The 55,734-nt window shown below is 65.1% G+C and carries 55 protein-coding genes and 1 pseudogene (2 of these 56 running past the window's edge); 30 read left to right on the top strand and 26 right to left on the bottom strand.

Going from position 1 to position 55,734, the window contains the following annotated elements; translation table 11 throughout:
• Nucleotides 1-465: the end of a citrate synthase/methylcitrate synthase gene (locus K359_RS0112150; RefSeq protein ID WP_029079594.1), read on the top strand. It extends 630 nt beyond the left edge of the window; 465 of the gene's 1,095 nt are visible here — the last part of the coding sequence; its start codon lies beyond the left edge, outside the window; it ends in the stop codon at nt 463-465.
• A gap of 193 nt (nt 466-658) precedes the next feature.
• Here K359_RS0112150 and K359_RS0112145 read toward each other — a convergent pair whose 3' ends face one another.
• Nucleotides 659-1,297 carry a J domain-containing protein gene (locus K359_RS0112145; RefSeq protein WP_029079593.1) on the bottom strand — a complete coding sequence of 213 codons (639 nt, stop codon included), beginning with the start codon at nt 1,295-1,297 and terminating at the stop codon, nt 659-661.
• Between the two features lie 109 nt (nt 1,298-1,406).
• Between K359_RS0112145 and K359_RS0112140 the strand changes: the two genes are divergently transcribed.
• Nucleotides 1,407-1,682, top strand: coding sequence for a BolA family transcriptional regulator (locus K359_RS0112140; RefSeq protein WP_029079592.1), 276 nt, complete (start codon nt 1,407-1,409; stop codon nt 1,680-1,682).
• 125 nt (nt 1,683-1,807) lie between these two features.
• Nucleotides 1,808-2,257: a hypothetical protein gene (locus tag K359_RS0112135; RefSeq protein ID WP_029079591.1), complete on the top strand. Its 450-nt coding sequence runs from the start codon at nt 1,808-1,810 to the stop codon at nt 2,255-2,257.
• Between the two features lie 147 nt (nt 2,258-2,404).
• Here the strand turns inward: K359_RS0112135 and K359_RS0112130 are convergent, their stop codons facing one another.
• Genes K359_RS0112130 through K359_RS0112120 form a run of 3 tightly spaced genes read right to left on the bottom strand, consistent with a single transcriptional unit; the run spans nt 2,405 to nt 5,500 of the window.
• The gene (locus K359_RS0112130; RefSeq protein WP_029079590.1) at nt 2,405-3,712 is read right to left on the bottom strand and encodes an HlyC/CorC family transporter; all 1,308 of its coding nucleotides are present in this window, start codon (nt 3,710-3,712) and stop codon (nt 2,405-2,407) included.
• Between the two features lie 16 nt (nt 3,713-3,728).
• Nucleotides 3,729-4,871 (bottom strand): 3-dehydroquinate synthase, encoded by a 1,143-nt coding sequence (gene aroB, locus K359_RS0112125; protein WP_029079589.1) that lies wholly within the window; start codon nt 4,869-4,871, stop codon nt 3,729-3,731.
• On the bottom strand, nt 4,868-5,500 hold the full coding sequence (locus K359_RS0112120) for a shikimate kinase (RefSeq protein ID WP_029079588.1): 633 nt from the start codon (nt 5,498-5,500) through the stop codon (nt 4,868-4,870). Before K359_RS0112120 ends, aroB begins: the two co-directional genes overlap by 4 nt.
• A 145-nt stretch (nt 5,501-5,645) precedes the next feature.
• On the opposite strand from K359_RS0112120, the gene K359_RS51745 reads away from it, so the two are divergent.
• The 5 genes from K359_RS51745 to K359_RS0112095 all read left to right on the top strand — a co-directional run bounded on the left by K359_RS51745 (nt 5,646) and on the right by K359_RS0112095 (nt 11,186).
• Nucleotides 5,646-5,792, top strand: a complete 147-nt coding sequence (locus tag K359_RS51745; protein ID WP_035976483.1) for a hypothetical protein — start codon at nt 5,646-5,648, stop codon at nt 5,790-5,792.
• Between the two features lie 17 nt (nt 5,793-5,809).
• Nucleotides 5,810-6,817: a site-specific tyrosine recombinase XerD gene (xerD, locus tag K359_RS0112110; RefSeq protein WP_051346102.1), complete on the top strand. Its 1,008-nt coding sequence runs from the start codon at nt 5,810-5,812 to the stop codon at nt 6,815-6,817.
• 292 nt (nt 6,818-7,109) lie between these two features.
• Nucleotides 7,110-8,072 (top strand): acetyl-CoA carboxylase carboxyltransferase subunit alpha, encoded by a 963-nt coding sequence (locus K359_RS0112105; RefSeq protein ID WP_029079586.1) that lies wholly within the window; start codon nt 7,110-7,112, stop codon nt 8,070-8,072.
• A 230-nt stretch (nt 8,073-8,302) separates the two neighbouring features.
• Nucleotides 8,303-9,781, top strand: coding sequence for a murein L,D-transpeptidase family protein (locus K359_RS0112100; protein WP_029079585.1), 1,479 nt, complete (start codon nt 8,303-8,305; stop codon nt 9,779-9,781).
• A 1,009-nt stretch (nt 9,782-10,790) separates the two neighbouring features.
• Nucleotides 10,791-11,186 (top strand): nuclear transport factor 2 family protein, encoded by a 396-nt coding sequence (locus tag K359_RS0112095; protein WP_029079584.1) that lies wholly within the window; start codon nt 10,791-10,793, stop codon nt 11,184-11,186.
• A gap of 38 nt (nt 11,187-11,224) precedes the next feature.
• Here K359_RS0112095 and K359_RS0112090 read toward each other — a convergent pair whose 3' ends face one another.
• From K359_RS0112090 to K359_RS0112050, 9 genes are all read right to left on the bottom strand, one after another.
• Nucleotides 11,225-11,455: a hypothetical protein gene (locus K359_RS0112090; RefSeq protein ID WP_029079583.1), complete on the bottom strand. Its 231-nt coding sequence runs from the start codon at nt 11,453-11,455 to the stop codon at nt 11,225-11,227.
• A gap of 63 nt (nt 11,456-11,518) precedes the next feature.
• On the bottom strand, nt 11,519-12,223 hold the full coding sequence (locus K359_RS0112085) for an ABC transporter ATP-binding protein (protein WP_029079582.1): 705 nt from the start codon (nt 12,221-12,223) through the stop codon (nt 11,519-11,521).
• Nucleotides 12,216-12,947 (bottom strand): ABC transporter ATP-binding protein, encoded by a 732-nt coding sequence (locus K359_RS0112080; protein WP_029079581.1) that lies wholly within the window; start codon nt 12,945-12,947, stop codon nt 12,216-12,218. The genes K359_RS0112085 and K359_RS0112080 overlap by 8 nt, the downstream gene beginning before the upstream one ends.
• The gene (locus K359_RS0112075; RefSeq protein WP_035976482.1) at nt 12,937-14,052 is read right to left on the bottom strand and encodes a branched-chain amino acid ABC transporter permease; all 1,116 of its coding nucleotides are present in this window, start codon (nt 14,050-14,052) and stop codon (nt 12,937-12,939) included. Before K359_RS0112075 ends, K359_RS0112080 begins: the two co-directional genes overlap by 11 nt.
• Nucleotides 14,053-14,059: 7 nt before the next feature.
• Nucleotides 14,060-15,280, bottom strand: a complete 1,221-nt coding sequence (locus tag K359_RS0112070; RefSeq protein ID WP_029079579.1) for a substrate-binding protein — start codon at nt 15,278-15,280, stop codon at nt 14,060-14,062.
• Nucleotides 15,281-15,284: 4 nt separating this feature from the next.
• On the bottom strand, nt 15,285-16,142 hold the full coding sequence (locus K359_RS0112065; RefSeq protein WP_029079578.1) for a branched-chain amino acid ABC transporter permease: 858 nt from the start codon (nt 16,140-16,142) through the stop codon (nt 15,285-15,287).
• Between the two features lie 42 nt (nt 16,143-16,184).
• Complete coding sequence (locus K359_RS0112060; protein ID WP_029079577.1) at nt 16,185-17,699, bottom strand: amidase; 1,515 nt, start codon at nt 17,697-17,699, stop codon at nt 16,185-16,187.
• A 266-nt stretch (nt 17,700-17,965) separates the two neighbouring features.
• Nucleotides 17,966-19,129 (bottom strand): substrate-binding domain-containing protein, encoded by a 1,164-nt coding sequence (locus tag K359_RS0112055; protein ID WP_156928465.1) that lies wholly within the window; start codon nt 19,127-19,129, stop codon nt 17,966-17,968.
• A gap of 90 nt (nt 19,130-19,219) precedes the next feature.
• Nucleotides 19,220-20,401 carry a substrate-binding domain-containing protein gene (locus tag K359_RS0112050; RefSeq protein ID WP_029079575.1) on the bottom strand — a complete coding sequence of 394 codons (1,182 nt, stop codon included), beginning with the start codon at nt 20,399-20,401 and terminating at the stop codon, nt 19,220-19,222.
• A gap of 178 nt (nt 20,402-20,579) precedes the next feature.
• Between K359_RS0112050 and K359_RS0112045 the strand changes: the two genes are divergently transcribed.
• On the top strand, nt 20,580-21,023 hold the full coding sequence (locus K359_RS0112045; protein ID WP_016847408.1) for a MarR family winged helix-turn-helix transcriptional regulator: 444 nt from the start codon (nt 20,580-20,582) through the stop codon (nt 21,021-21,023).
• 176 nt (nt 21,024-21,199) lie between these two features.
• Nucleotides 21,200-21,634, top strand: a complete 435-nt coding sequence (locus K359_RS0112040; RefSeq protein ID WP_029079574.1) for a VOC family protein — start codon at nt 21,200-21,202, stop codon at nt 21,632-21,634.
• A 57-nt stretch (nt 21,635-21,691) separates the two neighbouring features.
• Here K359_RS0112040 and secA read toward each other — a convergent pair whose 3' ends face one another.
• Nucleotides 21,692-24,556: a preprotein translocase subunit SecA gene (gene secA / locus K359_RS0112035; RefSeq protein ID WP_029079573.1), complete on the bottom strand. Its 2,865-nt coding sequence runs from the start codon at nt 24,554-24,556 to the stop codon at nt 21,692-21,694.
• A gap of 369 nt (nt 24,557-24,925) precedes the next feature.
• Here secA and K359_RS0112030 point away from each other — a divergent pair, with 369 nt between their 5' ends.
• The 3 genes from K359_RS0112030 to K359_RS0112020 all read left to right on the top strand — a co-directional run bounded on the left by K359_RS0112030 (nt 24,926) and on the right by K359_RS0112020 (nt 27,856).
• On the top strand, nt 24,926-25,855 hold the full coding sequence (locus tag K359_RS0112030) for a peptidylprolyl isomerase (protein WP_029079572.1): 930 nt from the start codon (nt 24,926-24,928) through the stop codon (nt 25,853-25,855).
• A gap of 156 nt (nt 25,856-26,011) precedes the next feature.
• Nucleotides 26,012-27,253 (top strand): bifunctional glutamate N-acetyltransferase/amino-acid acetyltransferase ArgJ, encoded by a 1,242-nt coding sequence (gene argJ, locus K359_RS0112025; protein ID WP_029079571.1) that lies wholly within the window; start codon nt 26,012-26,014, stop codon nt 27,251-27,253.
• A 192-nt stretch (nt 27,254-27,445) separates the two neighbouring features.
• Complete coding sequence (locus tag K359_RS0112020; protein ID WP_029079570.1) at nt 27,446-27,856, top strand: (deoxy)nucleoside triphosphate pyrophosphohydrolase; 411 nt, start codon at nt 27,446-27,448, stop codon at nt 27,854-27,856.
• A gap of 283 nt (nt 27,857-28,139) precedes the next feature.
• Here the strand turns inward: K359_RS0112020 and K359_RS0112015 are convergent, their stop codons facing one another.
• Nucleotides 28,140-28,982, bottom strand: coding sequence for a methyltransferase domain-containing protein (locus K359_RS0112015; protein WP_029079569.1), 843 nt, complete (start codon nt 28,980-28,982; stop codon nt 28,140-28,142).
• Nucleotides 28,983-29,060: 78 nt separating this feature from the next.
• On the opposite strand from K359_RS0112015, the gene K359_RS0112010 reads away from it, so the two are divergent.
• The 5 genes from K359_RS0112010 to K359_RS0111985 all read left to right on the top strand — a co-directional run bounded on the left by K359_RS0112010 (nt 29,061) and on the right by K359_RS0111985 (nt 32,103).
• Entirely contained in the window at nt 29,061-29,870 is an 810-nt protein-coding gene (locus K359_RS0112010) for a ComF family protein (protein ID WP_029079568.1), read from the top strand.
• A gap of 29 nt (nt 29,871-29,899) precedes the next feature.
• On the top strand, nt 29,900-30,172 hold the full coding sequence (gene grxC / locus K359_RS0112005) for a glutaredoxin 3 (protein WP_029079567.1): 273 nt from the start codon (nt 29,900-29,902) through the stop codon (nt 30,170-30,172).
• Nucleotides 30,172-31,050 (top strand): carbon-nitrogen hydrolase family protein, encoded by an 879-nt coding sequence (locus tag K359_RS0112000; RefSeq protein ID WP_029079566.1) that lies wholly within the window; start codon nt 30,172-30,174, stop codon nt 31,048-31,050. Before grxC ends, K359_RS0112000 begins: the two co-directional genes overlap by 1 nt.
• Nucleotides 31,047-31,532, top strand: a complete 486-nt coding sequence (locus tag K359_RS51740) for a DUF1178 family protein (RefSeq protein ID WP_035976481.1) — start codon at nt 31,047-31,049, stop codon at nt 31,530-31,532. The genes K359_RS0112000 and K359_RS51740 overlap by 4 nt, the downstream gene beginning before the upstream one ends.
• A 130-nt stretch (nt 31,533-31,662) precedes the next feature.
• Entirely contained in the window at nt 31,663-32,103 is a 441-nt protein-coding gene (locus K359_RS0111985; protein ID WP_029079565.1) for an EamA family transporter, read from the top strand.
• 64 nt (nt 32,104-32,167) lie between these two features.
• Here the strand turns inward: K359_RS0111985 and K359_RS0111980 are convergent, their stop codons facing one another.
• The 3 genes from K359_RS0111980 to K359_RS0111970 form a co-directional block, all read right to left on the bottom strand.
• The gene (locus K359_RS0111980) at nt 32,168-33,067 is read right to left on the bottom strand and encodes a DMT family transporter (RefSeq protein WP_029079564.1); all 900 of its coding nucleotides are present in this window, start codon (nt 33,065-33,067) and stop codon (nt 32,168-32,170) included.
• A 184-nt stretch (nt 33,068-33,251) separates the two neighbouring features.
• The gene (gene ubiG / locus K359_RS0111975) at nt 33,252-34,004 is read right to left on the bottom strand and encodes a bifunctional 2-polyprenyl-6-hydroxyphenol methylase/3-demethylubiquinol 3-O-methyltransferase UbiG (RefSeq protein ID WP_029079563.1); all 753 of its coding nucleotides are present in this window, start codon (nt 34,002-34,004) and stop codon (nt 33,252-33,254) included.
• A 14-nt stretch (nt 34,005-34,018) separates the two neighbouring features.
• A complete protein-coding gene (locus K359_RS0111970; protein ID WP_029079562.1) occupies nt 34,019-34,486 on the bottom strand; it encodes a PH domain-containing protein in 468 nt (155 codons plus the stop codon).
• A 220-nt stretch (nt 34,487-34,706) separates the two neighbouring features.
• Here K359_RS0111970 and K359_RS0111965 point away from each other — a divergent pair, with 220 nt between their 5' ends.
• The 3 genes from K359_RS0111965 (at nt 34,707) to prfA (ending at nt 39,843) form a co-directional block, all read left to right on the top strand.
• Entirely contained in the window at nt 34,707-35,960 is a 1,254-nt protein-coding gene (locus K359_RS0111965) for an aspartate kinase (protein ID WP_029079561.1), read from the top strand.
• 478 nt (nt 35,961-36,438) lie between these two features.
• Complete coding sequence (ptsP, locus tag K359_RS0111960) at nt 36,439-38,706, top strand: phosphoenolpyruvate--protein phosphotransferase (protein WP_029079560.1); 2,268 nt, start codon at nt 36,439-36,441, stop codon at nt 38,704-38,706.
• 57 nt (nt 38,707-38,763) lie between these two features.
• A complete protein-coding gene (gene prfA / locus K359_RS0111955; RefSeq protein WP_029079559.1) occupies nt 38,764-39,843 on the top strand; it encodes a peptide chain release factor 1 in 1,080 nt (359 codons plus the stop codon).
• A 66-nt stretch (nt 39,844-39,909) separates the two neighbouring features.
• On the opposite strand, the gene K359_RS0111950 is transcribed toward prfA, so the two are convergent.
• Both K359_RS0111950 and K359_RS0111945 read right to left on the bottom strand, forming a co-directional pair.
• Nucleotides 39,910-40,377, bottom strand: coding sequence for a MarR family winged helix-turn-helix transcriptional regulator (locus tag K359_RS0111950; protein WP_029079558.1), 468 nt, complete (start codon nt 40,375-40,377; stop codon nt 39,910-39,912).
• Nucleotides 40,378-40,522: 145 nt separating this feature from the next.
• The gene (locus K359_RS0111945) at nt 40,523-40,963 is read right to left on the bottom strand and encodes a hypothetical protein (protein WP_245284581.1); all 441 of its coding nucleotides are present in this window, start codon (nt 40,961-40,963) and stop codon (nt 40,523-40,525) included.
• Nucleotides 40,964-41,251: 288 nt separating this feature from the next.
• Here K359_RS0111945 and K359_RS51735 point away from each other — a divergent pair.
• The 4 genes and pseudogenes from K359_RS51735 (at nt 41,252) to K359_RS0111925 (ending at nt 46,151) form a co-directional block, all read left to right on the top strand.
• Nucleotides 41,252-42,606, top strand: a pseudogene (locus tag K359_RS51735) (substrate-binding protein).
• A gap of 103 nt (nt 42,607-42,709) precedes the next feature.
• Entirely contained in the window at nt 42,710-43,585 is an 876-nt protein-coding gene (locus K359_RS0111935) for a branched-chain amino acid ABC transporter permease (RefSeq protein ID WP_029079556.1), read from the top strand.
• A gap of 14 nt (nt 43,586-43,599) precedes the next feature.
• Nucleotides 43,600-45,456 carry an ATP-binding cassette domain-containing protein gene (locus K359_RS0111930; RefSeq protein ID WP_029079555.1) on the top strand — a complete coding sequence of 619 codons (1,857 nt, stop codon included), beginning with the start codon at nt 43,600-43,602 and terminating at the stop codon, nt 45,454-45,456.
• Nucleotides 45,453-46,151 (top strand): ABC transporter ATP-binding protein, encoded by a 699-nt coding sequence (locus K359_RS0111925; RefSeq protein WP_029079554.1) that lies wholly within the window; start codon nt 45,453-45,455, stop codon nt 46,149-46,151. The genes K359_RS0111930 and K359_RS0111925 overlap by 4 nt, the downstream gene beginning before the upstream one ends.
• 15 nt (nt 46,152-46,166) lie before the next feature.
• Here the strand turns inward: K359_RS0111925 and K359_RS0111920 are convergent, their stop codons facing one another.
• Nucleotides 46,167-46,592, bottom strand: a complete 426-nt coding sequence (locus K359_RS0111920) for an HIT family protein (RefSeq protein WP_029079553.1) — start codon at nt 46,590-46,592, stop codon at nt 46,167-46,169.
• 106 nt (nt 46,593-46,698) lie between these two features.
• Between K359_RS0111920 and prmC the strand changes: the two genes are divergently transcribed.
• Both prmC and K359_RS0111905 read left to right on the top strand, forming a co-directional pair.
• Complete coding sequence (gene prmC / locus K359_RS0111915) at nt 46,699-47,589, top strand: peptide chain release factor N(5)-glutamine methyltransferase (protein WP_029079552.1); 891 nt, start codon at nt 46,699-46,701, stop codon at nt 47,587-47,589.
• 469 nt (nt 47,590-48,058) lie between these two features.
• Entirely contained in the window at nt 48,059-48,817 is a 759-nt protein-coding gene (locus tag K359_RS0111905; protein ID WP_029079551.1) for a DUF4167 domain-containing protein, read from the top strand.
• A 152-nt stretch (nt 48,818-48,969) separates the two neighbouring features.
• Here K359_RS0111905 and K359_RS0111900 read toward each other — a convergent pair whose 3' ends face one another.
• Nucleotides 48,970-49,719 carry a class I SAM-dependent methyltransferase gene (locus K359_RS0111900; protein ID WP_029079550.1) on the bottom strand — a complete coding sequence of 250 codons (750 nt, stop codon included), beginning with the start codon at nt 49,717-49,719 and terminating at the stop codon, nt 48,970-48,972.
• Nucleotides 49,720-49,902: 183 nt separating this feature from the next.
• On the opposite strand from K359_RS0111900, the gene gloB reads away from it, so the two are divergent.
• Nucleotides 49,903-50,670 (top strand): hydroxyacylglutathione hydrolase, encoded by a 768-nt coding sequence (gene gloB / locus K359_RS0111895; RefSeq protein ID WP_029079549.1) that lies wholly within the window; start codon nt 49,903-49,905, stop codon nt 50,668-50,670.
• A gap of 12 nt (nt 50,671-50,682) precedes the next feature.
• Nucleotides 50,683-51,117, top strand: coding sequence for a cupin domain-containing protein (locus K359_RS0111890; RefSeq protein WP_029079548.1), 435 nt, complete (start codon nt 50,683-50,685; stop codon nt 51,115-51,117).
• Nucleotides 51,118-51,205: 88 nt separating this feature from the next.
• Here the strand turns inward: K359_RS0111890 and K359_RS0111885 are convergent, their stop codons facing one another.
• From K359_RS0111885 to K359_RS0111870, 3 genes are all read right to left on the bottom strand, one after another.
• Nucleotides 51,206-52,078 (bottom strand): DMT family transporter, encoded by an 873-nt coding sequence (locus K359_RS0111885; RefSeq protein ID WP_029079547.1) that lies wholly within the window; start codon nt 52,076-52,078, stop codon nt 51,206-51,208.
• Nucleotides 52,079-52,265: 187 nt separating this feature from the next.
• On the bottom strand, nt 52,266-52,991 hold the full coding sequence (phbB, locus tag K359_RS0111875) for an acetoacetyl-CoA reductase (RefSeq protein ID WP_029079546.1): 726 nt from the start codon (nt 52,989-52,991) through the stop codon (nt 52,266-52,268).
• Nucleotides 52,992-53,260: 269 nt separating this feature from the next.
• Nucleotides 53,261-54,439, bottom strand: a complete 1,179-nt coding sequence (locus tag K359_RS0111870; protein ID WP_029079545.1) for an acetyl-CoA C-acetyltransferase — start codon at nt 54,437-54,439, stop codon at nt 53,261-53,263.
• A 314-nt stretch (nt 54,440-54,753) separates the two neighbouring features.
• On the opposite strand from K359_RS0111870, the gene phaR reads away from it, so the two are divergent.
• Nucleotides 54,754-55,341, top strand: a complete 588-nt coding sequence (phaR, locus tag K359_RS0111865) for a polyhydroxyalkanoate synthesis repressor PhaR (RefSeq protein ID WP_029079544.1) — start codon at nt 54,754-54,756, stop codon at nt 55,339-55,341.
• A gap of 89 nt (nt 55,342-55,430) precedes the next feature.
• Here the strand turns inward: phaR and K359_RS0111860 are convergent, their stop codons facing one another.
• On the bottom strand, nt 55,431-55,734 hold the 3' end of the coding sequence (locus K359_RS0111860; RefSeq protein ID WP_029079543.1) for an acetamidase/formamidase family protein. The gene runs 2,057 nt beyond the window's last position; only the last 304 of its 2,361 coding nucleotides appear in the window; its start codon lies beyond the right edge, outside the window; the stop codon is at nt 55,431-55,433.

Genomic DNA, 55,734 nt, shown 5'->3' with positions numbered 1-55,734 from the left:
GGGCCGCTGCATGGCGGCGCGCCGGAACCGGTGCTCGAGATGCTGGATGCGATCGGCACGCGCGAGCGCATCAAGCCCTGGGTCGACGACGCGCTGGCGCGCGGCGAGCGGCTGATGGGGTTCGGCCATCGCGTCTATCGGGTGCGCGACCCGCGTGCCGACGTGCTGAAGGTTGCGATCGAGCGCCTGGAGGCCGACGGCGCCGACCTGCCGTTTGCCGGCGAGGTCGAGGCCTATATCCGCGGGGCATTGCGCAAGAAGAACCCGGAGCGGCCGCTCGAGACCAATGTCGAGTTCTTCACCGCGATCCTGCTCGACGGGCTGAAAATCCCGCGGCAGGCGTTCACGCCGATCTTCGCCGTGGCCCGCGCCGCGGGCTGGACCGCGCACGCCCTGGAGCATCGGCGCACCGGACGGCTGATCCGGCCGAGCTCATCCTATGTCGGGGCAGTGCCGAAGGGCTGAACGCTAAAGGGCTACGAGGCTCTTCTCCTTCCCCCTGAACGGGGGAAGGTTGGGATGGGGGTCAGCCGCAGATGACGGTGTTTGTGGAGAGAGCAGATCCCCACCCGCTTTGCTCTGGCGAGCAAAGCGACCTCCCCTTTTCAAGGGGAGGTGCGAAACGGCGCATTTTCACAAGTGCGACAGAGGCAAAAACTCAGGCCTCGCGCACCACAGTCTTCAGGTAATTATACGCCTTGATGATCTCGATCAGGCGATCCTCGGTGGAGCGGTCGCCGCCATTGGCGTCGGGATGGTGCTGCTTCACCAGCGCCTTGTACTTCGCCTTCACGTCTTCCAGCGTCGCGCCGGCGCCGAGCCCCATCACCAGAAGCGCCTTGCGCTCGGCATTCATGACCTTGCGGGTCTCGGGCTTCGGCTCCGCGCCGCCCGGTCCGGGGCGCCAGCGGCCGCGGCCGTTGAGCTCGGAGAACACGTGGAACGGATCGGAGGCGGCGTCGAGACCGTCGTCGCCCTTCTTGCCGCTGTTGGCGCCCATCTTCCAGGTCGGGCGATGGCCGGTCAGCGCGTCCTTCTGGTAGCGCGCGACATCGTCGGGATTCATGCCCTGGAAGAAATTGTAGGACTGGTTGTACTCGCGGACGTGATCGAGACAGAAGTGCCAGTATTCGCGCGAATTCTCACGCCCCTTCGGGGCGCGGTGCGCACCCTTGTTCTGGCAACCCGCCCACTCGCAGGTCACAGCCTGCTCGCCGGCCTGCGCCGTGCGCTTCGCACTCACCTTGGTCGGCTTGATGCGAATGGAGTCGAAGAATTTTGATGAATCGATCGGCATGTTCTCTTTGACTACGCAATGCACAATTCTTCAAGTCTTGACATTGCGCAGACCTCGTTTCCCGCTTGCACCATTGACGAAAAGCCGTCGCGGACCTAACTCCGCCGCCATGAGCACCAAAGACACTATCATAAACAAGTTGCGTGAAGCTTTCTTGCCCGAAAGCCTCGACGTGGTCGATGAGTCACATCTGCATGAAGGCCACGCCGGCCACAGGCCAGGCGGCGAGACGCATTTCAGGGTATATATTGTGTCTCCGGCCTTCGAAGGGAAGAGCCGGATCGAACGTCATCGCATGATAAATGCGACGTTGGCGCAGGAACTCGCCGGCTCGGTGCACGCGCTGGCGATCCATGCACACGCCCTCGGGGAAAAGCCGCGCTAGTTCGCGCTGGCCTCAAGACGCCGCCACAGTTTTCCTTTATTGAGGACGGATACTCGGCGACGGACCTGCTCCATATGCGGGCAGGTCAGCGTATCGCATCGCCACCGATCTACGTGGGGCCGTTGATGATCCCTTGCTGGCCACGCCTCCGGTCGATCGCAACCGCCGCCGGCCTGCTCCTGATCTGCGCAATGCGCCCGGCCGCGGCGCTGGATATGCCGAGCCCGTTCGTCCAGGAGGTGCTGATCAAGAGCATCCTGGTGTCGCTCAACGATGCGGTGGCGGCGAACAATTTCACCGTATTCCATGCCAAGATCTCAAAACCGTTCCGCGACCAGTTTCCGCCCGACAAGCTGAAGACGATCTTCAAGGACCTGGTCGACAAGCACGCCGTGTTCGACGCCGTGGTCGCCAGGCCGATCGTGCTCGATGAGGACGCCAAGATCGACGAAAAGGGCGTGCTGCGGCTGAAGGGCCATTTCGACACCACGCCGAAGCAGGTGAAGTATCAGCTCGGCTTCATCGCCTCCGACGGCGCCTGGAAGCTGTCGGGCATCTCGATCGATATCGAGTAGCTCTGGCGTGCCTATCAGACCCGTCATCTTGAGGAGCGCGTAGCGCGTCTCGAAGGATGCACGGCCAACAGCCGGGCCGTCGACCCTTCGAGACGCGCGCGATGCGCGCTCCTCAGGGTAACGAGACTAGCAGCCAGCCAACTCAAACTAAAACGCCGTCCCCGCCCGCTTCGGCTTCTTCTCGTCGTGCTCGGCCTCGCGCGGCACTGCGACGATACGCAGCGCCGTGATGCGGTTGCGCTCGCGGCGGAGCACGCGGAAGCGGAAGCCGTGGAAGGTGAAGCTCTGGCCGCGATCGGGAATCGAGCGCGCCTCATGGATCACGAGGCCGGCGACCGTAGTCGCCTCCTCGTCCGGCAGGCGCCAGTCCATGGCGCGGTTGAGATCGCGGATCGGCACCGAGCCATCGACCACGACCGAGCCGTCCGGCTGCGCACGGACACCGGCGACGACCACGTCGTGCTCGTCGGAGATGTCGCCGACGATCTCCTCCAGAATATCTTCCAGCGTCACCATGCCTTCGACCTCGCCATACTCGTCGACCACGAGGGCGAAGTGGGTCTTGCGGCGGCGGAACGCCTTCAACTGCTCGGAGACCGGGCGCATCTCCGGCACGAACCACGGCGGCAGCGCGATCGCGGAGGCGTCGATCGCCGACATGTCGCCCTCATTGGCGCGGATTGCGCGCAGCAGATCCTTGGCGTGCAGCACGCCGACGATGTTCTCCGGCTTCTCGCGCCACAGCGGGATGCGGGTGTATTCGCTGGCCAGCACCTCGCGCACCAGTTCCTCGGGCGGCAGGTCGGCGTTAACCATGGTCATCTCGGTGCGGTGGACCATCACGTCGGAGACCTGCAGCTCGCTCAGGTCCAAAAGGCCGCCGAGCATGTCGCGGTCCTGCTTCTCGACCTTGCCCTCGTGATGCAAGAGATCGACCGCGCCGCGCAAACGCTCGGTCGGCGACAGCACCGCCTGATGCGCCCCGACCTTGATACCGAGCAGCTTCATCAGCGCCAGCACGATGGTCTCGATGATGGTGAGCAGCGGCCCCAGCACGAAGATCGTCAGCCGCATCGGCCGCGCGACCAGCAGCGAGATGCGGTCGGGCGCGTTGATCGCGATGGTCTTGGGCAGCACCTCGGCGAACACCACGACCATCACGGTCATGACCGCGGTGGCGTAGAGCACGCCGACATCGCCGAACCAGGCGGTGAACACGCCGGTCGCCAGCGCCGAGGCGCCGATATTGGCGATGTTGTTGCCGAGCAGCAGCGCGCCGATCATGCGCTCGCGCATGTTGATCAGCTTCGAGACGACGCCGGCATCGCTGTTGCCCTGTTTCGACAGCCGCAGCATGCTGGCGCGCGAGGCGCCGGTCAGCGCCGTCTCGCTCGCCGCGAAGAACGCGGAGATGAAGAGACAGACCAGCACGATCGAGAAGGTTAACCAGCCCACTGGCGTGATCCGTGGTTTAGGCCTTCAGCTTGGCTTGCAGGAAGTCGCGCACCAGCTGTGGCTCGACATTGTTGGCGATCACGGCGCGGCCGACCGCCTCCAGCAGGATGAAGGTGAGCTTGCCGCGCTTGACCTTCTTGTCCTGCGCCATCAGCGCCAGCAGCGCGTCGGCGTCGGCGAGACCTTCCTGCGTGAAGCCTGCGATATCCTGCAGCCGCGTCGGCAATCCTACCGCGGACAGATGACGCGCGATGCGGGTGGCATCATCAGACGAAATCATGCCGAGCTGCGCCGAGAATTCAGCCGCAAGCACCATGCCGACCGAGACGCCCTCGCCATGGAACAGGCGGTCGGAGAAGCCGGTCGCCGCTTCCAGCGCATGACCGAAAGTGTGACCGAGATTGAGCAGCGCGCGCTCGCCGGTCTCGCGCTCGTCGCGGGAGACGATCGCGGCCTTGGCACGGCAGGAGGTTGCGATCGCGTGCTCGCGCCCGGCGCCGCCTGTGAAGATGTCTGCGTGATTCTTTTCGAGCCAGGCGAAGAAGGCCTCGTCGCCGAGAATGCCGTATTTCGCGACCTCGGCGTAGCCGGCGCGGAACTGGCGCGGCGACAGCGTGTCGAGCACCGAGGTGTCGGCGATCACCAGCACGGGCTGATGGAACGCGCCGATCAGGTTCTTGCCCTGCGGCGAGTTGATGCCGGTCTTGCCGCCGACGGAGGAATCGACCTGCGCCAGCAGCGAGGTCGGCACCTGCACGAAATCGACGCCGCGGCGCAGGATCGCGGCCGCGAAGCCGGCGAGATCGCCGACCACGCCGCCGCCGAGTGCGATCACCAGATCGTTGCGCTCGATCTTCGCCCCGACCAGCGCTTCGCTGACCTGCGTCAGGGTCGCATAGCTCTTCGAGCCCTCGCCTTCCTCGACGACGATCCGTGAGGTCGGCACGCCTGCGGCTTTGAGCGACGCTTCGGTCGGCTCCAGCCAGTGCTTGGCGACGGTGCGGTCGGTGACGATGGCGGTACGCACGCCGGGCCGCAGCGCCGCGACGCGCTCGCCCAGCGATTGCAGCACGTCGCGGCCGATGACGATGTCATAGGCGCGGTCGCCGAGCGCGACATCGACGGTAACGGAGGCGGAATGTTTCAAGGGCGCAGTCATGAGGTCGCGTTCAATCCATCAGATGGTGGCTCGTCCGCCGGGCGCGCGCCGCACAGATGCGCATGCAGGGCCTCGAGGCATTCGTCGACGATGCGGTCGTGCGGCACGTCGCGCGAGGCGATCGTCAGGTCGGCGTTTTGGTAAACCGGCTCGCGCTCGCTGAGCAGCCGGTTGACGGTCGCCTCGGGGTCGGCGGTATGCAGCAGCGGACGATCGGCGCGGCGGCGGACCCGGCGCATGATGATATCACTGTCGGCCTTGAGCCAGATCGAGATCGCGCGGTCGCGAATCCGGTTGCGGGTCTCCTCGCGCATGAACGCGCCGCCGCCGGTCGCGAGCACGATCGGGCCAGAGTCGAGGATGCGGGCGATCACCCGCGCCTCGCCGTCGCGAAAATAAGGCTCGCCATGGGTCTCGAAGATCTCCGGGATCGTCATCCTCGCCGCCGCCTCGATCTCGGTGTCGGCGTCGGCGAACGGCAGCTTGAGCCGCGCCGCCACCCGCCGTCCGATGGTCGACTTGCCGGCCCCCATCATGCCGACCAGCACGATCGACCGCGTCCCCAGCGCGGCCGCAATGTCGGCCTCCAGGGTCGGGTGGGTGGGCGCCGGGACGGCTGCGTCGGACATCAAAAAGCTCGGATATTGGGACGAATTGTTCAGAATTCGAGCCACCTATACTACCCCCGGCGACACCGTTACCAGCGACTCTTGCAACGGCGCGGGGAACATGTTGGATGATTTCATTGGTTAATTCGCCGCCTGAGTCGCCTCCATGCCCAGCCTGTTCCGCTTCCTGACGGTCGTCGCCGTGATTTTCGGGATCGGCTACGGTATCGTCTTCGCGCTGGCGAATTTCGTGACCCCGAAGCCGCGGGAAATGAGCCTGACCATCCCGCCGGATAAGTTCCTCAAGAAATAGGCGCTATGAGTCTTGGCATGCGCGCTTCCGCCAAGATCACCAAGACCCCCGCACAGGCTCCGGCCAAGACGGCTCAGCCGAAGTCCTCCGACGCCAAGCTGACCGCGTTGTTCCTCGACATGCTCGCCGCGGAACAGGGCGCAGGCCGCAACACGCTCGACGCCTACCGGCGCGACCTCACCGACTTCTCCGACTACCTCGCCCATGCCGACACCGACTTCACAGGCGCCGACACCGAGAGCCTGCGCGGCTACCTTGCCGACCTCGATACCAGGGGCTTCAAGTCGTCGAGCGTGGCGCGGCGGCTGTCGGCGATGCGGCATCTCTACCGCTTCCTGCTCAACGAGCGGGTCCGCGGCGACGATCCAGCCGCGATCCTGTCCGGGCCGAAGCGCGGCCGCGGCCTGCCCAAGGTGCTGTCGATCGCCGATGTCGACCGCATGCTGACCCATGCCAAGGAACTGACCCAGACCGACGTCTCGCCGGCGCAGCGGCTGCGCGCGCTGCGGCTCTATTGCTTGCTCGAGGTGCTCTACGCCACCGGCCTGCGCGTCTCCGAGCTGGTGTCGCTGCCGGTCTCCGCCGCGCGGCGCGATGCGCGGATGATCGTGGTGCGCGGCAAGGGCAACAAGGAGCGGCTGGTGCCGCTGAACGACGCCTCGCGCCACGCGATGGCGGACTACCTCGCGGCGAGCGAGGTGATACAGCCGAAGGCGAAGAAGGCCGCGCCGTCGAAATGGCTGTTTCCGTCCTCCGGCGAAAGCGGTCACCTGACCCGGCAGCATTTTGCCCGCGACCTGAAGGAGCTTGCCGCCGCCTCCGGACTGGCACCGCGACTAGTCTCCCCGCACGTGCTGCGCCACGCCTTCGCCAGCCATCTGCTGCACAATGGCGCGGACCTGCGCATCGTGCAGACCCTGCTCGGCCACACCGACATCTCGACCACCCAGATCTATACCCATGTGGTCGAGGAGCGGCTGAAGAGCCTGGTCCGCGACCTGCATCCGCTGGCCGAGAAATCGTAGGCGTCCGTAGCCCGGACGCAGCGCAAGCGAAATCCGGGGACGCTCCACCCGCGGGTCGACTTGCCCCGGATTGCGCTTCGCTTCATCCGGGCTACATGGACCGGAGACATCGATATCGTCAGCTGATCCGCCTTGACTTCGGCGGCATCTCCGCAGAAACAGCGTCACCTGCCTGCGATCCCGAAGCATGCATTCTGCCCGGATGTGCGTTAACCGATTGAAGTTACAAAACTTCTCTTCTCTACGCCGAAACCGCTTCGCCCCTCGCACCCTTCCTTCCTATATTGAGTTGATGCCCGACCCGATGCGCAGCTATCTCGACTTCGAAAAACCCGTCGCCGAGCTTGAATCCAAGATCGACGAGTTGCGAGCGCTTGCCGCAAGCGGCAGCGACATCGGCGACGAGGTCGCACGGATCGAGGACAAGGCGGCGCAGGCGCTCACCGAGCTCTATGCCAACCTGACGCCGTGGCAGAAGACGCTGGTGGCGCGGCATCCGCAGCGGCCGCACTTCACCGATTTCATTGGCGGCCTGATCACCGAATTCACGCCGATGGCCGGCGATCGCAAATTTGCCAACGACGAGGCCCTGATCGGCGGCTTCGGCCGCTTCCGCGGCGAGAGCATCTGCGTGGTCGGCCAGGAGAAGGGCGCCACCACCGACAGCCGCATCAAGCACAATTTCGGCATGGCGCGCCCCGAGGGCTACCGCAAGGCGGTGCGCCTGATGGAGATGGCCGACCGCTTCGGCATCCCGGTGCTGTCGATCGTCGATTCCGCCGGCGCCTATCCCGGCATCGGCGCCGAGGAGCGCGGCCAGGCCGAGGCGATCGCGCGCTCGACCGACGCCTGCCTCTCGCTCGGCGTGCCCAATGTCGCGATCGTCACCGGCGAAGGCATGTCGGGCGGCGCCATCGCCATCACCACGGCCAACCGCGTGTTGATGATGGAGCACGCGATCTACAGCGTGATCTCGCCGGAGGCGGCATCCTCGATCCTGTGGCGCGACGGCACCAAGGCGCAGGAAGCCGCCAACAGCATGAAGATCACCGCCCAGGACATGCTGCGCTTCGGCGTGATCGACCAGATCCTGAGGGAGCCCTCGGGCGGCGCTCATCGCGACCCCGCCGCGATGATCACGACCACGGGCGATGCCATCGCCCAGGCCCTCAACGACCTACGAAATCTTGATCCGGACGCGATTCGCAAACAGCGGCGCCAAAAGTTCCTCGATATCGGCCGCAAGCTCGGCTGAGGCGCCCAAACCGCCGGATTTTTCGCCCAAATCGCCTGATTTTGCCGTAATTGGGCCCTGAGCAGGGTCTTTAACGTTCCTTGAACCATGCCTGCTACCGTGAGGGCCGTCAGCCCCTGTTCAGGTTGCGAGCTGGGGGTGTCGAAGGCTAATATTTTACACAATGGCTTCAGGGCATATTCGCCGTGTTGGGGTCGCGAATAACGCCCGGTGGGTGTGGAGCTTCGGACTTGACTCATCGCACGCTCGTACGCGCGGTTCTGACTTCGGCGGTGCTCGCCGCGGGTATCTTGCTCGCCGGTTGTGACAGCGACCAGATCTCGCTCGCGCAGAACGCCAAGGCCAACCAGCCGGTCACGCCAAAACTCCTCGCCGCCATGGTCGAGAAGGACATGGATCTGCAGTCGCCGATGCTCGTCCGCCTGTTTAAGCAGGAGGCCGAGCTCGAGGTCTGGAAGCAGGACCGCTCCGGCCGCATGGCGCTGTTGAAGACCTATCCGATCTGCCGCTGGTCGGGCGACCTCGGTCCGAAGGTCCGCGAGGGCGACCGCCAGGCGCCCGAGGGGTTCTATTCGATCAACCCGAGCCAGATGAACCCGCAGTCGGCCTATTACCTGTCGTTCAACACCGGCTATCCCAATGCGTTCGACAAGGCGCTCGGCCGCACCGGCTCGCAGCTGATGGTGCATGGCGACTGCTCGTCGCGCGGCTGCTACGCGATGACCGACGAGCAGATCGCGGAAATCTATTCGCTCGGCCGCGAGTCGTTCTTCGGCGGCCAGAAGGCATTCCAGCTGCAGGCCTATCCGTTCCGGATGACGCCGGTGAACATGGCCAAGCACCGCAACAATCCGAACATGCCTTTCTGGAAGATGATCAAGGAAGGCTATGATCATTTCGAGGTGACGAAGCACGAGCCGAAGGTCGACTTCTGCGAGAAGAAGTACGTGTTCGACGCCGTCAAGGCACCGAACGCTGTGCGCGATCCGGTGTTCGATGCCTCCGCGAAGTGCCCGGCCTATGTGATCCCCGACGAGATCGCCAGCGCCGTGCGCGAGAAGGAGCAGCAGGACGCCGCCGAGACCTCCAAGCTCGTCTCCAAGGGCACGCCGGTGGCGCGCCTCAACACCGGCATCGACGGCGGCATGAACGCGATCTTCGCCTCGAAGATTCCGGAAGGAAACACCGGTCTCTCGGAAGGCGGTGACAGCCAGTCGCTGCAATCGATGTCGCTGGCGCGCGCGCCCGGCACGATCCCCGGCACGGTCAATCCGCCGCGGCCCAATCTGGCGGTCCAGCAGGAACAGTCGGTCGTGGCGACGACGTCGTCGACCACGCCATCGCCCACCACCCGTGTTGCCTCGGCCAACGCGTCCGACAAGTCCGAAGGCTTCTTCTCCAGCTTCGCCCGCAAGGTCGGCATCGGCGGCACCGCTGATGCGACCCCGGCGGCCGCCGCGCCCAAGCCGCCGGCTGCAGCCGCCGCCGCCCCGGCCAAGCCGAAGGTCGCCGAAGCCAAGCCGCAATCGGTGGTTCGCGTCGCACCGAAGGCGGAGCCGAAGCAGGCCGCCAAGCCCGCGCCAAAATCGTCGGTCACCGACACCGCCGCGGCCGCACCGGCCCCCGCAGCCACCGGCACCCAGCTCGCCGGCTCCGCGCCGGTGGTGCAGTCGAACTCGTTCGACACCCGCTTCTCGGCGGTGAAATAGGCGCGCTGCGACTGCGTCGCGGCGCCGGTTGGTACCGATCAACTTTCCAGACAACACAATGTCGTCCCGGCGAAAGCCGGGACCCATAACCACAGGATTGAGTTGGTGAGGAAAGCTGTGGCCCCAGCGTCGCAACAATCACCTTCGGTGGCTATGGGTCCCGGCCTGCGCCGGGACGACACCGAATCTGTTGCGCCACTTGTGGCTCACACATTCGCATTCTCGCGACATGATTTGTCCGAGCTTTGCATTTCGTTTCGCCGCTCTGAAAGCAGAGGGCGCAGGGAAAGCCGGGCGCCGATCGCACCCATGGGCCCCGTGCAAATGTAGAAAGCACGGGGGTAGGACCACAGGTGTAACCGGAAACAACCCGGCTTTCCCTGCGCGATGGGTTACGGCTTACTTCGTGCTCTCCCCGGCGAGACTGGGCTTGTTTGTCACCGCCTTCGCAAAGCGCTGCGCGCTTTACGAGAGGACACCGGCCGCTAGGGCGTCAGGACCACACGACTTCACCGTCCGCGTCATGCGCAATCGGCGTCCACCGCATCTCACCGCAACACCCGTGACGATGCGCAGCGCACCCTCGATCGGGTGAGACGGGCAGACCATACACTGATCTGCATTTCTGATAAAGCGAAGTATTTTTGCTGCGGGGGCTTGCGCCGTCGGGCAACTCAGTGACACGCGCGCGTGAGGGACGCACCGGCGGCAGGGTTCCCTCCCCCCCTTGCGGGGGAGGGTTAGGAAGAGGGGTGCCACACGACGAACTCTCTCCACGCGAGGAAGACACGCAGCCGAAACGGCGCGCGCGAGTCTCACGTCGATCATCTCGCCCGGGGCCACCCTCTCCCCACCCTCTCCCGCAAGGGGAGAGGGAGCCCGGGTAGTGCGCTCACCTCACTGTCATGCCACATAGCAGCAACATCGCCGCCCCTCGCCACCACATTCCTCTTGCCTATCGCGCGTAGGCGATCGTGAATGGCACACGAGGCACAGCCGGGAGGTAGCGATGGATGATCGAGCCGTGCGGGCGGCGCTGCAGCGCCATTGGGAGGCGTCGGACGCGAGCGATTTCGCGCGCGAGCACGAGATCTACCACGAGGATGCGGTGCTCGATTATCCGCAATCGGGCGAGCGGATCCGGGGCCGGCGCAACATTCAGGAGAGCCGCACGGTGCAGCCGAACACAAAGCGCTTCACGATCCAGCGCATGATCGGCGGCGGCGATCTCTGGGTCACCGAGTTCGTGCTGACCTATGACGGCATCCCGTCCTATACGGTGAGCATCATGGAATTCCGCGACGGCCAGGTCGTCCACGAAACGCAGTATTTCGCCGACCGGTTTGAGGCGTCGCCCTCGCGCGCGCACCTTGTCGAGCACGTCGGCGCGACGCCGACGCACTGACGCGTAAGAAGACTTGCGACCGCACCGGCCGGTGACGGCTACATGCCGTGGCTTTCAAAAACCTTCTTGCAGCTTGAGCTCAGGCTGGCCCGCTTCATCTGCAGACAGCTCTGCACGGCGCCGTCATTGCCGAGGTCTTTCCGGCAGAAGCGCTGCGCATCGCGCGAGCACGCATTTTGTTCCGCCTTGGTGCCGGCGTGCTGCGCCAGCGCGACGCCGCTGCTCATCATGGCAACAGCACTAAGAGCTACGATCGAAAGATAACGCATAGATGATCTCCTCCCGCTGCCCAACGGCAGCCGGAGCCGTTCGTTCCTGTGGAACTCGGGATTCTACGGCGCGAGATACCGCAGCAGTTCCGGGTCGTTGCGCACCTCGCCCGCCCCGCCCTGCAGCGCGACGCGGCCGCGGTCCAGCACATAGGCATAATCGGCGACGCGCAGCGCGAGGTCGAGATGCTGCTCGACGATCACGACCGAAATGCTCTTGGCGAGCTCGATCAGCCGCTCGGTGATCTCCTCGATGACGCCGATCCAGACGCCTTCAGTCGGCTCGTCCAGCAACAGCAGTCTTGGATTGCCGAGCATGGCGCGGCCGATCGCCAGCATCTTGCGCTCGCCGCCGGACAGCGTGCCGGCCGGCTGGTCGAGGCGCTGGCCGAGCTTCGGGAAAATCGCCAGCACGCGATCGATCGCGCGCGCAGCGTCCGAATTGGTCAGCGAGCCGACGGCGAGGTTGTCGCGCACCGACAGGCGGGCGAACACCGAATGCTCCTGCGGCACGTAGCCGATGCCGGAGCGCACCCGCTCCTCGGTGCGGCGCCGCGTGATGTCGCGGCCGTCGAAGAACAGTTCGCCTTGCGAGCTCGCGAGCTCGCCGACGATGGTCTTCATCAGCGTGGTCTTGCCGGCGCCGTTGCGGCCGAGCACGGCGACGCCGCCGCGCCATGGAATGCCGATGTTGACATCGAACAGGACCTGGCTGCGGCCATAACCGGCATCGAGATGCCTGATATCGAGGAAGGATTGGTCAGGCACGGCGAAGATAAATCTCCTGGACGCTCTTGTTGGCCTGGATTTCCGCGACGGTGCCGCACGCCAGCACCTTGCCCTGGTCGAGCACGGTGAGGCGGTCGCAGATGTCGCGGATGAAATCGAGGTCGTGTTCGACGATAACGAGCGAGCAATGCTCCTTGATCGGCTGCAACAGCTCGCCGGTGACGCGACGCTCCTCGAGGCTCATGCCGCCGGTCGGCTCATCCAGCAGCAGCAGCCGCGGCTTGCCGGCGAGCGCCATCGCGATCTCCAGCCATTGCTGCTGGCCGTGCGACAGGGCTGCAGCGGCGTCAAGCGCGCGATCGGCGAGGCGGAACTGGGTCAGCATCGTCATCACTTGATCATGCAGGCTCTTGCGGGTGCGCGAGAGCACCAGATCGAGCAGCGAGGACTGCGCCTGCAACGCCAGCAGGATGTTGTCGTACAGCGTCAGCGTCGGCAGCACCGAGGTGATCTGGAATTTCAGGCTCATGCCGGCGCGGGCGCGCTCGGTCGGTGTGAACGCCGTGATGTCGGTGTTGATGAAGGAGACCTTGCCCGTGGTCGGCACCTCGGCGCCGGCGACGCATTTCATCAGCGTGCTCTTGCCCGAGCCGTTCGGGCCGATCAGGCCGTGAAACTCGTTCTCGCCGACGGTCAAGCCTGCGCCGTCCAGCGCGGTGAGCTTGCCGTACACCTTGCTGATGCCTGACGCCTCAAGGAGCATTGCCGGTCTCCTTTGGCGACTTGTTTGGTCCCTTGTTTGGCACCTTGCCGAAACTGCCGACCCGCTCGCGCTCGCCGAGCACGAAGGAGATCAGCCCGAGCGGGCGGAACATGATGACGAGCAGCAGCAGCACGCCGAGGATGATCGGCCAGACGTCGCGGTAATTGTCCGACAGCCAGAAGCTGACGCCCTCGATGATCACGGTGCCGATCACGGCGCCGATCAGCGTGCCGGAGCCACCGAACAAGACATAAAGCACGACCTGGGTCGAGAACACGACGCCCAGCATGTTGGGCCAGACGAACCCCTCGTGGAAGGCATAGAGGCTGCCGGCCAGACCGGCGATGGTGCCGCCGACCGCGAAGATGATCGCCTTCAGGTGCTGCGCCTTGTAGCCGAAAAAGGCGATGCGCTGCTCGTTCTCGCGTAGGCCCGCCAGCGCCAGCCCGAATTGCGAACGGATCAGGAAGCGGCTGAGCAGGTAGACAACGACCAGGATGCCGAGCACCATGTAGTAGTAGACCGGCCCCTCCTCGAACTCGTAGCTGCCGAGTGTGAGCGGCGGGATCGACGGGATGCCGTTCTGGCCGCCGAGATAGTACCAGCCGCGCGCCAGCCGGTCCGCGGCATAGGAGCCGGTCAGGGTGCCGAGCGAAACGAAGATCACGCTCGAGGGATATCGCCCGAGCAGGAGGAAGCCGCCGAGCAGCAGCGACGCGGTGAGCCCGATCAGCGCGCCCGCCGGCAGGATCAGCAGGATCGACGTGACATTGAGGTCGCGCGCCATCAGCGCCACGCCGTAGCCGGCCGCACCAAAGAACAGCGCCTGGCCGAAGCTCATGATGCCGGCGTAACCCCACACCAGGTCGAACGACAGCGCGAACAGCGCGAGGATCACCACGCGGGTGGCGAACACCGTGAGATAATCCTGAAGCACCCACGGCAGGACCAGTGCGATCAAAAGCACGAGCCCTTCCACGATCGGCAGGACTTTCCATCCTGCCGATGCCTGTCCCGGCGGCGCGCTTGCGGCCGGTGCACCCTCACCCGTCACGACATCTGGCTCCTCGCCGAGGCGTGCGACGGCCTGCTTTGCTCCACTCATCGATCGCTCAGCATTCCTTGGGATCAACGAGACCGTTGCTGCGCGCCACGATCTCATAGTTCCCACCTTTGGCAACAGCCGTGTACATTTTCATCTTGCAGTGACGCTTGCCGGGAACCATCTCGGCGGGGCCGCCGGGCCCTTCGGCGATCTTGGCGTGGTCGAGGGCGGCCGCAACCGAGTCGCGGTCGACCTTGCCGGCTTCCTTGACCGCCGCTTCCCACAGCTTGAGGCCGCGATAGGTTCCGGTCGCGGCGCTGCCGGCGGCGAACAGGATGTTGCCGGGAAACTCCTTATCATAGGCCGCCTGGAGCTTGGCGTTGAACGGATCGTCCTTGGTCAGCACCTTGAAATAGTCGAGGCAGCTCGCCAGCCCCTCGATCTCGTTGGCCTGATTGATGTTGAGCGTGTTCTCGTCATAGTAGACGCAGGCGAGCCGCCCGCCATTCTTCAGGAAGCCGGCTTCATAGAGCTGCTTGAAGAACGGACCGACGCCTGGCGGGATCACGGTGTTGAAGACGACGTCGACCTTGTTGGAGACGATGCGGTTGACGGTCGACGAGAAGTCGACCTGGTCGAGCGGGTAGTATTCCTCGAACACGACCTCGCCGCCGTTCTGTTCGATCACCTTGCGGGCGTAGACGTTGAGCGTATGCGGCCAGACGTAGTTGGCGCTCGGCAGCGCGAACTTCTTGCCGCCGTTCTTGATCAGCCAGGGAATGAACTCGTCGCATTGCTGCGCCGGCGTCGGCCCGGTGCAGAACAGATAGGGCGTGCACTCCTTGCCCTCGTAGAGCTGCGGATAGATGTAGAGCGTCTTGCCGCGCGCCACGATCGGGTCCTTGATCGCGTTGCGCATCGACGAGGTGATGCCGCCCAGCACCATGTCGACCTTGTCGCGCTGGATCAGCTTGCGGACATTGCCGACCGCGACCGATTCGTTCGAGGCGGTGTCCTCGATATAGAGCTCGAGCGGCCGGCCGAGCAGGCCGCCGCCGGCGTTGATCTCCTTGATCACCATCTTGGCGACGTTGGCGTCGGCGTTGCCGGCATAGGCGATCGGGCCAGTGAGGTCGGTCGCGATGCCGACCTTGATCGGGCCGTCGGCGGCGTTGGCCCAGTCGGGCCTGACCACCCAGCTGCCGACCCCGGTCGCGAGCGCGCCGGTCGCGAAGGCAAAGTTGCTCATGAAGCGGCGGCGGGTGAGATTGGTGCGGTCGATGGACATCTGTCTAAACCCCTTTTCCAGCAATGAGGCCCTGCGGCCGGAATTTGATGAAGGCAATCGCGAGCACGAAGACGAGGACGTCGGCGACGACCGGCGACATCACCCATGGCAGCGCCGCGCTGAGCGTGCCGATCAGACCGGCGCCGGCGACCGGACCGATGAAGGAGCCGACCCCGCCGACCATCACGGCGACGAAACCCTGGATCAGGAATCGTATGCCGAGATCGGCAAAGAGGCTGAACACCGGCACGATCAGCGCGCCGGCAAGCCCGGCCAGCGCCGCGCCGAACGCGAAGGTCGCGCCGTAGATCAAGGGCGTCGAGATGCCCGAGGCGCGCGCCAGCGCCGGGTTCTCCAGCGTGGCGCGGACCCGCAGCCCGAAAGAGGTGCGCGCCAGCAGCAGATAGCAGCCGCCCATCACCAGCAGCGTGATCACAATGATGGTGAAGCGCCAGGCCGAGATGTGGATCGAGCCGAGGTCGATCGAACCGCCGATCGGCTCCGGCACCGTGAGATAGAAGCCGCCGATCAGGCCGCGCACGCTTTCGCGGATGATCAGGCCGAGCGCATAGGTGCCAAGCATCGCCACGATCGGCGCCGCGTAGAACCGCCGGATGATCAGCGCCTCCAGCACGAAGCCGAGCGCGCCAACCACGAAGGGCGCGGCGATCATGCCGGCCCAGACCGGCGCCCCGTGGGCGTAGGCCAGATAGGTCACATAGGCTCCGAGCAGGACGAATTCGCCCTGCGCGAAGTTGAAGATGCCCATCATGCTGGCGATGATGCCGAGCCCGAGCACGACCAGGACGATGATCGCGCCGAAGCTGATGATCTCGAACGCCGCGGCGAAGCTAGTGGCCATGGCGTCCGATCCGTACCCTGTGCGTCTGCGACAAGCGGCGCCTCACATCTTCTTCCAGTCGCCGGCCTGCTCGAAGGCGTGCGCGGCGCGGTAGATGGTCTGCTCCTCGAACATCCGGCCGACCAGCATCAGGCCGACCGGCAGCCCGTCGACCATGCCGCAGGGCAGCGAAATCGCCGGGTGATGGGTGATGTCGAACGGCGCGGTGTTGGAGATCATCTCGAGCGCGCGGGCGACATATTCCTCGCGGCTGGCATTGGCCTCGGGCAACTTCGTCGCCTTCATCGGCGTGGTCGGCATCAGCAAGAGATCGTAGTCCTTGAACGCCTTGTCGTAGGCCGCGGCCAGCCGGCGGGAGATGTTGAGCGCCTTGCCGTAGAAGCGCGGACCGAAATTGTTGTTGATGTAGGTGCCGAGCATCATGAACAGCTTCGTGGTCTCGGACAGGGAATCAGCCTGGCGGCGCCAGCCGCGATGGAAATCCATCAGCGAGGTCGAATAGAGGTCGGAGCGGCTGAGGCCGTAGCCGTCGCCGAACATCATGGTCTGGGTCAGGCCTTCGGTGCCGATCGGGGTCCAGATCGCGCCGCCGGCCATGTGCATCGGGATCGACACGGTCTCGACCGACGCGCCGAGATCCTTGAAGCGCTTGGCGGCCTCGCGGACGCTTTCGTTGACCGCGGCCTCGGCGGTCGGCTGCTCAAAGCCTTCCTTGAGGATGCCGATCTTCATGCCCTTGACACCCTTGCCGAGCGCCTTGGTGTAGTCCTCGACCTTCGGTGCCTTGATGCGCGGGTCGTAGCCGTCGTCGCCGGCGATCACTTCCAGCAGCAGCGCATTGTCTTCCACCGTCGCGGTCATCGGGCCGGTGTGGTCGACGTAGATCTCGATCGGCATGATGCCGGTATAGGGCACGAGGCCCCAGGTCGGCTTCATGCCGTAGGTGCCGCAGAACGAGGACGGCATGCGGATCGAGCCGCCCTGGTCGCCGCCGATCGCCATGTCGACCTCGCCGAGCGCGACCACGACGCCGGAACCCGACGACGAGCCGCCGGCCGAATAGCCCATCTTGTGCGGATTGTGCACCGGCCCGTAGGAACCGGTGTGGCTGCCGCCGGACAGGCAGAAATGTTCGCAGTGCACCTTGCCGGCGATCTCGGCGCCGGCGTCGAGCATGCGCGTGACGATGGTGGCGTCGAAATCGGGCATATAGCCTTCCAGCGTCGACGAACCGTTGGTCATCGGCACGCCGGCCAGCATGATATTGTCCTTCAGCGCCACCGTCTTGCCCTTGAGCTTGCCGGAACTCGCGCCCTTCACGGTCGACTTGCGGTACCAGGCGTTGCGCGGGTTTTCCTCCGGGCTCGGGCGATAGCCCGGCGTGCGCGGATATTTCACCACCGGCAGTTCGTCCGGCATCGCGGCCACGACGTTGTAGGCGTCGATCGAGCCCTGCATCAGGCCGCGGAACGAGGCCACATCCTCATCGGTCAGGGACAGGCCGCACTGCTCGGCGACGGCACGAAGTTGCGTTGGCGTGGGAAGGACGACGGTCACGGCGCTCTCCTGAAGCTTTTGATCTTTGGAATTGATCCAAGGGCAGCAGCGTCGCGTTGGCACGCGCGAACCGCTCACCCCGTCGCTGTATTCAAAACGGAAATATTTTCCTTTTCAAGTATTATTTCACAAACCCCCCTCTCCCGCTTGCGGGGGAGGGCCGGGGTGGGGGTGCCGCCACGAGTCGTATCGTGGAGAGAGCCCCCACCCGGAATGCATCTTCGATGCAATCCGACCTCCCCCGCAAGCGCGAGAGGTAAGAAAGGTCAAATCGCCCGGACCACCCTGAAGTCGAGGCCGTCGGCTTCGGCAAGATACATCGGCATCCTGGCATGGCCACTGCGAACCGTCACGGGCCCGCGCGGGCCGCGATAGACGAGGTTGTCAGCTGCCGCGAGCAGCGGCCGCATCTCCAGCGTGCCGGCGCGGCTGGCGGCCGCCTCGAGCAGGCAGAATCCTTCATAGGCGGACTCGCTGCACGATCCGACCGGCGGCGCGAACGGACCGAACATCGCGCGATAACGGTCCCTGAATTCGTCGCCGGCCTGCGAGCCGGCGCCGGGGAAATAGCCGGAGGCGCAGAACAGGTTCTCGGTCTTGTCGGCGCCGATGCCGAGCAGCGCCGTTTCGTCGAAACAGGTCGCAAAGCGCAACGTGGTGGCGGCGAGCCCGGCATCGGCGAAGGCGCGGTTGAAGGTCACGCTGTCGGTGCCGATCAGCGAGATCAGCACCACATCGGGCTTCGCCGCACGGATGCGCGCCAGATGCGCCTCGTGATTGTCCTCGCCGACCGGGACGAACTCCTCGCCGACAACCTCGCCTCCGGTCTCCTTGATGTAGCGCTTGACCGCGCGATGCGACTGCCACGGCCAGACATAGTCGCTGCCGATCAGGTACCAGCGCGAGGCACGCTTCGCCTCGGCCAGCCAGTGGATCGACGGCCGGCTCTGCCAGCGCGGCGTCTCGCCGATCGCGATGACGCCCGGCGTCCGCTCGCCGCCCTCGTAGACCGGCGTGTAGATGTAGGGGATTCGGCTGCGGGTGATCAGGTCACGCAGCGCGACGCGCACCGCGCTGGTGTGCAAGCCCATGATGAGATCGACTTCGTCGGACGCAATCGCCTGCTCGGCGCGGTCGAGCACGTCGTCGAGCGGCCCACCGGCGTCGTAGACCGAGAACTCGATCTCGCGGCCGAGGATGCCGCCGCGCCGGTTGATGTCGGCGACCGCAAGCTGCGCGATCGAGGTGGCGGCTGGACCCCACATCCCGGGCGAGCCGGTGCAACAGACGAAGCCGCCGATCCGCAGCCGGTTGCGCGCACCGCGCGGACCGAAACCACCGCGATCCATCGGCGAAAATACCCGATCGGACGCCGACGCCAGGTTCCTGAACAGCAGGGATGGCGGGAACGGGAGGCGGCCATAGGCCATGACACTGGGCGTTGAATGCACACCTGCTCCTGTCTGGCACCGGCCCGCCGCGGCGAGCGCGGCATCGCCCTCACCGGCGACGGTACCATTCTAGATCGTCTTGATCACATTGAAGTCGAGACCGTCGGCTTCGGCAAGATAGATCGGCATTTCGGCGCGGCCGTCGCGAATGGTCACCGTGCCGCGCGCGCCGCTGTAGACGAGGTTGCGCCCGGCGGCGAGCAAGGGCCCCAGCGACAGCGAGCGGGCGCGGCTGGCCGCCGCCTCGAGGAAGCGCATGCCCTCGTAATTGGACTGCCCGACCGAGCCGATCGGCGGCGCGTGCGCCCCGAACATCGCACGGTAGCTGGTCCGGAAGTCGTCATTGGCGCGCGAATCGACGCAGCCGAAATAGCCGGAGGCGCAGAACAGGTTCTCGGTCGCGTCGGGGCCGATGCCGAGCATCACGGTCTCGTCCATCGCGCCCGCATAGCGCAGCGTCGTGGCGGCAAGCCCGGCGTCGGCAAAGGCGCGGTTGAAGGTGATGCTGTCGGTCCCGATCAGGGTGATCAGCACGACGTCGGGCCTCGCGGCGCGGATCCGCGCCAGATGCGGCTCGTGATTGTCCTCGCCGAGCGGGACGAATTCCTCGCCGACCACCTGGCCGCCGGCTTCCTTGATGTAGCGCTTCACCGCGCGATGCGACTGCCAGGGCCAGACATAGTCGCTGCCGATCAGGTACCAGCGCTGCGCATTCTTGACCTCGGTGAGCCAGTGGATCGCCGGCCGGCTCTCCGCGCGCGGCGTCTCGCCGATCGCCATCACGCCGTGCGTCCGCTCGCCGCCCTCATAGACCGGCGTGTAGACATAGGGGATGCGGCCGCGTGTGACCTTGCGCAGCGCGAGGCGGACCGCGCTGATATGCGAGCCCATGATGACGTCGATCTCGTCGAAGGCGATCGCCCGCTCGGCGCGGCGCACCACGTCCTCGATCGGACCGCCGGCGTCGTACATCGACAATTCGACCTCGCGGCCGCCGATGCCGCCGCGCTTGTTGATCTCGGCGATCGCCAGCATGACGCTGTTGGCCGAGATCGGGCCCCAGATTCCGGGCGCGCCCGAGAAGGTGATGAAATTGCCGATTCTAAGCTTGCCGTCGGTGCCGCGCCGGCGCGAGGAGCCCGGCCGGACGGTCAAAGCAAGATCGGCCGCGCTGGATGACGGGCTTCGAAACAGGTGCGGCGGCGCGACGGGCATGCCGCCATACGCCTGGAAAGAGACCGTCGAGAGCACGCCAACTCCTGTCTGGGAAGCAGTACGCAACGCAGCCAGCGGGCGGTCGCGGCATCCGCCCCTTGGTTGGGGGAATATCCTAGGGGAAAATATTGAATATTCAACAATTGAAGTGCATATAGAAACGGCATGCGTTGCCGGACATTCATTCACCGGGTCAGGAACCAGGTCTCACGCCGTGGCTAAACCGCCGAAAGAAAATTCCCCGATCACCGAACATCTCGCCTACCTGCTGGCGCAGGCCAACCGGGAGATCAACCGGCAGTTGGAGACGCGGCTCGCCAAGGAAGGCGTGCCGGTCGAGCAGTGGCGCATCCTTAAAGTTCTGTCCGACGGCAACGGCCACTCGATGGGCGAGCTTGCCGACGCGGTGCTGCTCAACCATCCGACGCTGACCAAGATGATCGACCGCATGGTGTCGGACGCCCTGGTCTATCGCGTCCAGGATCCCAAGGATCGCCGCAAGGTCCTGATGTTCGTCTCCGACCGCGGCAAGGCGCTGTGCCGGCGGCTGAACTCGCTCGCGGTGAGCCAGGAAGAGCACATCGTCGAGAGCTATGGCGACAAGTCGACCACCGAGCTCAAGCGCCTGCTGGAAAGCCTGATCGGCAGCGCCAACTGACGCCGCGCCAGGCTCGACGCGCCGACTTGGCGTGGCGCTCTCGAACCTTCAAAAAAGACCGGCTGCAAATGTCGGGACGCGGCGATTTGCTGCGTCCTTTGGGCGCGCCCGCGGCGCGGCCTTCGCGCCCGAGCGTTGAGGTCCACCCGATCCACAGATAGCGAGGACACCCCGTCATGCCTTCGATCACGCCCTTCCTCTGGCTCGACAACAACGTCCGCGATGCGGTCGCGTTCTACAAATCGGTGTTTCCGAACGCCGAGATCGAGACCGTCAGCGACTTCATGGCGAGTTTTGAGCTCGAGGGGCAGCGGTTCTACGCGCTCAATGGCGGGCCGCAGCACAAGTTCAACGAGGCGGTGTCTTTCTTCCTCAGCGTCGAGACCCAGCAGCAGGTGGATTACTATTGGAACAAGCTCACCGATGGCGGCCAGGGATCACGCTGCGGCTGGCTCAAGGACCGCTTCGGCCTGTCCTGGCAGGTGATCCCGTCAGCGCTGAGCCGCTACCTCAGCGACCCCGACCGCATCAGGGCCGACCGCGTCATGCAGGCGATGCTGAAGATGCAGAAGATCGTGATCGCCGATCTCGACAGGGCCTACGCGGGCTGAGGGCGAAGCGCCTCGACGGGCGGGCCAATCGCCCGCCGCGTCTGTGCCTGCGGCGGCTTACGCGTACCTTCCGTGGCAGTGCTTGTACTTCTTGCCTGAGCCGCAGGGGCAGTCCTCGTTGCGGCCGACCTTGCCCCAGCTTGTGGGGTTGTTCGGATCACGGTCGGCGGCGGACATTGCCGGCGCCAGCGAGGCCTGGGCGTAGGTGGCTTCGGTCAGGCGGGCCTGGGCGAACTCGTCCTCGCCGGTGTTGGGATCGAGCTTGTGCGCTTCCATCGGCGGCAACGGCTGCGCCGGCTCCTCCGGCGGGACGATCTCGACCCGCATCAATTGCGCGGTGACCGCCTCGCGCAGATGCGCGCTCATCTCCTGGAACAGGTTGAACGCTTCGGTCTTGTACTCCTGCAACGGATCGCGCTGACCGTAGCCGCGCAGGCCGATCACCTGGCGCAGATGGTCGAGCATGATCAGGTGCTCGCGCCAGAGATGGTCCAGCGTCTGCAGCAGGATGGTCTTCTCGACGTAGCGCATCACGTCGGGCCCCCATTGCGCGACCTTCGCCGCCATGCGCTCGTCGACATGGTTCTCGATGCGGTTGAGCAGCTCCTCGTCGGCGATGCCCTCTTCCTTGGCCCATTCGTCGACCGGCAGGTCGACATCGAGCACGCGCTTGAGCTCTTCCTTGAGGCCCGCGGTGTCCCACTGCTCGGCATAGGCATGCTCAGGGATATGCTTGGTGACCACGTCCTCGACGAAGGCGTGGCGCATGTCGGTCACGGTCTCGACCACGCTGTCGTCCTTCATCAGGTCGACGCGTTGGTCGAAGATCACCTTGCGCTGGTCGTTCTGGACGTTGTCGAACTTCAAGAGGTTCTTGCGGATGTCGAAGTTGCGCGCCTCGACCTTCTGCTGCGCCTTCTCGAGCGCCTTGTTGATCCAGGGATGGATGATCGCCTCGCCTTCCTGCAGGCCGAGCCGCTGCAGCATGCTGTCGAGCCGGTCGGAGCCGAAGATGCGCATCAGATCGTCTTCCAGCGACAGGAAGAATTTCGAGCGGCCGGGATCGCCCTGACGGCCGGAACGGCCGCGCAGCTGGTTGTCGATGCGGCGGGATTCGTGACGCTCGGAGCCGATGATGTAGAGGCCGCCCGGCTTCTTCACGGTCTTGGCGGGCTTGTTGCCCTTGGCGGGCTCGACCTCGAAATCCTCTTCCGCCTTCAGCACGAGTTCGCGGAAGCGCTCGATGTCGGCCTTGATCAGCTCGATCTTCTTGGCCTTCTCGGCCTCGTCGGTGATTCCTCCGGTCTCCTGCTGGATCCGCATATCGAGCGAGCCGCCGAGCTTGATGTCGGTGCCGCGGCCGGCCATGTTGGTCGCGATCGTGATCGCGCCCGGCACGCCGGCTTCCGCGACGATATAGGCTTCCTGCTCGTGGAAGCGCGCGTTCAGCACCGCGAACAGCTTTGCCGGCTTGCCGGCGCGGGCCGCGGCGTAAAGCTTCTCCATGCCGGATTCGGCGCCGAAGTCGATCTGCTTGTAGCCGTGCTTCTTGAGATACTCGGCCAGCACTTCCGATTTCTCGATCGACGCCGTGCCGACCAGCACCGGCTGCAGCCGCTTGTTGGCGCGCTCGATCTCGGCAAGGATTGCGGCGTATTTCTCGTTCTGGGTGCGGTAGACCTCGTCGTCCTCGTCGAGACGCGCCACCGGCAGGTTGGTCGGGATCTCGACGACCTCGAGCTTGTAGATGTCGAACAGTTCGTCGGCTTCGGTCAGCGCCGTGCCGGTCATGCCGGACAGCTTCTGGTACATCCGGAAATAGTTCTGGAAGGTGATCGAGGCCAGCGTCTGGTTCTCGGGTTGGACCGTGACGTGCTCCTTGGCCTCCAGCGCCTGGTGCAGGCCTTCCGAATAGCGGCGGCCCTGCATCATGCGGCCGGTGAACTCGTCGATGATGACGACCTCGTCGTCGCGGACGATGTAGTCCTTGTCGCGGGTGAACAGCGTGTGCGCACGCAGCGCCTGGTTGACGTGATGCACGACGGAGACGTTCTCGACGTCGTACAGCGACTCGCCCTTGAGCTGGCCGGCGTCGCGCAGCAAGTTCTCGAGCTTCTCCATGCCGCCTTCGGTCAACGTCACCGTGCGCTGCTTCTCGTCGACCTCGAAATCGGCGACCTTGGTCAGCAGCGGCATGAAGGTGTCGATGGTATTGTAGAAATCCGACCGGTCGTCGAGCGGACCGGAGATGATCAGCGGCGTGCGCGCCTCGTCGATCAGGATGGAGTCGACTTCGTCGACGATCGCGTAGAAGTGCTCGCGCTGGACCATGTCCTCCAGGCGATACTTCATGTTGTCGCGCAGATAGTCGAAGCCGTATTCGTTGTTGGTGCCGTAGGTGATGTCGCAGGCATAGGCCGCCTTGCGCTCGGCATCGTCGAGGCCGTGCACGATCACGCCGGTGGTCAGCCCCAGGAACGAGTAGATCTGGCCCATCCAGCCGGAGTCGCGGCGGGCGAGGTAGTCGTTGACGGTGACGACATGGACGCCCTTGCCGGCGAGCGCGTTGAGATAGACCGCGAGCGTCGCGACCAGCGTCTTGCCTTCGCCGGTCTTCATCTCGGCGATGTCGCCCTCGTGCAGCACCATGCCGCCGATCAGCTGAACGTCGAAATGGCGCTGGCCGAGCGTCCGCTTGGCCGCCTCCCGCACCGTGGCGAAGGCCGGAACCAGGAGGTCGTCGAGCGTCTTGCCGCCGGCGAGCTGCTGCTTGAATTCGGCGGTGCGCCCCTTGAGCTCGTCGTCGGAGAGCTTGATCAACTCGGGCTCGAGCGCGTTGATGGCGTTGACGCGGGACTGATAGCCCTTGACCCGACGGTCGTTGGATGAGCCGAAAAACTTGCGGGCGAGCGCGCCGATCATGCGAAATTCCTGTTCTTCGGTCTTGAGTTAGGTATCGAATTTAGGTCTTGGATTACAGCCCTGAGATGGTCCGCCAGATCGCCTATCAACTCACCGTGACGCGCTCCGGTTCGAGCCCCGACCCGGGGCTCCTCCGCCAATTGAGTGGGAAACAGGCCATCCTGGGTTCAACGGCGAAAAACGCAGCAAAATAAGCGCTCTCACCGTCGACACGGTTGGCCAGAGATATGGCCCGCTTGGGGGGTTGTCAACGCTGGCAAGATGTCAAGGAATTCATCATTTTGACAAGACTTTCGCGTTGCCAATGTAACACGATTGGGCGAGTGTCCGCCCCGCTCGAGCTCCCCCCCTTTGAGACAAGGATTTTGCATGACCACCTCGCCTCCGGAAACCAAAACCGGCCTGCGCCTCGGCCTCGCCACCCTGGCCGCCACGGGCTGTCTTGTCGCAGTGCTGGCTGCCGGCCTTCCGGTCCGCGCCGCGGAATCCGACCCGGTGCTGGCGAAGGTCAACGGTTCCGAGATCCATGCCAGCGACGTGGCGCTCGCCGAGGAGGAACTCGGCCCGAGTCTGGCCCAGATGGACCCCGCGACCAAGAAAGACAACGTGCTGTCGTTCCTGATCGACATGAAGATCGTGTCCAAGGCCGCCGAGGACAAGAAGATCGAGAACAACGAGGACTTCAAGAAGCGCCTCGCCTTCACCCGCAACCGCCTGTTGATGGACAGCCTGCTTGCCAGCGAGGGCAAGGCGGCGACCACCGACGACGCCATGAAGAAGGTCTATGACGAGGCCGCCAAGCAGATCACCGGCGAGCAGGAGGTGCGCGCCCGCCACATCCTGGTCGAGACCGAGGACGAGGCCAAGGCGATCAAGGCCGAGCTCGACAAGGGCGCCGACTTCGCCGAGCTCGCCAAGAAGAAGTCCAAGGATCCCGGCGCCTCCGACGGCGGCGACCTCGGTTTCTTCACCAAGGAGCAGATGGTGCCGGAATTCTCCGCGGTCGCCTTCTCGCTCGAGCCGGGCAAGATCTCCGATCCGGTCAAGTCGCAGTTCGGCTGGCACATCATCAAGGTCGAGGAAAAGCGCAGCCGCAAGGCGCCCGACTTCGAGCAGGTGAAGGCCCAGATCGAGACTTATGTGACCCGCAAGGCCCAGGCCGACTACGTCGCCAAGCTGCGCGAGGCCGCCAAGGTCGAGCGCACGGACAAGCCGGCCGACGCGGCCACCCCGCCCGCCGATGCGGCCAAGGATGCGCCGAAGCCTGCCGACAACAAGATGGCGCCGGCGAAGAAGTAAGCTTCGCTAAGCCAACAGTTTCGATGTGCGATGGCCGGGCTCGTCCCGGCCATTTGCTTTTCAGGGGTGCATTCGATTGATCGCGTCGCAGCCCTCTCCCGCTTCGGCCTGCGAGATGATAAGCAGCGCTTCCCTCCCCGTAGCCGGAAGCGCCTCATGTCCACCGCCGTCTCCCCCCTCGCCCCGCCCGACGTTCCCGAGATGCCCGTGATCGCGGGTGTGCGGCTTGCGACCGCTGCCGCCGGCATCCGCTACAAGGGGCGTACCGACGTGCTGCTCGCGCTGCTGGACAAGGGCACCACGGTGGCCGGCGTGTTCACCAAGTCGAAATGCCCGTCGGCGCCAGTCGAATGGTGCCGTGCCAAGCTGAAGGGCGGCAATGCACGCGCGCTGGTGGTCAATTCCGGCAACGCCAACGCCTTCACCGGCAAGACCGGCAAGGCGTCCACCACGCTGACCGCGCAGATCGCGGCGAAGGCGGTCGGCTGTTCGACCTCGGAGGTGTTGCTTGCCTCGACCGGCGTGATCGGCGAGCCGCTCGACGCCACCAAGTTCGACGGCGTGCTGGCGCAGCTCACGGAGGCCGCGACGGCCGATCGCTGGATGGACGCCGCCAAGGCGATCATGACCACCGACACCTTCCCGAAGGTCGCGACCGCGACCGTGAAGCTCGGCAAGGCCAAGGTGACGATCAACGGCATGGCCAAGGGCGCCGGCATGATCATGCCGGACATGGCGACCATGCTGTCGTTCATCTTCACCGACGCGCCGCTGTCGGCCTCGGTGCTGCAATCGCTGCTCAAGACCGGCGTCGAGGACACCTTCAATGCGCTGACCATCGACGGCGACACCTCGACCTCGGACACGCTGCTGGCGTTTGCAACCGGCGCTGCTGCCGCCAACGGCGCGCCGAAGATTTCGCGCGCCAGCGACCCGCGCCTGAAGGCCTTCACCAAGGCGTTCCAGCAGATCCTCGCCAATTTGTCCGAGCAGGTGGCGCGCGACGGCGAAGGTGCGCGCAAGCTGGTCGAGGTCGTAGTCGAGGGCGCAACGACAAAACCGTCGGCGCGCAAGATTGCGATGTCGATCGCCAATTCGCCGCTGGTGAAGACCGCGATCGCCGGCGAGGACGCCAATTGGGGCCGCGTGGTGATGGCGGTCGGCAAGGCCGGCGAGCCCGCCAACCGCGACAAGCTCTCGATCTCCTTCAACGGCATCCGCGTCGCCAAGAGCGGCGCGCGCGATCCGTCCTACGATGAGAAAGAGGTGTCGGAGGCGATGAAGGCGCCGAAGATCCAGATCAAGGTCGCGCTCGGCCTCGGCAAGGCTAGAGACCGCGTGCTGACCTGCGACCTCACCAAGGAATACGTCGCGATCAACGGCGATTACAGGTCGTAAGCATCGCCTTCATCGCGAGGAGCTCGCGACAAGCTTGCAAAGCAATTTTACGCTGAAGCGACGACCTGTCCGCCGTAGCTTTAGCGAAGGCGGAAGCAATCCATCTGTCCGCGCGTGCAGAGAGATGGATTGCTTTGCTTCGCTCGCAATGACAGAATCTCCGCCAACACCGCATCTGGACCTTGGCCCCGCATGGCTGACATCAAGCTGACCCTCGTCGTCGCCTGCGCGCTGGTTGATGCCGACAAGCGCGTGCTGCTGGCGCAGCGCCCCGAAGGCAAGGCGCTGGCCGGCCTGTGGGAATTTCCGGGCGGCAAGATCGAGCCGGGCGAGCGGCCGGAACAGACGCTGATCCGCGAGCTGCATGAGGAGATCGGCATCACCGTGAGCGAGCCGTGCCTCGCGCCGCTGACCTTCGCCAGCCACGCCTACGAGACCTTCCATCTGCTGATGCCGCTCTACATCTGCCGGCGCTGGGAGGGCATGGTCGTGGCGCGCGAGGGCCAGAACCTCGCCTGGGTACGCGCCAACAAGCTGCGCGACTACCCGATGCCGCCCGCGGACATCCCGCTGCTGCCACATCTGATCGATTTGTTGTTGTGATCTTCTTCGCCTCTCCGCTTGCGAGGGAGGCGCGCTGCCAAAATATCGAAAACAACCCCATGCAAAGTAACCGGCGGTGGCCGGCGTTCGACCAGGGTTACTTGACACGTCGGGCAACTCACGGATACTCTTCCAATATTCCGAAATCGCGCAGACGCACGCTCGCCCCAGAGCGTATGGCATTTGCGTGCTTCCACAAGCGACGTGTCCAAGTCGTCATGACCGATAGCCATATGCGATAGCCCTGTCCGCAAGCGGAGAGGGGCCGTGGCACAGTGCGTCCCTAACGCTTACTTCCCTTCACCGCCGCTTCCAGACTCGCCTTCGCCGAGCCCGGCCGCAGCGGTTTCGGCTGGCTGTCATGCGGTGCCCAGCCGGACAGCCAGACGATGTCGAAGGTGGCGCGGATGCGGCCGTCGGGATCGCCGAAACGTTCGCCATAAATTTGCGCCATGCGCAGCATGGTGGCGCGGCGGGTCGGGGAGTGACGGCGCTCGCGCAGCACATTGGTGGCACCCATGCGCCTGAGATCAGCCATCAGCGCGAACGCGCTGGCGTAGCGCACCACGACGCGGTCGACGTCGGTGACCGGCAGCGCAAAGCCTGCCCGCTGCAACAGCGCGCCGATGTCGCGCAGATCGGCGAACGGCGCGACGCGCGGCGACACCCCGCCCTCGCATTCGGCCTCCGCCGCGGCAAAACTCTGCCTGAGCTCGGTCAGCGTGTCGCCGCCGAGCATCGCGGCGAGCAAGAGCCCGTCCGGCTTCAGCGCGCGCCGGATCTGCGCCAGCACGCCCGGCAGGTCGTTGACGAACTGGAAGGCGAGCGCGGAGACCGCTAGATCGCGCGACTCCGGCGGCAGGCCGAGCGACTCCGCCTCAGCAAAGCCGATCGTATCGACCGAGGCGACCCGCACGCGCAAGGCGTCCGCAAGCCCGTCGCCCGGCGTCCAGACGTCGACGCCTGAGGAAAAGCTGCGTGACACCGCCTGCAAGCGGTCCGCCATGTCCTCCGTGGCGCGCTCGAGCAGAAATGTCGCCGCCCCCTCGCGCCCCGCGCGCGCAAGCCGCGCACCGAGCAAGGCGCGATCGAACAGAATGGGAGCAGTTGCCGGGGTCGGTGCCATGCCCGCTCGTTACGCCGGACCGCGGTCGCAGGCAATGCGCCTTGAGCCTGCGCTGCCCAAACGCTAGCCTCGTCCGCCATGGACGCCGAGACATCACCCCCACGCTCCATTACCGGTCACTTCCAGCGCGCGCTCGGCGCGGTCGGGGGCGCGTGGCTGCGCACCGCGCGGCTCATGCTCGACATCGCATTGCCGACGCTGTGCGTGTCCTGCCGCGAGCCGGTTCATGGCGAGGGCGTCTGCGCGGCGTGCTGGGCCAAATTGTCGTTCATCGCACAGCCGTTCTGCCCACGGCTCGGCATTCCCTTCGTCTACGATCCCGGGCCCGAATTGCTGTCGATGGAGGCGATCGCCAATCCGCCGTCCTACCAGCGTGCCCGCGCCGCGGTGCGCTATGACGACGTCGCACGCACGCTGGTGCACGCGTTGAAATACCAGGATCGCACCGATCTGGCGCCAACAATGGGCCGCTGGATGGCGCGCGCGGGGAAGGAATTGCTGGAGGAGGCCGACATGCTGGTGCCGGTTCCCCTGCACTGGCGGCGCGGCTGGAGCCGGCGCTACAACCAGTCCGGCGCGCTCGCCAAGGCGATCGCGCGCCAGAGCGGCGTCAAAATGGTCTCCGAGGCGCTGCGGCGCGTCCGCGCCACCGAGCAGCAGATCGGACTGTCGCGCAAGGACCGCGCCAGCAATGTGCAGGGCGCATTCGGGGTCGCCGCCGAACGCAAGGCTGACATCCAGGGCCGCCGCGTGATCCTGGTCGACGACGTCCTCACCTCGGGCGCTACAGTCGATGCCTGCGCTCGGGCGCTGCTGCGGGCCAAGGCGTCGCAGGTCGACGTGCTGGTGTTTGCCCGGGTTGTCGATACCCACCGCGCTCCCATATAATCTCGTATTCTGGTTCAACCGAGCGCACCATGACCGCCGACATCGAAATCTACACCCGTCCGGGTTGCGGTTATTGCACCGCGGCCAAATCGCTTTTGACGCGCAAGAACGCCGCGTTCACCGAATTGAGCGTCGCCAGCAACCCGGCCTATCGCGACGAGATGTACAACCGGGCTGGGGCCGGCACGACCTTTCCGCAGATCTTCATCGGCAAGACCCATGTCGGCGGCTGCGACGAGCTCTACGCACTCGACCGCGAAGGCAAGCTCGACGGCCTGCTCAGCAACGGAGGCGGCGCCTGATGGCCGATAGCACAACCTTCACCGCCGCCATGGTGCAGATGCGCACCGGACTGCTGCCGGAGCCGAGCCTGGAGCAGGGCACGCGGCTGATCCGCGAGGCCGCGGCGCAGGGCGCCAATTATGTGCTGACGCCTGAGGTCAGCAACATGATGCAGCTGAACCGCAAGGCGCTGTTCGAGCACTTAGCGAGCGAAGAGGACGACAAGTCGCTGAAGGCCTACCGCGCACTCGCCGCCGAATTGAAGATCCATCTGCATATCGGCTCGCTGGCGCTGCGCTACTCGCCGGAGAAGGCGGTCAACCGTTCGTTCCTGATCGGGCCCGAGGGCAATCAGCTCGCGAGCTACGACAAGATCCACATGTTCGATATCGATCTGCCGGGCGGCGAGAGCTATCGCGAATCGGCCAATTACCAGCCGGGCGAGACCGCCGTGATCTCCGACCTGCCGTGGGGCCGGATCGGACTGACGATCTGCTACGACGTGCGTTTCCCAGCGCTCTATCGCGCGCTGGCCGAGGCCGGTGCCTCCTTCCTCACGGTGCCCTCCGCCTTCACCCGCAAGACCGGCGAGGCGCATTGGCACACGCTGCTGCGCGCCCGTGCCATCGAGACCGGATGCTTCGTGTTCGCCGCGGCGCAGGCCGGCCTGCATGAGAACAAGCGCGAGACCTTCGGGCATTCGCTGATCATCGACCCCTGGGGCGAGATCCTCGCCGAGGGCGGCGTCGAGCCGGGCGTGTTCCTGGCCGAGATCGATCCCGCCAAGGTCGAGACCGCGCGAAAGACCATCCCCTCGCTGCAGCACGGCAGGCGTTTCGGCATCGCCGACCCCAAGGCCGGCCCGGAACATCTGCACCTGGTCCGGGGTTCGGCATGATCCGCTACACGCTGCGCTGCGAGCACGGCCATCAGTTCGAGAGCTGGTTCCAGAGCTCGTCGGCCTATGAATCGCAGGAGCGGCGTCATTTGATCGATTGCCCGGCCTGCGGGTCGAGCAAGGTCGAGCGCGCGATCATGGCGCCGCAGATCATCGGCAAGAAGGGCCGCGAGAAGGCTCAGCCAGCCCCCGCAGCGGCGCCTGCCCCCGCCGAGGCACCCGCACCCGCCAGCGAATCGACGTCGCTGATGATGGCGCAGGAGCGCGAGTTGCGCGCCAAGCTGAAGGAGCTGCGCGACCACATCGTCAAGAACGCCGACAATGTCGGCGAGCGCTTCCCCAACGAGGCGCGCAAGATGCATTACGGCGATATCGAGCATCGGCCGATCTATGGCGAGGCCTCGCCCGAAGAGGCGCGCGCGCTGATCGACGAAGGCGTCGAGGTCTCGCCGCTGCCGACCCTGCCGGAAGATCGGAATTGACGCGCACTGCTTCGCTCTCGTCATTGCGAGGAGCGAAGCGACGAAGCAATCCAGCTTCGCGCTTGTTACGCTATGGATTGCTTCGCCTCGCTCGCAATGACGGGTGGGCTAAACCGGCCGAGCGTCCTGAATGACTCCCGAGACATTTTCTTCCTGGCAGGTCTGGGCGTTTCTTTCGGCCATCTTCGCCGCGCTGACCGCGATCTTCGCCAAGGTCGGCGTCGAAGGCATCAACTCCGATCTTGCCACCCTGATCCGCACCGTGGTCGTGCTGATCACGCTGTCGGCGATCCTGTTCGCAACCGGGCAGTTCACCCAGGCCGGACCGATCTCGGCCAAAAGCTGGCTGTTCCTGCTGCTGTCCGGGCTCGGCACCGGCGCGTCATGGATCTGCTATTTCCGCGCGCTCAAGCTCGGCCCCGCGACGCTGGTGGCGCCGATCGACAAGCTCAGCGTGGTGCTGGTGGCGCTGTTCGGCGCCGTCTTCCTCGGCGAGCGCCCCTCGGCCTATGGCTGGATCGGGATCGCGCTGATCTCGGCCGGCGCGGTGCTGGTTGCCGTCAAAGGCTAATCCATAGCGTTCTCGAGCAAAGTGGCTTACCGGTTCGCGTGAAGAAAACGCGTCAAACAAGAGTCTAAGCAGCGATCAACAAGGCAACGCCAACGACGATCAGGACAATGCCGAACACCTCACGCAGCGAGAACGGCTGCTTGAGCGAGAAATACGCCACGCCCTGCGCGAACAGCACCTCGATCAGCGCCAGCGTGCGCACATTGGCGGCGGCGGTGAGTGCGAAGGCCAAAAACCAGAATTGCGAGGAGAACGCGCCCATGAAGCCCGCGAACATCGAAGGCCGCCACAGGCCGAGGATTTTCCGCAGCACGTCGGGCGCGCGCAGCAACAGATAGACCGACAGGATCAGCGTCTGGACGAACAGGCTCCACATCAGCGTGTAGGAGGCCGCCGTCACGAACGAGACGCCGGGCACGGCAATGATCGCGCCGCGAAAGCTCACCGCCGAGATCGCGAACACCGCGGCGGCGCCGAGGCCGAGCACGGTCGGGCGCAGATCCGCAAAGCTCTTCTGCCCGCCGGGCCGCAGCGCGGTGATGACGACGCCGACGGTGGCGATCACCATCGCGATCACCTTGGGCGTCGTGAGATGATCGCCGAGGAAGATGAAGCCGAAGATCGCGGTCTGGATCGCCTCGGTCTTCATGTAGGCCGTGGTCACCACGAAGGAGCGGTCGTTCATCGCCAGCAGCATGAAGCCGGTGCCGACGATCTGACTCAGCGCGCCGGAGAGCAGCCACGGCCAGAACGACGCCGCAGGCCACGGCACGGCATCGCCGGTCAGCAGCACCGCCAGCGCGAAGAACACCACCGAGAACGGCAGGCCGAACAGGAAGCGGATATTGGTCGCGCCCCAGGTGCCGAGCGGCCCGGTCAGATGCCGCTGCATCGCATTGCGCGCCACCTGCCCGAAGGCAGCGACGATGGTGAAGGGGATCCAGAGCGAGGCGATCGTGAGCATGCGGGATAAGGGAAGTGTGCCGGGGCGAGAGTACGCGCGCAGCGTGCCCGGCGCGGCTGACGTGGTCAACTGACGCGCCGCATACATGCTCGTAACGCGGACCTCGCCCCCAAGATGAGCCGGTGGTTATGGGTCCCTGCTTTCGCAGGGACGACACCTATCGTGTGGCCGAGACCCTCGCCTCTCACACCTCCTCCGCCACCACCATGTAGTTCACGTCCATGTCGGACGAGACGCTCCATTTGTCGGCGATCGGGTTGTAGACCACGCCGGCCTGTTCGGTGACGGTGAGGTTGACGTCGCCGAGATAACGTTCGAGCTCGGCGGGGGTAACGAACTTGCCCCAGTCATGGGTGCCGCGCGGCAGCCAGCGCAGCACATATTCGGCGCCGACGATCGCCAGCGCGAAGCTCTTCCAGTTGCGGTTCAGGGTCGAGACCACCATCAGCCCGCCGGGCTTGAGCATCGCCGTGCAGCGCTTGATGAAGGCGCCGACATCGACGACATGCTCGACCACCTCCATCGCCAGCACGATGTCGAAGCGCTCGCGTACGTCCATGTCCTCGATCGTGGTGCAGCGGTAGTCGATCGACAGATGGCCCTTGTCGGCGTGCAGCTTGGCCGCGGATATGTTGGTGGCGGATGGATCGATCCCGATCACCTGGGCGCCGAGCCGGGTGAACGGCTCGCACAGCAGCCCGGCGCCGCAGCCGATGTCGAGCAGGCGCAGCCCGGACAGGCAGTTCAGGCTCTTGGCGTTGCGCTCGAACTTGCGGCAGGCGGCGTCGCGGATATAGGTCAGGCGAAGCGGATTGATCTTGTGCAGCGGCGCCATCTTGCCGCGCGGATCCCACCATTCATCCGACAGTTTCGAGAACTTCGCGACCTCGGCCGGATCGACCGAGTTGGCGGAGGCATTGGAAAGCGTTGTGGCCATGATTGCGCGCGCCCCTATCGCGCGGTGATCGAATTGCGGAACGATAGCGGCGAGGCGATGGTCTTGATGGTTTCGATGCCCTCGCCGACGCCGCGAATGGTGACGTCGCCATAATTGAGCAGCCGCCCCATGATGCTCTGGTTGACGTCGACGCTCTCGACCTTGTCGAGGCTCATCTCGAAGGTGCGGCGCTTGATGAAGCCGCTCTTGTGCACCACGCGGAAATTGGTGACGTCGGTTTCCGTGGTCCAGCGATGGAACCAGGCCGTGACGCTCCAGTAGAGTGCCGCAACCGCGACCACGGCAGCGGCCGCGAGGCAAGCCAGCGTGAGGCCGTCGACCGCCGTCATCCGCGACAGGATCAGCAGCACCAGCACCACAATCCAGGCCCCGATCGCCGGCAGATAGAACATCCAGTGCGCGTTGGTGGAATACAGCACCTTCTCGCCAGGCTGCAGGATTTCGTCGATGTAACGCCCCATCCGATCCGCCTTCGAATTACCCTCGCGCTACCCTTGCGTTACCCTCGCGCAACAGCCCGCCCGCAACCGGTAAAAACACCCCAAAAGACCCTCCAGGGACCCCCAGGAAGCGGCTTGCCCCCGGGCGCGGCGCTATGTATACGCGCCTTTCGGTCCCCGCGCTTGCGGTTTTCGGCGTGGGTTAACCTACTTATCCTCTTAAAGGAATAGACGCGTCGTCATGGGCCGCCTCGTGATGAAATTCGGCGGTACGTCCGTCGCCAATATCGATCGCATCCGCAATGTCGCGCAGCATGTGAAGCGCGAGGTCGACGCGGGCCACGAGGTCGCCGTCGTCGTCTCCGCGATGTCCGGCAAGACCAACGAACTGGTCGGCTGGTGCACCGACGCCTCGCCGATGCACGACGCCCGCGAATATGACGCGGTGGTCGCCTCCGGCGAGCAGGTCACCTCCGGGCTGCTCGCGATCGTGCTGCAGGGTATCGGCATCCAGGCGCGCTCCTGGCAGGGCTGGCAGATCCCGATCAAGACCTCGGACGCGCATGCTTCGGCGCGCATCCTCGATATCGACGGCACCGAGATCATCACCCGCTTCAAGGAGCGCCAGGAGGTCGCGGTGATCGCCGGCTTCCAGGGCATCAATCCGCAGACCGGCCGCATCACCACGCTCGGCCGCGGCGGTTCGGACACCTCGGCGGTGGCGATCGCGGCCGCGCTGCGTGCCGACCGCTGCGACATCTACACCGACGTCGACGGCGTCTACACCACCGATCCCCGCGTGGTGCCGAAGGCGCGCCGGCTCGACAAGATCGCGTTCGAGGACATGCTGGAGCTGGCCTCGCAGGGCGCCAAGGTGCTGCAGGTTCGCTCGGTGGAGCTCGGCATGGTGCACAACATGCCGATCTTCGTGCGCTCCAGCTTCGACAAGCCTGAGGATATCGACCCGCACGGCACGCCGCCGGGCACGCTGATCTGCAGCGAGGAGGAAATCATGGAAATGCACGTCGTCACCGGCATCGCCTTCTCCAAGGACGAAGCCCAGATTTCCGTGCGCCAGATCGAGGACAAGCCCGGCGTGGCCGCGGCGATCTTCGGGCCGCTCGCGGATGCCAACATCAATGTCGACATGATCGTGCAGAACGTGTCCGAGGACGGCAAGACCACCGACCTCACCTTCACCGTTCCGGCCACCGACTATAACCGCGCCAAGGACACGATCACCTCCGCCAAGGCCAAGATCGGCTACATCAGGCTCGACACCGCGACCGACGTCGCCAAGGTCTCGGTGATCGGCAGCGGCATGCGCAGCCACGCCGGCGTCGCGGCGAAGGCGTTCAAGGCACTGGCCGAGCGAAACATCAACATCCGCGCCATCACCACCTCCGAGATCAAGTTCTCGGTCCTGATCGACGCCGCCTACACCGAACTCGCGGTGCGCACGCTGCACACACTGTACGGGCTGGATCAGGCGTAGGGGTTACCGCGGACCAGCGGCGGACGGAGCTCCATCCGCTGTCATTTCCCGGTGCGCAATTGCGCACCTGAGCGCGTGCGGAGCACGAGCCCGGAATCCACCGGGCCGCGGATTCCGTGGGAAAATCGATTCCGGGCTTTCGCTTCGCAAGCCCCGGGGAATGACGGAGGAGAGAGCACGGGATACCCTCCAGTACCCCCGTCCCGGAGTTAGAATTTCTCTTAGCGGGCGCAGCATTGAGCTGACGCAGACGTTATTTGCTACTGGCAGGCGTTTTGCTTGGCAAAGCGAGCCTCGATTGGCTATACGGCCAGTCAGGTGGGCTGTCGCAAACTGTGGCACAGTTTCAGCGATCCCGAATCGGCGGGAACTGGCGCGAGCGGCGACGCCGAATGACTAAAATTGTTGGTTTTGACGAGTTTTGCGCCAGCGGCCGGCCGGCCCGGTGCGCCGGCCTCGTGGGGAGGGATTGAAGCATATGCGGAGCGCGTCGGGAGGCCCCCGCATCCTGTTGAGACGGCTCCGCGAAACCATGGCGGAGCAAGTCTCCGCCCAGGAGCGCCTCGACAAGATCGTGGTGCTGATCGCGGCCAATATGGTGGCCGAGGTCTGCTCCTGCTACGTGCTGCGCGTCGACAACACGCTCGAACTCTACGCCACCGAAGGTCTGAACCGCGACGCCGTGCACCGCACCGTGATGAGCGCGCATGAGGGCCTGGTCGGCCTCGTCGCCAGCGAGGCGACGCCGCTCAATTTGTCCGACGCGCAAAGCCATCCGGCCTTCGCCTACCGCCCGGAGACCGGCGAAGAGGCCTACCACTCGTTCCTCGGCGTGCCGATCCTGCGCGCCGGCAACACGCTCGGCGTGCTGGTGGTGCAGAACCGCGCCAAGCGCACCTATGTCGAGGAAGAAGTCGAGGCGCTGCAGACCACCGCCATGGTGCTGGCGGAGATGATCGCCTCCGGCGAGCTTGCTGCGCTGGCCCAGCCCGGCGCCGAGCCAGCCGCGCGGCACTCGCTGCACAAAACCGGCGCAGTGCTCTCCGACGGCATCGCGCTCGGCCATGTCGTGCTGCACGAGCCGCGCGTCGTCATCACCAACTACATCGCCGAGGATCTGCCGAAGGAGGTCAAGCGGCTCGACACCGCGCTGGCCAATCTGCGCGCCGATCTCGACCGCATGCTGGAGCGCGGCGACGTCGCCGAGGGCGGCGAGCACCGCGAGGTGCTGGAAGCCTATCGCATGTTCGCCAACGACCAAGGCTGGTCGCACAAGCTGCATGAGGCGGTCGCCACCGGCCTCACCGCGGAGGCCGCCGTCGAACGCGTGCAGTCCGATACCCGCGCGCGCATGCTGCGCTCGACCGATCCCTATCTGCGCGACCGCCTGCACGACCTCGAGGATCTCGGCCATCGCCTGATGCGGCAATTGGTCGGCCAGGACCATGCGCCGTCGCGCGAGCAGCTGCCCGACAACGCCATCCTGATCGCCCGCGCGATGGGTCCCGCGGCGCTGCTCGACTACGACCGCAAGCGGCTGCGCGGCCTGGTGCTGGAGGAAGGCACTGCGAACTCCCACGTCTCGATCGTGGCGCGCGCGCTCGGCATTCCCGCGGTCGGCGAGGTGCCGAACGCGCCCGGCATCGCCGATCCGGGCGACGCCATCATCGTCGACGGCATCTCCGGCGAGATCTATGTCCGTCCCTCGGCCGAGATCGAATCGGCCTACGCCGAGCGCGTCCGCTTCCGGGCGCGGCGGCAGGCGCAATATTCGGCGCTGCGCGACAAGGCCTGCGTGACCAAGGACGGCCAGCCGATCGAGCTTCTGATCAATGCCGGCCTGACCATCGACCTGCCGCATATCGACGACACCGGCAGCGCCGGCATCGGCCTGTTCCGCACCGAACTGCAGTTCATGGTGAGCCCGAGCCTGCCGCGCTCGAGCGACCAGCTCGCGCTGTACCGCACCGTGCTCGACGCCGCCGGCACCAAGCCCGTCACTTTCCGCACGCTCGACATCGGCGGCGACAAGGCGCTGCCCTATATGGAGACCGTGGTCGAGGAAAATCCCGCGCTCGGCTGGCGCGCGATTCGGCTCGGCCTCGACCGCCCCGGCCTGCTGCGCGGCCAGATCCGTGCGCTGTTGCGCGCCGGCGGCGGCCGCGCGCTGAAGATCATGTTCCCGATGATCTCCGACGTCGCCGAGTTCGACCAGGCCAAGGCGATCGTCGAGCGCGAGCTGACCTATCTGCGCCAGCATGGCCATTCGCTGCCCGAGCGAATCGATATCGGCACCATGGTGGAAGTGCCGGCCCTGCTCTACCAGCTCGACGAGCTCTTGAAGAAGGTCGACTTCGTCTCGGTCGGCTCCAACGACCTGTTCCAGTTCCTGTTTGCGGTCGACCGCGGCAACGCCAAGGTCTCCGAGCGCTTCGACACCCTGTCGGCGCCGATCCTGCGCGCGCTGCGCGACATCGTGCGCAAGGCCAAGGTTGCGAAGAAAGCCGCCTCGCTGTGCGGAGAGATGGCCTCGAAACCGATCGGCGCGCTGGCGCTGATCGCGCTTGGCTACCGTTCGCTTTCATTGTCAGCAACTGCGCATGGCCCGGTCAAGGCGATGATCCTCGACCTCGACGCCACGAAGGCGGAGGCGATGATCAATCCGCTGCTCGACGCGCCGGTTGGCAGCGTGTCGATCCGCGCGGCGCTGACGAAATTTGCGGAAACCGAGGGGCTGGCCTTGTAGCGACGCTGTCGTCGCCGCTGCCGCCCTTTCGCGCCTCCCGCAATTCGAGACTTCAACATGCTACCCGAAGCCAAACTCGACGTCCTGCTCACCCATCACGCCTCGCTCGAAGCCGAGCTGCTCGGCCAGGTCAACTCCGAGCGCTATGTGCAGATCACGCGCGAGCTCGCCGAGCTCAATCCGTTGATCGACGCGGTGAAGCTCTATCGCTCCGCCCGCTCGGAGCTCGCCGATACCGAGGCGATGCTGGCGGATGCGGGGACTGACGCCGAGATGCGCAGCATGGCGGAAGCCGAGCTGGAAACGCTGCAGGCGCGCATCGGCGAGCTCGAGCAGAATATCCGGATCGCGCTGTTGCCCAAGGACGCGATGGATGACCGCAACGTGGTGCTGGAAATCCGTGCCGGCACCGGCGGCGACGAGGCCTCGCTGTTCGCCGGCGACCTGTTCCGGATGTATGAGCGCTTCGCCGGCCTGCAGGGCTGGAAGGTCGAGGTGATCTCGGCGAGCGAAGGCACCGTCGGCGGCTTCAAGGAAATCATCGCCGAGGTGCAGGGCCGCGGCGCCTTCGCCAAGCTGAAATTCGAATCCGGCGTACACCGCGTGCAGCGCGTGCCCGACACCGAAACGCAGGGCCGCATCCACACCTCGGCCGCGACCGTCGCGGTGCTGCCGGAAGTCGAGGACGTCGACGTCGACATCAAGAACGACGATCTGAGGATCGAGACCATGCGCGCGGGCGGCGCCGGCGGTCAGCACGTCAACAAGACCGAATCGGCGATCCGCATCACCCATCTTCCGACCGGCATCGTGGTGATGATGCAGGACAGCCGCTCGCAGCACAAAAACCGGGCATCGGCGATGAACATCCTGCGTTCGCGCATTTATGACGCCGAGCGCCAGCGTGTCGAGGCCGCGCGCTCCGCCGACCGCAAGGAGAAGGTCGGCTCCGGCGACCGCTCGGAGCGCATCCGCACCTATAACTTCCCGCAAGGGCGAGTCACCGACCACCGCATCAATCTGACGCTCTACAAGCTGCCGCAGGTGATCGCGGGCGAGGCACTTGGCGAACTGATCGATGCGCTGACCACCGAGCACCAGGCCGCGCAGCTCGCGGCGCAGGGCGCGGCGGCTTGAGAACGCGATTTATTGTTCGCGCATGATCTCTTCGGAAAACCGCTGCGCACTTTTCCGGATCATGCGCTAGCGTTTTTGCGACTGCCTGAAGTGGCGCAGGATCTTGCCGAGCGCCGGACCGGCCGTGGTCAGCTCCTCGAGGTGAATCTTCGACAGCGCTTGCAGCTTGCGCTCGCCCTGCGCTGTCAGCGTCACCAGAACACGCCGGCCGTCGGCGGCGTCGACCGCCCGCGTCAGCAGCCCGAGCTTCGTCATCCGGTTGACCAGCTCGACCGCGGTGTGATGGCGGATCAGCAAATAGCGGGCGATATCGCCGACAGTGGTTGGCTCTTCGCCGGAGAAGCCCTTGATGGCGAGCAGCGCCTGATGCTGCTGCGGCGTCAACCCGGCCTGCTGGGCTGCCTGTTCGCTGAACGCAAGGAAGCTGCGCAGCTGGTGGCGAAACCGCGCCAGCGCCGGGTAATCGACCGTCGCGGCCGCGACGCTACGCTTTGCGGTCGCGGCCGGCGCGCGCCGCTGCTTCGATTGAGGCATTCGCTGGTCTTGCTCCAGGCTCGCTCCGCCGGACGGCAGGAGCCGTGCGACACTATCAAGCCCGGGCCCGGCGGACCATCCTACCTCACGCCCTTGCACTCATGTTTTCAACGGTTTGACGGTCGAGCGGCACGGCCGGGCGGCATCACGGCTGCGGCCAGTGATCGTAGCTCGAACTCAAGATCTTCAGCAGCACGATCTGGAACGCGACCGGAATCCGTGGGCTCCGGCGGCGGATCGACTTCTCCAGCGCCTCGGTGATCTCGTTCTTGGTGAGATGCCCGGCCGAGGCACGCTCGACCAGATCACCCCAGACCTCCGACAGCGATTTGCCGGTATGATGCGGCGCCGGGATCGATATCCCGCGCGTCTCGGCCCAATCGATGATCTCGCGCATGGTTTGCTGTCCGCAGTTTCGCGCGGTCGCAAGATGGCGCGCCGTGAGCAGGCGAAGCAGATCGTCCGGCGGCGTCCAGCCCAGCTTTGGCGGCACTTCGTCGAGCAGCTCGGCCGACAACTCCTTCAGAACGTTGATCGCGCGGATGCTCAGGCTGCTCGACTGCTCAGCGCCGCCGTCCTCGGTCACGGCGCGCTCTCCGGGATTTCCGGTGCGACTTGAAGGCTCGTGGATCATCGCCTCTCACTACAGGACCCGCACCCGGGCGGTAAACCCAGCTATATCGTATTCCGACATTAATTCTATCGTAGACCGATATGATTCGACGAAAGGCGACATTGACTAAATATGCCGGTGGGGAATTGTAGCTGCGACGGGCTGCTCCATCGCAGCCGGCGCATCCAGCCGCCGATCGATCCGATCCGGCGGCCAGTGAGCATGCGCGCCAAAAATCATATAATTGGAGGATAGTGAGCGATGAGCACCAAGGATTTCCTGCCGCGCAGAGCACTGAACGTCTCGCGTCGCACCCTGCTGCAGGCCGGTGCCGGCCTGATCGGCGGCACCGTGCTGCCGGCCTCGATCACGTCGCGGGCATTCGCCGAGGATCATCCGGCGATCGGGACATTTCCCGCCGGCTCGGCCGGCTCCTCGGCCTTCATCGGCATCTCGGTCCCGCGCACAGGCACCTATGCGGTGCAGGGCGAGGATGAGCTCAAGGGCTATCAGCTCGCGATCGAGCACATCAACAGCGGTCACGAGTTGATCAAGAAGATCTCGCCGAAGACCTCAAAGGGCGTGCTCGGCAAGGAACTGAAGTTCGGCGTCGCGGATTCCGCGGCGAAGCCGAACGAGGCCGTGCAGGCGCAGCAGCGCTTCATCACCGAGAACAAGGCGGTGATGATCACCGGCGGCACGTCGAGTGCGGTCGCGGTCGCGCTGAACAAGCTGGCGCAGCGCGAGAAGGTGATCTTCGTTTGCGGTATCTCCGGATCGAACGACACCACCGGCAAGGATTGCGTGCGCTACGGTTTCCGCCAGAACTTCTATGGCCAGACCGCTGCCGCTGCAATCGCGCCGGTGCTGATCAAGCAGTTCGGCAAGAACAAGAAGGCCGCCTATCTGACGCCCGACTACACCTATGGCCACACGGTGACCAAGTCGATGCAGGACCGCCTCGCCGAGGCGGGCTGGACCACCACCACCAACCAGGTGTCGCCGCTCGGCGCGCCCGACTATTCGTCGTATCTGCTCAATGTCGCGAATTCCGGCGCCGACGTGCTGATCAACGTCAACTGGGGCCACGACGCCGTGCTGTCGACGCAGCAGGCCAAGCAGTTCGGCGTGCTCGACAAGATGAAGCTCGTGGTGCCCTACCAGGTGCCGTTCATCGCCCGGGAGACCGGCGGCTGATGCAGGGCGTCTACGCCGCGACCGACTATTGGTGGACCATCGAGGACAAGTATCCGCTGGCCAAGATGTTCAACGAGACCTTCGAGAAGAAGTTCGGATACAAACCGGAATGGGGCGCCGAGAACGCCTATGTCAGCTTCGCGCACTGGGCCCGCATGGTCGAGGAAGCCGGCAGTTTCTATCCGCCCGACGTCATCAAGGCCTACGAGAAGGGCGAGACCGTCCCTTCGCTGGTCGGCGACGTGCATTATCGCCCCGAAGATCACCAATGCGTCCGCCCCGTCTTCATCGTCCGCGGCAAGATGGAAAAGGAGATGAAGAACAAGGAGGACTATTACGAGGTGATCGAGATCGTCGCCGGCGACGGCTTGATCCAGAAGCCGGATGCGTTCGGCTGCCATCTCGGCGACTACACCTGATCAACGTGGGACAACTCGGCGCCGTGGGCGGGGCGACCCGACCCGCGGCGCCGCTTTGTGTCGGAACGCATCCTCCATTGACTGGGCCGACTGAACGCACGCCATGATCAACTGGCCAAATTTCGTTTCGCAACTTTTCAACGGACTGGCGCTCGGCGCACTGCTTGCGCTGATCAGCTCCGGGCTGACGATCATCTACGGCACGCTCGGGGTGCTCAATCTCGCCCACGGCGCCATGTTCATGATCGGCGGCTACGCCGGATACGTGACCTATTCCTACACCGGCTCCTTCATTCTCGCCGTGATCGCGGGATCGCTGTTCGTGATGGCGCTCGGCGTCGCGATGGAGCGGATCATCATCCGCCACTTCTACCATCGCCCGCATGAGGACCAGCTGTTGGTCACGTTCGGCCTCGGCATCTGTTTCGTCGAGATCGTGCGGCTGATCTTCACCAGCCAGTCGCAGGTGGTGCCGCCGCCGGCGCTGCTGCAGGGCATCACCTCGATGGGCTTCCTGTTCTACCCGACCTACCGGCTCGCCGTCGTCGGCATCGTCGCGGTCGCGCTCGGCGCGCTGTTCCTGATCCTCTACCGCACCCGGCTCGGCATGATCGTGCGCGCCGGCATCGAGGATTCGGTGATGGTCGATTCGCTCGGCATCAACGTCTACCGCGTCTTCATGATCGTGTTCGGCATCGGTGCGATGGCCGCAGGCTTCGCCGGAATCATCAACGCGCCCGTGGTGTCGCTGACTCCCGGCGTCGGCGACGACATCCTGGTCGAGACCTTCGTGGTGGTGGTGATCGGCGGCGTCGGCTCGTTTCCCGGCGCGATCCTCGGCGGACTGATCGCCGGCGAGATCATCAGCATCACCTCGATGTTCAACCCCGGTTACGCCTACGTCATGCTGTTCGCGGCGATGACGCTCGTGCTCGTGCTCAGACCGCACGGCCTGCTCGGCACGCAGGGCCGCGAATGACGACGGATTTTTAAATGCTGAAACAGCGCCCATACCTGATCGAGTTTCTGACGGCCGCCGGCCTGATCGCCGCGCCCTTCGTGCTGCCGTGGCTCGGCTTCGCACCCAACACGGTGAACCGGATCCTGGTCTGGGGCCTGTTCGGGCTCGGCTTCGACATCCTGTTCGGCTTCACCGGCCTGCTGTCGTTCGGCCAATCGGCCTTCTACGGCACCGGCGGCTTCGTCGCCGCATGGCTGCTGACCCGCGCCGGCTTCCCGAACGTCGTCCTCGCGCTCGTCATCGGCATGATCGCGGCCGCCGCGGCGGGCTATCTGATCGGCCTGATCGCGCTGCGCCGCACCGGCATCTACTTCGCCATGATCACGGTGGCGATCGCGGAGGTGTTCTTCTTCGTCGAGTTCAATCCGCTGTCGGACTTCACCGGCGGCGAGAACGGGCTGCCGGGCGTGCCGACCCCGAGCTTCAATCTCGGCTTCACCACGCTGCACTTCACCACCGGCTGGTCGCTCTACCAGTTCCTGGCGCTGTGCTACTTCATCGGCGTCGTGATCGCGCTACGCATCGTGCGTTCGCCGGTCGGCGCCGTGTTCAACGCGATCAGGGACAATCCGCTGCGCGCGACCGCGGTCGGCCACAACATCCACGGCTACAAGCTGACCGCCTTCGTGATCGCCGCCGCCTATGCCGGATTTGCCGGCGGCCTGCTGGGCGTGCTGCAGGCCTTCATGCCGCCCGACGCGTTCACCTTCGACACCTCTGGGCAGCTCGTGATGCAGACGGCGATCGGCGGCCGCGGCACGCTGTTCGGGCCGCTGGTCGGCGCCGCGGTCTGGCTGTCGCTGCAGGACTTCCTGCAGGCGGCACTCGGGCTCGGCGCGGCCTGGAAGCTCGTGCTCGGCATCGTGTTCGTGCTGCTGGTCTGCTTCCTGCGCCGCGGCATCATCGGCGGCCTCGCCGATCTCTACCGGCTCGTGACCGGACCGCGCCGCACGAGCGAGCCGGACGAGAGCGCGCCGGAGACTGTCGCTGTGACAAGCGAGCGGCGTGCCGCGGCCGCCGCCGCACCGATGCCCGCCCCACCCCGCACGGACAGCAATCCGTCCGGTCCGATCCTCCAGGCCCGGGGCCTGACCAAGCGCTATGGCGGCCTGCTCGCCAACAGCGATATCGACTTCACCGTCAATCATGGTGAGCTGCGCGGCATCATCGGCCCGAACGGCGCCGGCAAATCGACCTTCTTCAAGATGCTGACCTGCGAGGTCCACCCGACCTCGGGCACCATCGTATTTGGCGGCCGCGACATCACCGGGATGAACGTCACCGACGTCTGTCAGCTCGGCCTGACCAAAAGCTACCAGGTCAACCAGCTGTTCGCCGGCCTGACGGTGCGCGAGAACCTGGTGATCGCGGCGCTGTCGGGGCTTCGCGGCAAGTTCAAGCTCGATCTGTTCCGCAGCATCGACAGCATCCCCGGCCTGTCCGAGCGCGTGCAGCAGACGCTCGAGCTGGTCAATCTGACCTCGAGGCCCGATACGCCCGTGTCGGAGCTCGCCTATGGCGAGAAGCGACGGCTCGAGATCGGGCTGGCGCTGGCAACGTCGCCGAGCCTGTTGCTGCTCGATGAGCCCTTGGCCGGCATGAGCCCGCGCGAACGCGTCGAGACCGTGAAGCTGCTGAAGTCGATCAGCCAGGGCCGCACCATGATCATCATCGACCACGACATGGATGCGCTGTTCGAGCTCGCCGAGCGCGTCACCGTGCTGCAGGAGGGCCGCGTACTGGTCGAGGGAACGCCGGAAGAGATCAAGAACAATTCGACCGTCCAGGAGGCCTATCTTGGCGGCGTGCATGGAGTGCTCGCCGCATGAGCCTGCTCGAGGTCAATGGACTGAACAGCTATTACGGGGATTCGCACATCCTGTTCGACGTCTCGATGCGGGTCGAGCGCAACGAGGTGGTGGCGCTGCTCGGCCGCAATGGCGCCGGCAAGAGCACGACGCTGAAGAGCCTGATGGGCGTGGTGACCCCGCGTCGCGGCTCGGTGATGTTCGACGGTGTCGAGATATCCGGCAGGAAGAGCCACAAGATCGCGCAGGCCGGCATGCAGCTGGTCCATGAGGAGCGCCGCATCTTCGGCAGCCTGAGCGTCGAGGAGAACCTCGTGATCGCCGGCCTGACCGCCTCGCAGCGTTGGCCGCTCGCCCGCATCTACGAGATGTTCCCGCGGCTCCGGGAGCGGCGGAGCAATCGCGGCACTGACCTGTCGGGCGGCGAGCAGCAGATGCTGGCGATCGCGCGCGCACTGGTGCGCGATCCGAAGATCATCCTGCTCGACGAGCCGTTCGAAGGACTGGCGCCGGTGATCGTGCGCGACCTGATGAAGGCGTGCCGCGATCTGGCCGAGGCCGGACAGACCATCGTGCTGGTGGAGCAGAACCTCGCCGCAACGCTCGCGCTGGCGCAGCGCATTTACATCATCAACAATGGACACATCGTCCATGAAGGGCCCGCGCAGGAGATCAAGGCGCAGCCAGAGGTCCTGCAGCGCTATCTCGGGGTCTAACCCGCGCCGCTCCGCTCAGCTCGCAAGCGCCGCGATCATGCGTTTGGCATGATCGGCGAGCACAGCCATCTCCTCCTTGCGCGTCTGGGCGGGCAGCAGCGCGACGCCGGCCTTCACCGGCATCACATGCATATGCAAATGGAAGACGACCTGACCGCTGGCGGGTTCGCTGAATTGCTGGATGATGATGCCATCAGCGGAGAACACCTTCATCGCGGCGACGGCGATGCGCTTCGCCGACCGCGCGACGGCGGCAAGATCGTCTTCCGCGATGTCGAGGATTCCGCGCGCGGGCGCTTTCGGAATGACCAGCGTATGTCCGGGCGACCGCGGCATGATGTCGAGAAAGGCAAAGGTCCGGTCGGTTTCATGGACCTTGAAACTCGGCACCTCGCCCCGCAGGATCCTGGCGAAGATGTTCTGGTCGTCATAGCCCGTCATGGTCGTGCGTTCCGGATCGATGCGTTCTAGGCGCCGACCGTGCGCGCCGGCCGCACGGGGTGCAAGTGATATCGACGCCGCATCGACCATCGGCTAACAACGCGCGATGAGCGCATCAGCAGGACATGGCAGCCAGACCGTCGAGAGCGCCCGGCGCGCGCTCGCCGCGCGCCTCAAGGCGGCCGGCAGCGACGCCGTCGAACTCGATGCGCGGCTCTTGGTCGGCGCCGCACTGGGGCTCGATCTGACCGGCATGATCACGTCGGCAGCGCAGCCGCTGACCCCTGACGAAGCGGATCGCCTCGAGCGCCTCGCAGTGCGCCGCCTCGCCGGCGAGCCGGTCGCGCGCATTCTCGGCAGCAAGGAATTTTGGGGACTGCCGCTGCAGCTCTCCGCCGCGACGCTGGTGCCGCGCCCCGACACCGAGACTGTGGTCGAGCGCGCGCTCGAACTGCTGCGCGCCGACGGCACCGCCGGCCGCGCCTTGCGGATCGCTGATCTCGGCACCGGGTCGGGCGCGATCCTGCTGGCGCTGCTCTCGGAACTGCCCAACGCGCATGGCTTCGCCACCGACATCTCGGCGGAGGCATTGCAGACCGCGAGCCGGAACGCCGCCGAGCTCGGACTTGCCGATCGCGCGACCTGGATCAAATGCGATTACGGCAGCGGGCTGACCGGCGTGTTCGACCTGATCGTGTCCAATCCGCCCTACATCCCCTCCGCCGACATCGCCGGCCTCGACGTCGAGGTGCGCGAGCATGATCCCCGCGCGGCGCTCGATGGCGGTGCCGACGGGCTCGACGCCTACCGCGCGCTGATTTCGCAATCTGCGGGTCTTTTGACCTCAAACGGACTTCTGGTTGTGGAGGTTGGGCAGGGCCAGAGCAGCGACGTTGAAGCCCTGATGACGGCGTCCGGGTTATCCCCAACGGGGCCGCCCAGGGCCGATCTCGGGGGCGTTCCGAGGGCCGTTTCCGCCCGCCGGCTGCCCCGATAAAGTCCTATTGGAACGCAAAAAAACCTCTTGGAATATCTCCCGGGAACGACTACGTTCCGGGCACAACATCGGTGCTGGCCCCGTAATCGTTACGGGTGATGACCAGGGTTCAGCAGAGCCCGCCGATCGAAAGGTTCCAGGAACGCAGGTCACATTGAGCGCAATAGCTGAAAGCTGTGCTGCTCTCGACCGCCAAGCGAACGAAAGCCCGTTATTGCGCTTGAAGACTTACGCACGAGAACTGGGCCTGTCTCAACGGGCGCAATGATTTGGTCGCTAGCGAGATCCGCTGGCGGCGGTTGGGGAACGCGTCTTTGCTGAACGCGACTTTGCTGAACGAGATGGTCGGCGAGATCGAAGCCACTTCGGACGGTATTGCGATTCCGTGCGCCTAGGCGCGCGCCGAATCGGACTCTGAGAATCGGACTGTGGACTGCAATAACTTCAGGGCTGGAATAAAAGGCGACAGATGAGAAACGGTCAGAACAACAAGCGGATGCGCAACCGGAATAACAACAATAACAACAACAACAACAATAACCGGCGCGGCCAGAATCCCCTGACACGGGTGTACGAATCGAACGGACCCGACATCAAGATCCGCGGCACGGCCTCCCACGTGGCCGAGAAGTACGTCCAGCTGGCGCGCGATGCGCGCTCCTCCGGCGACCCGGTGGCGGCTGAAAACTACTACCAGCACGCTGAGCATTACTACCGGATCATCGCAGCGGCGCAGGAGCAGTTCAGGCAGAATCAGCAGCAACCGCGCCCCGACGCCGAGCCGATCGCGACCGACGACAGCGACGACGACAGCGACGGCTATTCGAGCTTCGGCCAGGAGCCGGGCTTCGTGCCCCAGCAGCAACAGCCCTTCATCCGCGAGAACGGCCAGCCGCCGTACCAGCGCGAGCAGCCGCCGCGCGAGCGTGAGCATCAGCCACGCGAGCACCGCGAGCGTGAGCATCGTCCGCAGCCGCAATATCAGCCGCAGCCGCCGAACCAGCCGCAGCCCGTGCTGGCCGATGCCGGCGGCGTCGATCGCCTGCCCTCGTTCATCACCGGTGGCGCGCAGCCGCAAGTCAACGGCGCCTTTGAAGGCAATGGCGGCGCAGAACGCGGCGAACGTAGCGAACGCTTCCCGCGCCGCCGCCGCCGCCCGCACGGCCCGCGCGCCGACATCGCCGCGCAGCCCGCGCCGAGCGACGACTTCAATCCGGGCAACGAATAACCCTGAAGATCTCCCATCCTCCCTTCGCGGGGAGGGTGAATAAATCGCGTCACTGGAGCTTCGGTTCTGATTGAATCAGAACCGAAGCTCCAGCTTTTTATTTTGACGCGTTTTCCCCGAGCGAACCGGCATCCACTTCGCTCGAAAACGCTCTATTCCGGGTGAATGGATTTGCGCGTCGCCGTCGATGACGGCACCAGCACCGGCCGCAATGAAGGGATCAGCTGCGTGCGCTCGCGGCGGGCAGGGATCGCGCGATAGACCTGCTTGCTCGCCTCCACGATATGCACGCCGGCGAACGGCATCGACAGCGCGGCGCCGACCCGCTCCCACGCCATCGCCGAGCGCAGAAACCAGCTGCCCTGAACCGGCGGCATGAACAGCGCCTCGCCCCACGCCGTCGGCGTGAACCAGGTCTGCCGCAACAGCTGCGTGATCTGCGCCCGCGAATAGGGCCGGCCATGGCCGAACGGCGTTGCATCGGTGCGCGTCCAGACGCCGCGCCTGTTCGGGATGATCGCGATCAGCCGCCCCGACGGCGACAGCACCCGCCACACCTCGCGCAGCAGCCGCTCCGGATCATCGGACATCTCCAACGCATGCACCAGGAGCACGCGGTCGACCGCGGCATCCGGCAGCGGCATCGAGAATTCGTCGATCAGGGTCGCCAGCGCCGGCCGCCCGGTCGGCCATTTCAGCACGCCCTGGGCCGCCGGCATGAAGGCGATGCAGCGCTCGCAGGACTCACGGAACAGGCCGAGATAGGGCGTCGGATAGCCGAGGCCGAGCACACGCTGGCCCTCCGCATTCGGCCAGCGCGCACGGAGGCCGCGGTTGATCAGCTGCCGCGCCACGATGCCGAGGCGCTGCGAATAGAAATCGCGCAGGTCGATGACGTCCATGGCCGCTAGCCTAACATGCCCCCTGCTGCCGGGGAGCGCGGAAATTTGCGTTGCCGCCGGAGCGTTAACGCCATATTTCACCCCTATACTGGACGCGTTAAAAGCATGATCCGAAAGCGTGGGCACCGGCTTTTCGAAACATCATGCTCTGACCTGTCCGTCCCGTTTGTTCGTGGAGATATCATGACCGCCGAGATTCGCACCTTCAGCTGCCTCACCGACAATTTCGGGTATCTGATCCACGATCCCGCGACCGGGGCAACGGCGTCGATCGACGCGCCGGAGGCCGGCCCGATCATCAAGGCGCTGGAGCACGAAGGCTGGACGCTGACCGACATCCTGATCACCCATCACCATGGCGACCATGTCGGCGGCGTCGCCGAGCTGAAGCAGAAATTTGGCTGCCGCGTCGTCGCCCCGCACGATAAGTCGGCGAAGATCGCCAATGTCGACCTGCGCGCCGCCAATGCCGACGTGATCAAGGTCGGCAGCCTGCTCGCGCGCGTGGTGGAGACCCCTGGCCATACGCTCGACCATATCTCCTATGTGTTCGACGGCGAGAAGGCGGTGTTCGCCGCCGACACACTGTTCTCGATCGGATGCGGGCGGGTTTTCGAAGGCAGCTATCCGATGATGTGGGATTCGCTTTTGAAGCTGCGCTCGCTGCCGGACGATTTTCGTCTGTATTGCGGCCATGAATACACCGCATCGAACGTCAAATTCGCGCTCACCATCGAGCCCGACAACGCAGCCTTGCAGGCGCGTGCGGAGGAAGTGACGCGGCTGCGCGCCGAGAACAAGCCGACGATACCCGTGCTGCTCGGCGACGAGAAGAAGGCCAACGTGTTCCTGCGCGCCGACGAGCCGGTGGTCGCGGCCAAGCTGCACATGAAGGGCGCCGATCCGGCCCAGGTGTTCGGCGAGCTCCGCGAGCGCAAGAACAAGTCGTGATGGCCGACCTTGATGTCTAAGTTCTCGGCTGCCGACATCATCGCACGGCTCGACCTGAAGCCGCACCCGGAAGGCGGGCATTATCGCGAGACGTTTCGCGACGAGAATTGTGACGCCAATGGGCGCGCCCGCTCGACCGCAATCTACTTCCTGCTGGCGCGCGGCGAACGCTCGCATTGGCACCGCATCGACGCAGTCGAGATGTGGCACTATTACGCCGGCGCGCCGCTAACCGTGCGGATCGCGCAGGACGGCGAGCCGCCGCATGCGATCACGCTCGGGCCTGACGTCATCAGCGGCGAGCAACCGCAGGCGATCGTGCCGGCGAACGCCTGGCAGGCCGCTGAAAGCAGCGGCGACTGGACGCTGGTCGGCTGCACCGTCGCGCCGGCATTCGAGTTCGCGACATTCGAGCTGGCGCCGAAGGGCTGGGAGCCGGCGTCGTAAGGCATTTGTAGGATGGGTAGAGCGCAGCGAAACCCATCAACTTTTATCCACGCGGCGAGATGATGAGTTTCGCTGTGCTCTACCCATCCTACATTCTTTTTCTCAGCACCATATCCTTGGCCGCGATCAGGCCGCCGCCGGCGATCAGGATCGCGGCGATCGCGATGTTGGCGCTCGGTTTGGCAAAACCCGCGAGGATCAGGAACGCGGTCGAGAGCAGTGGCGTGGCGTAGGATGCGGCGCCGAGCACGCGGATGTCGCCGCGCTTCATGCCGATGTCCCAGGCAAAGAACGCAGCCCCCACCGGACCGATGCCGAGCGCCACAACGGCAAGCCATTGCAGCGGCGTTGCCGGCCACACCGTGGTCTCCGCCATCATGTGCACGAGCGCGGCAAGCACCGCGGTCGCAAGGCAGAAGCCCGCCACCGCATCTGTCGGCACAGCCTTGAGCCGGCGCGACATCACCGAATAGGCAGCCCAGACGAACGCCGCGACGAAGGCCGCCGCGAAACCTGGAATCTGCTCGCTCGTGAAGGCGCCGGTATTGCCGGCGAACAGCAGCACGGTGCCGGCAAGACCAAGCAGCGCGCCGACGATGTGATGGATCGCAAGCCGCTCGCCCGGCAGCAGCGAGGAGAACAGCACGATCAACAGCGGCCAGAGATAATTGAGCAGGCCGGCCTCGGCCGGCGGCGCGAAACGCAATGCCAGGAAGTACAGCGCGTGATAGCCGAACAGCCCGCCGACACCGACGACCCAGGCAATCGGCGACTGCTTCAATGCGCCGAAGGCTGCGGGACGGAACAGGAAGCTTGCGAACGCGACTGCGGCGCCGATCGCGAAGGTCATCGCGGCGAGCTGGAACGCCGGGATCTTGCCGGTCGCGACCGTCATGACCGACAGCAGCGACCACATCAGGATGGCGGTCAGTCCGACAAGGGTGGCAGTACGGGTCGTCATCTTGCTCGGGAGGTCTCTCCGTCATGGCCGGGCATAGCCGTCCGAAGGACGGCGTCGCTCCCGCTCGCCTGCGTCCCGGCCATCCACGTCTTCCTGGCCGCGAGTTTCAAGACGTGGATGCCCGGGACAAGCCCGGGCATGACGACTTCATTGATAGAACGCCTGCGACGCGACGACGCTTGTCGCGTCAGGCGTGATACTGGCCGCCATTGATGGTCAGCGTCGAGCCGGTGATGAAGCCGGCGTCGTCGGCGGCGAGGAACACCACGGCGCGCGCGATCTCCTCGGGTTCGCCGAGCCGGTTGACCGGGATCTGCGGGATGACGTTCTTCTCGAGCACGTCCTTCGGCACCGCCTGCACCATCTCGGTGTTGATATAGCCCGGGCAGATCACGTTGACGGTGATGCCGCCCTTGGCGTTCTCCAGCGCCAGCGCCTTGGTGAAGCCGATATCGCCGGCCTTTGCCGCGGAGTAGTTGACCTGGCCGAACTGGCCCTTCTGGCCGTTGATCGAGGAGATCGAGATGACGCGGCCGAACTTGCGGGCGCGCATGCCCTCGATCACCTGGCGCGTCATGTTGAACAGCGAGCCGAGGTTGGTGTTGATCACGGCATTCCACTGCTCCAGCGTCATCTTGTGGAATGCGGTATCCTTGGTGATGCCGGCATTGTTGACGAGCACATCGACCGGGCCGAGATCGGCCTCGACCTGCTTCACGCCGGCCGCGCAAGCGTCGAACGATGAGACATCCCACTTGTAGACGGGAATCCCGCTCTCCGCCTTGAACTTCTCCGCCGCGGCGTCATTGCCGGCGTAGCTCGCCGCCACGTTGTAGCCCGCCGCTTTCAGCGCCTTGCTGATCGCGCCTCCAATGCCCCGCGTTCCGCCCGTCACCAATGCAACACGTGCCATGTCCGTTTCCTCCTTGGCCGTCTTTTATAACCGGATTGCTCCGGTCTTCGCACTCACTCAACAAAGCGCGATGAGATTAGGTTGAATTGTCATCGCGCTTTAGCTCCCTTTTTTTGAGCATGATCTTTTCGGGAAACCGCTTCACACTTTTCCGGATCATGCTCTCGAAACAAAAATGCCCGGCACAAAGCCGGGCATCATGTTTATCAGCTCGCGCCGCGGTTGACAGATGATCTTTTCATCACCTAACCGACCTCGCTGCCTTTTGTTCAGTCGCGTGCAACGCACATAGCGATGCCCATGCCGCCGCCGATGCACAGCGTCGCGAGGCCCTTCTTGGCGTCGCGCTTCTGCATCTCGTGCAACAGCGTCACCAGCACGCGCGCGCCGGACGCGCCGACCGGATGGCCGATCGCGATCGCGCCGCCATTGACGTTGACCTTGGCCGGATCCCAGCCGAGGTCCTTGTTGACGGCGCAGGCTTGCGCGGCGAACGCCTCGTTGGCCTCGATCAGGTCGAGATCGGCGATGTTCCAGCCGGCCCTCTTCAGCGCGGTGCGCGACGCCGGGATCGGTCCGGTGCCCATGATCTTGGGGTCGACGCCGGCCTGGCCCCACGAGACGATGCGGGCGAGCACCTTCTTGCCCTGCTTGGCGGCTTCCTTGGCGGTCATCAGCACGACGGCGGCGGCGCCGTCATTGATGCCCGAGGCGTTGCCGGCGGTGACGGTGCCGTCCTTCTCGAAGGCCGCGCGGAGCTTGGCCATCGCATCGATCGTGGCGCCATGACGCGGATACTCGTCGGTGTCGACCACGATATCGCCCTTGCGGCTCTTAATCGTGACCGGGACGATCTCGTCCTTGAACTTGCCGGCCTTCTGCGCCGCCTCGGCCTTGTTCTGCGAGGCGACCGCGAACTCGTCCTGTTGCGAGCGGGTGATCTGGTACTGCTTGGCGACGTTCTCGGCGGTGTTGCCCATGTGGTAGCCGTTGAAGGCATCCCACAGCCCGTCCTTGATCATGGTGTCGATCAGCTCGAGGCCGCCCATCTTGACGCCGCCGCGCAGATATTGCGCGTGCGGGGCCATGCTCATGGATTCCTGGCCGCCGGCGACGACAACCGAGGAATCGCCGTTGAGCAGCGCCTGGTAGCCGAGCGCAACCGTGCGCAGGCCCGAGCCGCAGAGCTGGTTGACGCCCCAGGCCGGGCTTTCCACCGGGATGCCGGCTGCGATTGAGGCCTGGCGGGCCGGGTTCTGGCCCTGGGCGGCAGTGAGGATCTGGCCCATGATGACTTCGGAGACCTGACCGGCCTCGACGCCGGCACGCTCAAGCGCCGCCTTGATGGCGATCGCGCCGAGGTCGTGGGCCGGCGTGGTGGCGAACGCGCCGTTGAAGCTGCCGACGGGGGTGCGGGCGGCGCTGACGATGACGACATCGTCTGACATGGACATCTCCTATTGGTTGTAGCTGGGTTTCTCGACGGCGGGCGGCCGGTCTGGCGGGCCTGTCTCTTGACGGCTATCCTGTAAACCTCGTTGGGACATGTCAATCGAACTGTCACGCAAATCGCGCCGCGACGCACTCAAAATGACGCTCTTGGCACTTTCCTGAGCAATCCCTTTGCTTTGAGATTAACCGTGCCGCACAAAACGGTAGCCGAACCGCTTTGAAAATGCTTACCTTTGCTGCGATGCGTTGCATTTAGCCCAGCGGCGATGCCGTTCGGGTTCCAGGTTCTTCGGTGTTGAAGTGAGAGCCCATGGCAAAATCTGAACAACCGACCACGATCAAGAAATACGCGAACCGGCGGCTCTATAATACCGGTACGAGCACCTATGTGACGCTCGAGGATCTCGCGGCGATGGTGAAGGAAGGCGAGGATTTCCTCGTCTATGACGCCAAGACCGGCGACGACATCACCCGCTCCGTGCTCGCGCAGATCATCTTCGAGCAGGAAAACAAGGCCGGCCAGAACCTGCTGCCGACCACGTTCCTGCGCCAGCTGATCCGCTTCTACGGCGACAGCATGCAGATGGTGGTGCCGAAATATCTCGAGCAGTCGATCGATCAGCTGACCCGGGAACAGGAGAGATTTCGCAAGCAGATCGCGGGCGCCCTGAGCGGTACGCCGTTTGCCCCCCTGGAAGAACAGGTCCGCCGCAATATGGAGCTGTTCCAGCAGACTTTCTCGATGTTCAAGCCGTTCGTGCCGCAGCGCGGCGGAACTGAAGCCGAGAAGCTGCCGGAGCCTGCGGCCGACAACGGCAACATCGACGACCTGCGCCGCCAGATGAAGGACATGCAGGAACGCCTCGAGCGCATGTCGGCGCCGAAGAAGGACGAGTAGGTCCTTATCGCCGATCGGCCGGACCGACCGGCCGCCGTTACCTTGCGAATCCTGGCTTCGCGAAATCCTGACGGCGCCTCTGGCCGCCGTCAGGCGCAGCTGCCTGCGGCTTCGCCAAACATGCTCTTGCGCACGATCGCGTGCACGCCCCAATTGCCGTCGGCAACCTGCGTGACGCCGAAATCGACGCCGAGCGAGATCAGCGCCAGCGCTTCGTCCTCGCTGAGGCGGTAGCACTCCATCAGGAATTTGCGCGTCGCGCGGAACGCATTGCGCAGCGCGAGATCGACCGACGAACGCTGGTAGATTTCCGACTGCGCGTTGCGGCCGAGCTCGCGCAGATAATTGCCGTAGCTGAAGCCGTGCAGGATCCACGCCTCCGGCGTTTCCAGC

It is taken from the genome of Bradyrhizobium sp. th-b2 (assembly GCF_000426785.1).
Taxonomy (GTDB): domain Bacteria; phylum Pseudomonadota; class Alphaproteobacteria; order Rhizobiales; family Xanthobacteraceae; genus Bradyrhizobium; species Bradyrhizobium septentrionale.
This window is presented reverse-complemented; position numbering and strand designations above follow the sequence as displayed.

Bases quoted from the DNA above. Each gene is read 5' to 3' on its own strand.
- K359_RS0112145 (WP_029079593.1), bottom strand. From the start codon at position 1,297: ATGCCGATCGATTCATCAAAATTCTTCGACTCCATTCGCATCAAGCCG.
- K359_RS0112140 (WP_029079592.1), top strand. From the start codon at position 1,407: ATGAGCACCAAAGACACTATCATAAACAAGTTGCGTGAAGCTTTCTTG.
- K359_RS0112135 (WP_029079591.1), top strand. From the start codon at position 1,808: ATGATCCCTTGCTGGCCACGCCTCCGGTCGATCGCAACCGCCGCCGGC.
- aroB (WP_029079589.1), bottom strand. From the start codon at position 4,871: ATGACTGCGCCCTTGAAACATTCCGCCTCCGTTACCGTCGATGTCGCG.
- K359_RS0112120 (WP_029079588.1), bottom strand. From the start codon at position 5,500: ATGTCCGACGCAGCCGTCCCGGCGCCCACCCACCCGACCCTGGAGGCC.
- K359_RS51745 (WP_035976483.1), top strand. From the start codon at position 5,646: ATGCCCAGCCTGTTCCGCTTCCTGACGGTCGTCGCCGTGATTTTCGGG.
- xerD (WP_051346102.1), top strand. From the start codon at position 5,810: ATGCGCGCTTCCGCCAAGATCACCAAGACCCCCGCACAGGCTCCGGCC.
- K359_RS0112105 (WP_029079586.1), top strand. From the start codon at position 7,110: ATGCCCGACCCGATGCGCAGCTATCTCGACTTCGAAAAACCCGTCGCC.
- K359_RS0112095 (WP_029079584.1), top strand. From the start codon at position 10,791: ATGGATGATCGAGCCGTGCGGGCGGCGCTGCAGCGCCATTGGGAGGCG.
- K359_RS0112090 (WP_029079583.1), bottom strand. From the start codon at position 11,455: ATGCGTTATCTTTCGATCGTAGCTCTTAGTGCTGTTGCCATGATGAGC.
- K359_RS0112080 (WP_029079581.1), bottom strand. From the start codon at position 12,947: ATGCTCCTTGAGGCGTCAGGCATCAGCAAGGTGTACGGCAAGCTCACC.
- K359_RS0112075 (WP_035976482.1), bottom strand. From the start codon at position 14,052: ATGAGTGGAGCAAAGCAGGCCGTCGCACGCCTCGGCGAGGAGCCAGAT.
- K359_RS0112070 (WP_029079579.1), bottom strand. From the start codon at position 15,280: ATGTCCATCGACCGCACCAATCTCACCCGCCGCCGCTTCATGAGCAAC.
- K359_RS0112065 (WP_029079578.1), bottom strand. From the start codon at position 16,142: ATGGCCACTAGCTTCGCCGCGGCGTTCGAGATCATCAGCTTCGGCGCG.
- K359_RS0112055 (WP_156928465.1), bottom strand. From the start codon at position 19,129: ATGGCCTATGGCCGCCTCCCGTTCCCGCCATCCCTGCTGTTCAGGAAC.
- K359_RS0112040 (WP_029079574.1), top strand. From the start codon at position 21,200: ATGCCTTCGATCACGCCCTTCCTCTGGCTCGACAACAACGTCCGCGAT.
- secA (WP_029079573.1), bottom strand. From the start codon at position 24,556: ATGATCGGCGCGCTCGCCCGCAAGTTTTTCGGCTCATCCAACGACCGT.
- K359_RS0112030 (WP_029079572.1), top strand. From the start codon at position 24,926: ATGACCACCTCGCCTCCGGAAACCAAAACCGGCCTGCGCCTCGGCCTC.
- argJ (WP_029079571.1), top strand. From the start codon at position 26,012: ATGTCCACCGCCGTCTCCCCCCTCGCCCCGCCCGACGTTCCCGAGATG.
- K359_RS0112020 (WP_029079570.1), top strand. From the start codon at position 27,446: ATGGCTGACATCAAGCTGACCCTCGTCGTCGCCTGCGCGCTGGTTGAT.
- K359_RS0112015 (WP_029079569.1), bottom strand. From the start codon at position 28,982: ATGGCACCGACCCCGGCAACTGCTCCCATTCTGTTCGATCGCGCCTTG.
- K359_RS0112010 (WP_029079568.1), top strand. From the start codon at position 29,061: ATGGACGCCGAGACATCACCCCCACGCTCCATTACCGGTCACTTCCAG.
- grxC (WP_029079567.1), top strand. From the start codon at position 29,900: ATGACCGCCGACATCGAAATCTACACCCGTCCGGGTTGCGGTTATTGC.
- K359_RS0112000 (WP_029079566.1), top strand. From the start codon at position 30,172: ATGGCCGATAGCACAACCTTCACCGCCGCCATGGTGCAGATGCGCACC.
- K359_RS51740 (WP_035976481.1), top strand. From the start codon at position 31,047: ATGATCCGCTACACGCTGCGCTGCGAGCACGGCCATCAGTTCGAGAGC.
- K359_RS0111985 (WP_029079565.1), top strand. From the start codon at position 31,663: ATGACTCCCGAGACATTTTCTTCCTGGCAGGTCTGGGCGTTTCTTTCG.
- K359_RS0111980 (WP_029079564.1), bottom strand. From the start codon at position 33,067: ATGCTCACGATCGCCTCGCTCTGGATCCCCTTCACCATCGTCGCTGCC.
- ubiG (WP_029079563.1), bottom strand. From the start codon at position 34,004: ATGGCCACAACGCTTTCCAATGCCTCCGCCAACTCGGTCGATCCGGCC.
- K359_RS0111970 (WP_029079562.1), bottom strand. From the start codon at position 34,486: ATGGGGCGTTACATCGACGAAATCCTGCAGCCTGGCGAGAAGGTGCTG.
- K359_RS0111965 (WP_029079561.1), top strand. From the start codon at position 34,707: ATGGGCCGCCTCGTGATGAAATTCGGCGGTACGTCCGTCGCCAATATC.
- ptsP (WP_029079560.1), top strand. From the start codon at position 36,439: ATGCGGAGCGCGTCGGGAGGCCCCCGCATCCTGTTGAGACGGCTCCGC.
- prfA (WP_029079559.1), top strand. From the start codon at position 38,764: ATGCTACCCGAAGCCAAACTCGACGTCCTGCTCACCCATCACGCCTCG.
- K359_RS0111950 (WP_029079558.1), bottom strand. From the start codon at position 40,377: ATGCCTCAATCGAAGCAGCGGCGCGCGCCGGCCGCGACCGCAAAGCGT.
- K359_RS0111935 (WP_029079556.1), top strand. From the start codon at position 42,710: ATGATCAACTGGCCAAATTTCGTTTCGCAACTTTTCAACGGACTGGCG.
- K359_RS0111930 (WP_029079555.1), top strand. From the start codon at position 43,600: ATGCTGAAACAGCGCCCATACCTGATCGAGTTTCTGACGGCCGCCGGC.
- K359_RS0111925 (WP_029079554.1), top strand. From the start codon at position 45,453: ATGAGCCTGCTCGAGGTCAATGGACTGAACAGCTATTACGGGGATTCG.
- K359_RS0111920 (WP_029079553.1), bottom strand. From the start codon at position 46,592: ATGACGGGCTATGACGACCAGAACATCTTCGCCAGGATCCTGCGGGGC.
- prmC (WP_029079552.1), top strand. From the start codon at position 46,699: ATGAGCGCATCAGCAGGACATGGCAGCCAGACCGTCGAGAGCGCCCGG.
- K359_RS0111905 (WP_029079551.1), top strand. From the start codon at position 48,059: ATGAGAAACGGTCAGAACAACAAGCGGATGCGCAACCGGAATAACAAC.
- K359_RS0111900 (WP_029079550.1), bottom strand. From the start codon at position 49,719: ATGGACGTCATCGACCTGCGCGATTTCTATTCGCAGCGCCTCGGCATC.
- gloB (WP_029079549.1), top strand. From the start codon at position 49,903: ATGACCGCCGAGATTCGCACCTTCAGCTGCCTCACCGACAATTTCGGG.
- K359_RS0111890 (WP_029079548.1), top strand. From the start codon at position 50,683: ATGTCTAAGTTCTCGGCTGCCGACATCATCGCACGGCTCGACCTGAAG.
- K359_RS0111885 (WP_029079547.1), bottom strand. From the start codon at position 52,078: ATGACGACCCGTACTGCCACCCTTGTCGGACTGACCGCCATCCTGATG.
- phbB (WP_029079546.1), bottom strand. From the start codon at position 52,991: ATGGCACGTGTTGCATTGGTGACGGGCGGAACGCGGGGCATTGGAGGC.
- K359_RS0111870 (WP_029079545.1), bottom strand. From the start codon at position 54,439: ATGTCAGACGATGTCGTCATCGTCAGCGCCGCCCGCACCCCCGTCGGC.
- phaR (WP_029079544.1), top strand. From the start codon at position 54,754: ATGGCAAAATCTGAACAACCGACCACGATCAAGAAATACGCGAACCGG.